Source organism: Pseudomonas sp. NPDC090755, assembly GCF_044769005.1.
Classification (GTDB): Bacteria; Pseudomonadota; Gammaproteobacteria; order Pseudomonadales; family Pseudomonadaceae; genus Aquipseudomonas.
This window is the reverse complement of the sequence record NZ_JBIVXC010000016.1, coordinates 57672-113895: the sequence shown is the minus strand read 5'-3', so window position 1 is coordinate 113895 and position 56224 is coordinate 57672. Positions and strand designations below refer to the sequence as shown.

55 protein-coding genes, 3 pseudogenes and 1 riboswitch (2 of these 59 only partly in view) are annotated in these 56224 nt (G+C 61.5%); of the genes and pseudogenes, 40 read left to right on the top strand and 18 right to left on the bottom strand.

What is annotated here, in order from left to right:
• The 7 genes from lpxO to ACIQUS_RS20980 form a co-directional block, all read left to right on the top strand.
• Window positions 1-484: the 3' portion of a lipid A hydroxylase LpxO gene (gene lpxO, locus ACIQUS_RS21010; RefSeq protein ID WP_403050868.1), read on the top strand. The gene continues 416 nt to the left of window position 1, outside the view; the window shows 484 of its 900 coding nt (coding positions 417-900); its start codon lies beyond the left edge, outside the window; it ends in the stop codon at window positions 482-484.
• A 244-nt stretch (window positions 485-728) separates the two neighbouring features.
• The gene (locus ACIQUS_RS21005; protein WP_403050866.1) at window positions 729-1073 is read left to right on the top strand and encodes a carboxymuconolactone decarboxylase family protein; all 345 of its coding nucleotides are present in this window, start codon (window positions 729-731) and stop codon (window positions 1071-1073) included.
• 154 nt (window positions 1074-1227) lie between these two features.
• Window positions 1228-1794: a GNAT family N-acetyltransferase gene (locus ACIQUS_RS21000; RefSeq protein ID WP_403050863.1), complete on the top strand. Its 567-nt coding sequence runs from the start codon at window positions 1228-1230 to the stop codon at window positions 1792-1794.
• 126 nt (window positions 1795-1920) lie between these two features.
• Window positions 1921-3153 carry a hydroxymethylglutaryl-CoA reductase gene (locus ACIQUS_RS20995; protein WP_403050860.1) on the top strand — a complete coding sequence of 411 codons (1233 nt, stop codon included), beginning with the start codon at window positions 1921-1923 and terminating at the stop codon, window positions 3151-3153.
• Between the two features lie 160 nt (window positions 3154-3313).
• Window positions 3314-4222: a mevalonate kinase gene (locus ACIQUS_RS20990; protein WP_403050858.1), complete on the top strand. Its 909-nt coding sequence runs from the start codon at window positions 3314-3316 to the stop codon at window positions 4220-4222.
• Complete coding sequence (mvaD, locus tag ACIQUS_RS20985; protein WP_403050855.1) at window positions 4219-5220, top strand: diphosphomevalonate decarboxylase; 1002 nt, start codon at window positions 4219-4221, stop codon at window positions 5218-5220. Before ACIQUS_RS20990 ends, mvaD begins: the two co-directional genes overlap by 4 nt.
• A 60-nt stretch (window positions 5221-5280) precedes the next feature.
• Window positions 5281-5488: riboswitch (cobalamin riboswitch) on the top strand.
• Window positions 5489-5596: 108 nt separating this feature from the next.
• A complete protein-coding gene (locus ACIQUS_RS20980; protein WP_403050852.1) occupies window positions 5597-7738 on the top strand; it encodes a TonB-dependent receptor in 2142 nt (713 codons plus the stop codon).
• Between the two features lie 94 nt (window positions 7739-7832).
• On the opposite strand, the gene ACIQUS_RS20975 is transcribed toward ACIQUS_RS20980, so the two are convergent.
• On the bottom strand, window positions 7833-8750 hold the full coding sequence (locus ACIQUS_RS20975; RefSeq protein ID WP_403050849.1) for a LysR substrate-binding domain-containing protein: 918 nt from the start codon (window positions 8748-8750) through the stop codon (window positions 7833-7835).
• Between the two features lie 98 nt (window positions 8751-8848).
• Here ACIQUS_RS20975 and ACIQUS_RS20970 point away from each other — a divergent pair, with 98 nt between their 5' ends.
• From ACIQUS_RS20970 to ACIQUS_RS20940, 7 genes are all read left to right on the top strand, one after another.
• Window positions 8849-9940 carry a tartrate dehydrogenase gene (locus tag ACIQUS_RS20970; protein ID WP_403050846.1) on the top strand — a complete coding sequence of 364 codons (1092 nt, stop codon included), beginning with the start codon at window positions 8849-8851 and terminating at the stop codon, window positions 9938-9940.
• A 196-nt stretch (window positions 9941-10136) separates the two neighbouring features.
• Window positions 10137-11735 carry a BCCT family transporter gene (locus tag ACIQUS_RS20965; RefSeq protein ID WP_403050843.1) on the top strand — a complete coding sequence of 533 codons (1599 nt, stop codon included), beginning with the start codon at window positions 10137-10139 and terminating at the stop codon, window positions 11733-11735.
• Window positions 11736-11898: 163 nt separating this feature from the next.
• On the top strand, window positions 11899-13020 hold the full coding sequence (locus tag ACIQUS_RS20960) for an aromatic ring-hydroxylating dioxygenase subunit alpha (protein WP_403050840.1): 1122 nt from the start codon (window positions 11899-11901) through the stop codon (window positions 13018-13020).
• A gap of 51 nt (window positions 13021-13071) precedes the next feature.
• Complete coding sequence (locus ACIQUS_RS20955; protein WP_403050837.1) at window positions 13072-14520, top strand: NAD-dependent succinate-semialdehyde dehydrogenase; 1449 nt, start codon at window positions 13072-13074, stop codon at window positions 14518-14520.
• Window positions 14521-14582: 62 nt separating this feature from the next.
• The gene (locus ACIQUS_RS20950) at window positions 14583-15554 is read left to right on the top strand and encodes a PDR/VanB family oxidoreductase (RefSeq protein WP_403050834.1); all 972 of its coding nucleotides are present in this window, start codon (window positions 14583-14585) and stop codon (window positions 15552-15554) included.
• Between the two features lie 166 nt (window positions 15555-15720).
• The gene (locus ACIQUS_RS20945; RefSeq protein ID WP_403050831.1) at window positions 15721-16806 is read left to right on the top strand and encodes a PAS domain S-box protein; all 1086 of its coding nucleotides are present in this window, start codon (window positions 15721-15723) and stop codon (window positions 16804-16806) included.
• Window positions 16807-16835: 29 nt separating this feature from the next.
• On the top strand, window positions 16836-17534 hold the full coding sequence (locus ACIQUS_RS20940) for a YoaK family protein (protein ID WP_403050828.1): 699 nt from the start codon (window positions 16836-16838) through the stop codon (window positions 17532-17534).
• A 4-nt stretch (window positions 17535-17538) separates the two neighbouring features.
• Here ACIQUS_RS20940 and ACIQUS_RS20935 read toward each other — a convergent pair whose 3' ends face one another.
• The 3 genes from ACIQUS_RS20935 to ACIQUS_RS20925 all read right to left on the bottom strand — a co-directional run bounded on the left by ACIQUS_RS20935 (window position 17539) and on the right by ACIQUS_RS20925 (window position 19568).
• Window positions 17539-17889, bottom strand: a complete 351-nt coding sequence (locus ACIQUS_RS20935) for a hypothetical protein (protein ID WP_403050825.1) — start codon at window positions 17887-17889, stop codon at window positions 17539-17541.
• Window positions 17890-17985: 96 nt separating this feature from the next.
• A complete protein-coding gene (locus tag ACIQUS_RS20930) occupies window positions 17986-18357 on the bottom strand; it encodes a DUF1641 domain-containing protein (RefSeq protein ID WP_403050822.1) in 372 nt (123 codons plus the stop codon).
• 20 nt (window positions 18358-18377) lie between these two features.
• Window positions 18378-19568, bottom strand: coding sequence for an FAD/NAD(P)-binding oxidoreductase (locus ACIQUS_RS20925; RefSeq protein WP_403050819.1), 1191 nt, complete (start codon window positions 19566-19568; stop codon window positions 18378-18380).
• A 100-nt stretch (window positions 19569-19668) separates the two neighbouring features.
• On the opposite strand from ACIQUS_RS20925, the gene ACIQUS_RS20920 reads away from it, so the two are divergent.
• The gene (locus ACIQUS_RS20920) at window positions 19669-20322 is read left to right on the top strand and encodes an SOS response-associated peptidase (RefSeq protein WP_403050816.1); all 654 of its coding nucleotides are present in this window, start codon (window positions 19669-19671) and stop codon (window positions 20320-20322) included.
• A gap of 172 nt (window positions 20323-20494) precedes the next feature.
• Window positions 20495-22324 carry an SLC13 family permease gene (locus ACIQUS_RS20915; RefSeq protein WP_403050813.1) on the top strand — a complete coding sequence of 610 codons (1830 nt, stop codon included), beginning with the start codon at window positions 20495-20497 and terminating at the stop codon, window positions 22322-22324.
• Here ACIQUS_RS20915 and ACIQUS_RS20910 read toward each other — a convergent pair.
• Complete coding sequence (locus ACIQUS_RS20910; RefSeq protein WP_403050810.1) at window positions 22296-23003, bottom strand: DUF3313 domain-containing protein; 708 nt, start codon at window positions 23001-23003, stop codon at window positions 22296-22298. The two genes, ACIQUS_RS20915 and ACIQUS_RS20910, sit on opposite strands and share 29 nt — an antisense overlap.
• Complete coding sequence (locus ACIQUS_RS20905) at window positions 22996-23319, bottom strand: hypothetical protein (RefSeq protein ID WP_403050807.1); 324 nt, start codon at window positions 23317-23319, stop codon at window positions 22996-22998. Before ACIQUS_RS20905 ends, ACIQUS_RS20910 begins: the two co-directional genes overlap by 8 nt.
• 164 nt (window positions 23320-23483) lie before the next feature.
• Between ACIQUS_RS20905 and ACIQUS_RS20900 the strand changes: the two genes are divergently transcribed.
• From ACIQUS_RS20900 to ACIQUS_RS20885, 4 genes are all read left to right on the top strand, one after another.
• Window positions 23484-24191 carry a response regulator gene (locus tag ACIQUS_RS20900; RefSeq protein ID WP_403050804.1) on the top strand — a complete coding sequence of 236 codons (708 nt, stop codon included), beginning with the start codon at window positions 23484-23486 and terminating at the stop codon, window positions 24189-24191.
• Window positions 24191-25531 (top strand): ATP-binding protein, encoded by a 1341-nt coding sequence (locus tag ACIQUS_RS20895; protein ID WP_403050801.1) that lies wholly within the window; start codon window positions 24191-24193, stop codon window positions 25529-25531. Before ACIQUS_RS20900 ends, ACIQUS_RS20895 begins: the two co-directional genes overlap by 1 nt.
• 214 nt (window positions 25532-25745) lie before the next feature.
• The gene (locus ACIQUS_RS20890) at window positions 25746-25988 is read left to right on the top strand and encodes a hypothetical protein (protein ID WP_403050798.1); all 243 of its coding nucleotides are present in this window, start codon (window positions 25746-25748) and stop codon (window positions 25986-25988) included.
• 53 nt (window positions 25989-26041) lie between these two features.
• Window positions 26042-26470, top strand: a complete 429-nt coding sequence (locus tag ACIQUS_RS20885) for a glycine zipper domain-containing protein (RefSeq protein ID WP_403050795.1) — start codon at window positions 26042-26044, stop codon at window positions 26468-26470.
• 156 nt (window positions 26471-26626) lie between these two features.
• Here the strand turns inward: ACIQUS_RS20885 and ACIQUS_RS20880 are convergent, their stop codons facing one another.
• Window positions 26627-27355: an aspartate/glutamate racemase family protein gene (locus tag ACIQUS_RS20880; protein WP_403050792.1), complete on the bottom strand. Its 729-nt coding sequence runs from the start codon at window positions 27353-27355 to the stop codon at window positions 26627-26629.
• 24 nt (window positions 27356-27379) lie between these two features.
• The gene (locus ACIQUS_RS20875) at window positions 27380-28909 is read right to left on the bottom strand and encodes an NCS1 family nucleobase:cation symporter-1 (protein ID WP_403050789.1); all 1530 of its coding nucleotides are present in this window, start codon (window positions 28907-28909) and stop codon (window positions 27380-27382) included.
• A gap of 504 nt (window positions 28910-29413) precedes the next feature.
• Between ACIQUS_RS20875 and ACIQUS_RS20870 the strand changes: the two genes are divergently transcribed.
• From ACIQUS_RS20870 to ACIQUS_RS20860, 3 genes are all read left to right on the top strand, one after another.
• Complete coding sequence (locus tag ACIQUS_RS20870; RefSeq protein WP_403050786.1) at window positions 29414-30103, top strand: GntR family transcriptional regulator; 690 nt, start codon at window positions 29414-29416, stop codon at window positions 30101-30103.
• A gap of 102 nt (window positions 30104-30205) precedes the next feature.
• The gene (locus ACIQUS_RS20865; RefSeq protein WP_403050783.1) at window positions 30206-31378 is read left to right on the top strand and encodes an amidohydrolase family protein; all 1173 of its coding nucleotides are present in this window, start codon (window positions 30206-30208) and stop codon (window positions 31376-31378) included.
• Between the two features lie 146 nt (window positions 31379-31524).
• Complete coding sequence (locus tag ACIQUS_RS20860; protein ID WP_403050780.1) at window positions 31525-32727, top strand: GGDEF domain-containing protein; 1203 nt, start codon at window positions 31525-31527, stop codon at window positions 32725-32727.
• On the opposite strand, the gene ACIQUS_RS20855 is transcribed toward ACIQUS_RS20860, so the two are convergent.
• On the bottom strand, window positions 32669-33529 hold the full coding sequence (locus tag ACIQUS_RS20855; RefSeq protein WP_403050777.1) for a LysR family transcriptional regulator: 861 nt from the start codon (window positions 33527-33529) through the stop codon (window positions 32669-32671). The two genes, ACIQUS_RS20860 and ACIQUS_RS20855, sit on opposite strands and share 59 nt — an antisense overlap.
• Window positions 33530-33673: 144 nt before the next feature.
• Here ACIQUS_RS20855 and ACIQUS_RS20850 point away from each other — a divergent pair, with 144 nt between their 5' ends.
• The gene (locus ACIQUS_RS20850; protein ID WP_403050774.1) at window positions 33674-34552 is read left to right on the top strand and encodes a hypothetical protein; all 879 of its coding nucleotides are present in this window, start codon (window positions 33674-33676) and stop codon (window positions 34550-34552) included.
• Between the two features lie 43 nt (window positions 34553-34595).
• Here the strand turns inward: ACIQUS_RS20850 and ACIQUS_RS20845 are convergent, their stop codons facing one another.
• The 4 genes and pseudogenes from ACIQUS_RS20845 to ACIQUS_RS20830 all read right to left on the bottom strand — a co-directional run.
• Window positions 34596-35525 (bottom strand): malate dehydrogenase, encoded by a 930-nt coding sequence (locus ACIQUS_RS20845; protein ID WP_403050771.1) that lies wholly within the window; start codon window positions 35523-35525, stop codon window positions 34596-34598.
• A gap of 103 nt (window positions 35526-35628) precedes the next feature.
• Window positions 35629-36435 (bottom strand): lytic transglycosylase domain-containing protein, encoded by an 807-nt coding sequence (locus tag ACIQUS_RS20840; RefSeq protein WP_403050768.1) that lies wholly within the window; start codon window positions 36433-36435, stop codon window positions 35629-35631.
• Window positions 36436-36723: 288 nt separating this feature from the next.
• Entirely contained in the window at window positions 36724-37116 is a 393-nt protein-coding gene (locus tag ACIQUS_RS20835) for a hypothetical protein (protein ID WP_403050765.1), read from the bottom strand.
• 293 nt (window positions 37117-37409) lie between these two features.
• Window positions 37410-37769 (bottom strand): annotated as a pseudogene (locus ACIQUS_RS20830) (tyrosine-type recombinase/integrase); the annotation flags it as partial.
• Between the two features lie 280 nt (window positions 37770-38049).
• Here ACIQUS_RS20830 and ACIQUS_RS20825 point away from each other — a divergent pair.
• Window positions 38050-38838, top strand: coding sequence for a hypothetical protein (locus tag ACIQUS_RS20825; protein WP_403050762.1), 789 nt, complete (start codon window positions 38050-38052; stop codon window positions 38836-38838).
• A gap of 69 nt (window positions 38839-38907) precedes the next feature.
• Window positions 38908-39321 carry a VOC family protein gene (locus tag ACIQUS_RS20820; protein ID WP_403050759.1) on the top strand — a complete coding sequence of 138 codons (414 nt, stop codon included), beginning with the start codon at window positions 38908-38910 and terminating at the stop codon, window positions 39319-39321.
• A gap of 5 nt (window positions 39322-39326) precedes the next feature.
• Here the strand turns inward: ACIQUS_RS20820 and ACIQUS_RS20815 are convergent, their stop codons facing one another.
• Window positions 39327-40262: a LysR family transcriptional regulator gene (locus ACIQUS_RS20815; RefSeq protein ID WP_403050756.1), complete on the bottom strand. Its 936-nt coding sequence runs from the start codon at window positions 40260-40262 to the stop codon at window positions 39327-39329.
• Window positions 40263-40704: 442 nt separating this feature from the next.
• Here ACIQUS_RS20815 and ACIQUS_RS20810 point away from each other — a divergent pair, with 442 nt between their 5' ends.
• Window positions 40705-41169, top strand: a complete 465-nt coding sequence (locus ACIQUS_RS20810; protein WP_403050753.1) for a bifunctional diaminohydroxyphosphoribosylaminopyrimidine deaminase/5-amino-6-(5-phosphoribosylamino)uracil reductase RibD — start codon at window positions 40705-40707, stop codon at window positions 41167-41169.
• 83 nt (window positions 41170-41252) lie between these two features.
• Here ACIQUS_RS20810 and ACIQUS_RS20805 read toward each other — a convergent pair.
• Window positions 41253-41399, bottom strand: a pseudogene (locus tag ACIQUS_RS20805) (integrase); the annotation flags it as partial.
• Window positions 41400-41416: 17 nt separating this feature from the next.
• The gene (locus ACIQUS_RS20800; protein WP_403050750.1) at window positions 41417-41851 is read right to left on the bottom strand and encodes a DUF2721 domain-containing protein; all 435 of its coding nucleotides are present in this window, start codon (window positions 41849-41851) and stop codon (window positions 41417-41419) included.
• Window positions 41852-42253: 402 nt separating this feature from the next.
• Here ACIQUS_RS20800 and ACIQUS_RS20795 point away from each other — a divergent pair, with 402 nt between their 5' ends.
• The 4 genes from ACIQUS_RS20795 to dapF all read left to right on the top strand — a co-directional run bounded on the left by ACIQUS_RS20795 (window position 42254) and on the right by dapF (window position 47304).
• The gene (locus tag ACIQUS_RS20795; RefSeq protein WP_403050747.1) at window positions 42254-42985 is read left to right on the top strand and encodes a protein-L-isoaspartate(D-aspartate) O-methyltransferase; all 732 of its coding nucleotides are present in this window, start codon (window positions 42254-42256) and stop codon (window positions 42983-42985) included.
• A 2-nt stretch (window positions 42986-42987) separates the two neighbouring features.
• Window positions 42988-45417 carry a spermidine synthase gene (locus ACIQUS_RS20790; RefSeq protein ID WP_403050744.1) on the top strand — a complete coding sequence of 810 codons (2430 nt, stop codon included), beginning with the start codon at window positions 42988-42990 and terminating at the stop codon, window positions 45415-45417.
• Window positions 45418-45511: 94 nt separating this feature from the next.
• Window positions 45512-46390: a serine hydrolase domain-containing protein gene (locus tag ACIQUS_RS20785; protein WP_403050741.1), complete on the top strand. Its 879-nt coding sequence runs from the start codon at window positions 45512-45514 to the stop codon at window positions 46388-46390.
• 98 nt (window positions 46391-46488) lie between these two features.
• Entirely contained in the window at window positions 46489-47304 is an 816-nt protein-coding gene (gene dapF / locus ACIQUS_RS20780; RefSeq protein WP_403050738.1) for a diaminopimelate epimerase, read from the top strand.
• A 245-nt stretch (window positions 47305-47549) separates the two neighbouring features.
• On the opposite strand, the gene ACIQUS_RS20775 is transcribed toward dapF, so the two are convergent.
• Complete coding sequence (locus ACIQUS_RS20775) at window positions 47550-47870, bottom strand: DMT family transporter (RefSeq protein ID WP_403050735.1); 321 nt, start codon at window positions 47868-47870, stop codon at window positions 47550-47552.
• Window positions 47871-47949: 79 nt separating this feature from the next.
• Entirely contained in the window at window positions 47950-48405 is a 456-nt protein-coding gene (locus ACIQUS_RS20770) for a carboxymuconolactone decarboxylase family protein (protein ID WP_403050732.1), read from the bottom strand.
• Window positions 48406-48610: 205 nt separating this feature from the next.
• On the opposite strand from ACIQUS_RS20770, the gene ACIQUS_RS20765 reads away from it, so the two are divergent.
• The 9 genes and pseudogenes from ACIQUS_RS20765 to ACIQUS_RS20725 all read left to right on the top strand — a co-directional run.
• Entirely contained in the window at window positions 48611-50041 is a 1431-nt protein-coding gene (locus tag ACIQUS_RS20765) for a PLP-dependent aminotransferase family protein (RefSeq protein WP_403050729.1), read from the top strand.
• A 116-nt stretch (window positions 50042-50157) separates the two neighbouring features.
• Window positions 50158-50790, top strand: a complete 633-nt coding sequence (locus ACIQUS_RS20760) for an FMN-dependent NADH-azoreductase (RefSeq protein ID WP_403050726.1) — start codon at window positions 50158-50160, stop codon at window positions 50788-50790.
• 25 nt (window positions 50791-50815) lie between these two features.
• The gene (locus ACIQUS_RS20755) at window positions 50816-51418 is read left to right on the top strand and encodes a TIGR00730 family Rossman fold protein (protein ID WP_403050723.1); all 603 of its coding nucleotides are present in this window, start codon (window positions 50816-50818) and stop codon (window positions 51416-51418) included.
• Between the two features lie 381 nt (window positions 51419-51799).
• Window positions 51800-52933 carry an alanine--glyoxylate aminotransferase family protein gene (locus ACIQUS_RS20750; protein WP_403050958.1) on the top strand — a complete coding sequence of 378 codons (1134 nt, stop codon included), beginning with the start codon at window positions 51800-51802 and terminating at the stop codon, window positions 52931-52933.
• Window positions 52934-53087: 154 nt separating this feature from the next.
• Window positions 53088-53412 (top strand): annotated as a pseudogene (locus ACIQUS_RS20745) (DUF6632 domain-containing protein); the annotation flags it as partial.
• Between the two features lie 280 nt (window positions 53413-53692).
• The gene (locus ACIQUS_RS20740) at window positions 53693-54673 is read left to right on the top strand and encodes a hypothetical protein (protein WP_403050720.1); all 981 of its coding nucleotides are present in this window, start codon (window positions 53693-53695) and stop codon (window positions 54671-54673) included.
• Between the two features lie 2 nt (window positions 54674-54675).
• A complete protein-coding gene (locus ACIQUS_RS20735; RefSeq protein WP_403050717.1) occupies window positions 54676-55308 on the top strand; it encodes a DUF2997 domain-containing protein in 633 nt (210 codons plus the stop codon).
• Window positions 55309-55830 carry a 4Fe-4S single cluster domain-containing protein gene (locus tag ACIQUS_RS20730; RefSeq protein WP_403050714.1) on the top strand — a complete coding sequence of 174 codons (522 nt, stop codon included), beginning with the start codon at window positions 55309-55311 and terminating at the stop codon, window positions 55828-55830.
• Window positions 55831-55857: 27 nt separating this feature from the next.
• Window positions 55858-56224, top strand: the beginning of a protein-coding gene (locus tag ACIQUS_RS20725) for an AAA family ATPase (protein WP_403050711.1). Its footprint extends 1244 nt past the window's final position; 367 of the gene's 1611 nt are visible here — the first part of the coding sequence; its start codon is at window positions 55858-55860; its stop codon lies off the right edge, out of view.

The following is a 56224-nucleotide window of genomic DNA, read 5'->3' as shown; positions in this document are numbered from 1 at the left end:
GGCGGCAATGTTCGCCACCCTGCCGCCGGGCTCCAAGCTGGTTCGCCATCGCGACCCCTACGCCGGCTCCTACCGCTACCACCTGGGCCTGGACACCCCGAACGATGACGCCTGCTACATCTGCGTGGACGGCGAAAACTACGCCTGGCGCGACGGCGAAGGCGTGGTCTTCGACGAGACCTACATCCACTACGCCAGCAACCAGACCGAACACAACCGTATCATCCTGTTCTGCGACGTCGAGCGCCCGCTCAAGTACCGCTGGGCCACCGCGTTCAACCGCTGGTTCAGCCGCCGCGTCATGGCCGCGGCGGCCGCGCCGAACGATGCCGGGGACAAGACCGGTGGCATCAACCGCCTGTTCACCCGCGTCTACAAGATCCGCGAACACGGCAAGGCCCTGAAGAAACGCAACCGCACTCTGTACTACCTGGAGAAATGGGCGGTGGTGGCGGCATTGGTGCTGCTGTTCATCTACATCTGAGCCCCGATTGTCGTAGCCGCTGCCGCCAGGCTGCGATCGACCGCAAAGCGGTCGTAAAACCAGGCGACCGAGGTGCCTGGAATGCGACTGCTACGCAGTCGATCGCAGCCTGGCGGCAGCGGCTACAACGCAATCATCCCCCCACCAAAGTACTAGCCTTCCCCACCCATCGACCAACGGCGCCCCGCCGGCAAAAAAACTAGCTTCACTGTTCAAGTTGCCAACCACACAAGAGGTGAAGACGATGAGCATGATGGACTGGGATGCCTACCGTAAGCAGTTGATGGCCGGCATCGGCGACCTCAAGCAACTGTCCCCCGACACGGTCAACGGCTACATGACCGCCAGCGGCGCCGGGGCCAAGACCAACCACCTGGACGCCAAGACCCGCGAGCTGATCTCCCTGGCCGTGGCCGTCACCACCCGCTGCGACGGCTGCATTGCCGTACACTCGGCCGAAGCGGTCAAGCACGGCGCCAGCCGCGAAGAAATCGCCGAAGCCCTGGGCGTGGCCGTGGCCATGAACGCAGGTGCCGCGCTGGTGTATTCGGCGCGAGCCATGGACGCCGTAGGCAAGGTCGACAGCTAAGCGGTGCACACCGGGTGCCGACGCCCAGCCACTGCCGGCTGGGCGTCGGCAGGGGCTTGGGCAGGCCCTGCATCCCTGCTCACAGCGTAGTGCGCCACCCGCCACTTTGCGTTTTCGCATAAGCTAGCGGGCGAACCGCTTTCCAGGACTTTCCATGATTCACATCCGCCCCATGACCCCTGCCGACTTCGAGCACTTCTGGCCCACCTTCCAGGCCGTTGTCAGTGCCCGGGAAACCTATGCCTTCGAGCCGGCCCTGAGCCAGGAGCAGGCGCGTCAGCTGTGGCTGGAGGCGCCGCTGCATACCCTGGTGGCTGAAGAAGACGGTGTGCTGCTCGGCTCCTACTACCTCAAGGCCAATGCCGCCGGCCCCGGCAGCCATGTGTGCAACTGCGGCTACATGGTCACCGAGGCCGCCCGTGGCCGCGGTGTGGCACGGCTGATGTGCGAACACTCCCAGCGCCTTGCGCGGGAACAGGGCTTTCTGGCCATGCAGTTCAACTCGGTGGTGGCGAGCAATGAAGTGGCGGTGGCCTTGTGGCACAAGCTCGGCTTCGAAACCGTCGGACGCCTGCCGCGTGCCTATCGCCATGCACGCCTGGGGCTGGTGGATTGCCTGGTGATGTACAAGTGGCTGGCCGAACCTGCCGAACCGCAACAGCCCAAGCTGATCGGGCGCAAGAACATCGAGGCGGTGGTGTCGCGCAAGCGCGGGCGTTGAGGGCTTCATCGACCTTATCGCGGGCTGCGCCCGCTCCCCCCTGTCATTTTTGTCAGTAGCGCGCCACGTCCAGCTGTACCAACATCGTCGTAGATCCAATGCCTTCAAGCGATGGAGACGATTGACGTGAAAGCACCGTCGGCAACGTACAAAAAGGAACTGGTCAACGCGCTGGTGAAGGGTGAACTGCACTTGCATCAGTTGCCCAGGGACCTGCCAACTGTCGAGGTTGCCAAGATTCGCCGCGAGGCATTGCAACAGCTGACCAATACCTCGCTGCACGCTACAGGTGACTACACGTTCGACCCGCAAAATGCCAAATGCGAGAATTTCGTCGGTGCCGTCCAGGTACCTGTCGGTGTGGTCGGGCCGGTGGTCGTCCATGGTCAACATGTAGGCGCCGGGGAAACGATCTACGCGCCGCTGGCAACCACCGAAGGTGCACTGATCGCCAGTGTCGCCAGAGGGTGCAGCGCCTTGCGCGAAGCCGCAGGCGCCATTGTCCGGGTCGAAGAGGTCGGCATCACGCGGGCACCGGTTTTTCGCACCAGCGGGATCGTGCAGACCCAGGCCTTTCTGGCCTGGATCAGCGAGCACTACCAGGACATCAAACGCAGTTGCGAAGCCAATAGCCGGTTCCTGGCGCTGCTGGACATCACCCCGGCGGTCGTCGGCACCACCATTTACCTGCGGTTCAGATTCAGCAGCGGCGATGCCATGGGCATGAACATGGCGACACTGGCCTGCGACCAGGCGGTCGCGCAGGTGATCGTGCCTGGTACCGGCGTGGCGTGCATTAGCATCTCAGGCAACTATTGCGTTGATAAAAAGCCTGCTGCCATCAACTTCATCAGTGGCCGCGGCAAACGTATTTTTGCCGAGGCCTGCCTTGGTGCCGACATCCTGCGCAACACCCTCAAGACCCAGGCCGACGCCCTGTGCGAGGTGCAATACCGAAAAACCTTGCTGGGTTCCATCATGGCAGGGGCTTACGGCTGCAATGCGCATCACGCCAATATCCTTGCCGCCTTCTTTCTGGCCACCGGCCAGGACCTGGCCCATACCGCCGAGGGTGGCATGGGCATCACCTGTATCGAACCCCGTGAGCAGGGGGCCGTGTACATTTCCGTCTCGCTGCCCGATGTACCGCTGGCGACGATCGGCGGTGGCACGGGGCTGTCCACGCAGCGTGAAGCGCTGGCACTGATGGGAGTCCGGCCGGGTAGCCGTCCCCCCGGCGTTGATACCCTGCGTCTGGCGGAAATTCTCGGTGCCCTGGTGCTGGCCGGAGAACTCTCGATCCTCTCGGCCCAGGCCGCCCACCACCTGGCCCAGGCGCACAAGCGCCTGGGGCGTTGACCCGATGAACCAGGGCAGCATCAGCGCAGTGGCGCCCGGGAAAATCATATTGATGGGCGAGCACGCCGTGGCGCATCACAGCCCTGCTGTCGTTGCCACGCTCGGCCTTTATTGCAAGGTAGGGGTACAACCGAAAACGGCGCAGTTGATCGAGCTGTACTTGCCGGACCTGGGCATACATCGGTGCTATTCACGCCAATCGGTGCTGGATTACGCCCTGCAGGCACGCCAGGCCTGGCAGGCCTATCGGTGCCGCCCTGACGCGCATACGTTTCGCGCCTTGAGAGGTCAGGCAGGTGACCATCTGGTCAAATGCGCAGTCGGTGAAACCCTGCTGCACCTGGGGCACGGATTCAACCAGGGCATGAAGATCGGCGTGCGCTCGCAGATTCCCATCGGCGCGGGCATGGGCAGCTCGGCCGCCTTGGCGGTCTCCATACCGGCAGCGATCATCAGTCACTTCACACGCCAAGCCGAAGTCGCGCAGGTGCAGCATCTGGCCCGCCAGATCGAGCAACGCCAGCATGGCCTGCCATCCGGCGTCGACCATCGGACCATTGTCCACGGCGGCGTAGCGAGCTTCATGCCCGCAGCAGGCGATGACTTGCAGCTCTGTCCCCTTCGCGACGCGGGTGCCGTGTTGAACGAGCTGCGGCTCTATAACACCGGTACCGCCAACGAAAGTACCGGGGCTGTAGTGACTGCCGTGAGCAAAACCCTGCAGGACGAACACAACCCCCTGCTTCAATCGATGCGCCAGACCACCCTGGCGTTCATGGCGCTGCTGCAGGCTCCGCGCGTTGATCGCGCTCGTTTGTGTGCACTCATTCGTGACTATCAACGTGCCCTTGAAGCCCTCGGCGTCGTGCCTGGCCCCGTTCAGGCGTTGATCAGGGAAATCGAAAAAACCGGTGGCGCGGCGAAGATCTCCGGTGCCGGTGCGCTTTCAGGATCGAGCGCAGGCCTGCTGCTGGTGCTCGCCCCCCTCACTGCCGCCCCGCTGCTCAAGGGCCTGAGCGCAATCGAGGCCCCCCTCGCGGTCGAGGGCCTCTGTGTGCAACGACCATGAGCAAGATCAGTGTGTCCTCTCCCAGCAACATTGCCTTGATCAAGTATTGGGGCATGAGCGACGCCAAACGCACACTGCCCGCCAACAGGTCGCTGTCGATGACCCTGAGCCGCTGTGTCAGCCTCTGCACCCTGGAAACCCTGGGCGATTCGAGCCCTGACGAAATCTACTGGTGCGGTGCAGACGGCATACTCGAACCCGCTGACCCAATCATGCGCCTGGGCATCGAGCAGCATGTGCGACGACTTCGACAGTGCAGTGATTTCTGGCAACCGCTGCGTATCGCGACCACCAACACCTTTCCAACCAGCGCGGGGATCGCCTCCTCCGCTTCGGGGTTCTCTGCGTTGGCATTGGCGTTTGCCTCGCTGTCCGGTCAGCTACCGTCAACCGACCGGCTCAGCGGGCTGGCGCGCCTTTCCGGCTCAGGATCCGCGGCCCGATCGGTACTCGGCGGTTTCGTCACATGGCCCGGTGATGCCGACGATCCACAGAGCGCGGCCCGGCAACTGGCATCCGCCGCTCATTGGCCACTGCACGACATCATTGCGGTAGTCGACGGCTCAGCGAAAACAACCAGCTCGAGGATCGGTCATCAGCGCGCCGTGAGCAGCCCTTTCTACCAGAGGCGCCAGCAACTGCTGGTGGAACGCTTCAGAAACCTCCAGCACGCCATCCTGGCCCGTGATTTTGCGCGTGTTGCCGACATTGTCGAGTGCGAGGCCATCGAGCTTCACCTGATCGCCATGTCATCCGTCCCGCCGCTGTTCTATTGGCAACCGGCAACCCTCTCGGTGTTCTACCGGGTTCAACAACTTCGACGTGACGGCCTCGATGCCTGTACGACCTTCGATGCCGGCCCGAACGCCCATGTGCTCTGCACGCCCGAGCATTATCCCGAGGTCCTTGCGGCAATTAGGGAGCTCGATGGCGTGCAACACATCATCCAGGATCGGATCGGCGAAGGCCCGCAGGTACTGACCCAGGCGCTTTTCTGACCCCTGGGCCTGCGCCGCAACATTCTCCCAAGTCGTTGACTGCAAAGACATTCGGTGGTCAGATGCGCGCCAGTTTCAGGTGTCCTGCGCCGCCGTGCGCAGGGTGAAACGGGAAGCCGGTGCGTCACATCAAGTGATCAGTCCGGCGCTGCCCCCGCAACGGTAAGCGAGCGAAGCCTTCGAAACACCACTGTGCCGCGGCATGGGAAGGTGAAGGCCTTCACGACCCTCGCAAGCCCGGAGACCGGCCTGAAGCTTCGTTTGGCAACCCCGCGGTGGGCGGGCGCAGGCCGGTTTGCGCTCGCCTGTGCGCGCGCGATTCCTCCATGCGTTGTTCCCTCCGGGATTCATTTCTTCCTGTTCAATGTGGAACGACATGTCCCGTAACTCCAAGCTTCACACCCTGGCAGCCAATGCCCTGGCGCCTTGCCTTGCATTGTCCCTGCCGACCTTCGCCCAAGACAGCGAGCCGACGCCCCTGGCCCTGCCCTCGACGGCCATCACCAGCAGCAGCGACACCTCGCCGATCAACCTGGCCACGCCCCTGCCGGCCGGCTCGCGCCTGAACCTCAGCGCCCTGGACACCCCGGCCAGTACCAGCAGCCTCAGCGCCGAGGTCATCGAAGGCCGCAACAACCTCACCGTGCAGGACGCCGTCAGCCGCTCGCCGGGCATTACCTCGATCGCCACGCCGGGCAACGGCAACACCGCCCTGTCGGCACGCGGCTTTACCGGACACGACTCGGTGATGACCCTGTTCGACGGCTCGCGGATGTACACCGGCGCCGGCACCCAGACCTTCCCGGTGGACCCGTGGATGGTCGAGCGCATCGACATCATCCGGGGACCGGCCTCGGTGCTCTACGGCGAAGGCGCCACCGGTGCGGTGGTCAACGTGATCCCGAAAAAGCCCTTCGCCGGCGAGATCAGCAACCACCTGCGCCTGGGCTACGGCAGCTACGATCGCCAGCAACTGGGCCTGGACAGCGGCGGTTCGCTGAGCGAGCGACTGAGCTACCGGCTGACCCTCGACCGCCAGCAAGGCAACGGCTGGGTTGACCGCGGCGACTCGCAGAACCTGGCCATGAGCGCCGCCCTGCGCTTCGATGCCAGCGACACGTTGAGCTTCACCCTGGCCCACGAACGCGGCGATGCCGAGCCGATGAACTACTTCGGCACGCCCTTGATCGACGGCCATTACCGCGACAGCGTGCGCAAGAAGAACTACAACGTGCGCAACGACGTGCAGCGCTACCACGACGAGTGGACGCGCCTGACCAGCGACTGGACCCTGAGCGATTCGCTCAGCGCCAGCAACCAGCTCTACTACATCAAGAGCCGCCGCCACTGGCGCAATGCCGAGGATTACACCTGGGACCCTGGGCAGGGCCTGCTCGAACGCGGCAGCTATCTTGAGATCAAGCACCACCAGGAACAGCTCGGCGACCGCCAGAGCTTCACCTTCGACCACTCGCTGTTCGGCCTTGCCAGCAAGACCGTGGTGGGTGCCGAGTACAACCGCATCCGCTTTGGCATCGACAGCAACTCGCCCTACACCGACATCGGTGGCGACTTCGTCGACCCGTGGAACCCGGCGCCTGGCGACTTCCACAGCCAGGACCCGACCCGCCCGCAAACCCACAGCACCACCCGTACCTTCGCCCTGTTCGCCGAGAACCGCACACAGCTGTCGCAGCGCTGGTCACTGGTGACCGGCATCCGCCGCGATCAGAACCACATCGACCGCACCGACCTGATCAATGACTCCCGCACCGACCGCAGCCTCGGCGGCGGCAACTGGCGCGCCGGGCTGGTGTTCGCGGTCACCGACGAGCTGTCGTTGTACGGCCAGTATTCCACCAGCGAAGACGGCGTCAGCGACCTGATCACCCTCAGCCCCGCCCAGCAGAATTTCGACCTGACCGAAGCGAAGCAGACCGAGTTCGGCCTCAAGCAGCTGTTCTGGGAGGGTCGTGGCGAATGGACCCTGGCGGCCTATCACATCGTCAAGAAGAAACTGCTGGTCGACAACCCCGTCACCCACCAGAAGGAGCAGGCCGGGCAACAGACCTCCGACGGCCTGGAAGCGACCCTGGAACTGGCCCTGGCCAACCAGTGGCAGGTCTCGGCCAACGCCTCGGTGGTGCGTGCCAGATACGACGACTTCGAGCAGACGGTGGGTGGTGAGTCGGTCTCCCGCGCCGGCAACCGGCCGAGCAACGTGCCACGGCGCACCGCCAACCTGTGGGTGAACAAGGGCCTGGGCCATGGCCTGGAGGCCGGCATGGGCCTGCGTTATGTCGATGAGCGTTATGCCGACACGGCCAATACCCAGACAGTGCCGGGCTTTACCGTGGTCGACGCCAACCTGGGCTGGCAGGTGCTACCTGATGTGCGGTTGGGGTTGCAGTTGAACAACCTGCTGGATCGCCGATATGCAGCGACGGCGCACAGTGGCGAGCAGTGGATCATGGGCGAGCCGCGGTCGTATCTTGCGACGCTGGATTACAGCTTCTGAAGTGATTGAGGGCTGCGTTGCAGTCATCGCCGGCGATGCCGGCTCCCACAGGATGGCGGCGTTTCTGTGGGAGCTGGCATCGCCAGCGATGAGGTCAGCCCAGATCCGGCAGACTGTACCGTTCGGCAAAGTACTGCCGGAAAAACTCCACCGCCACCCGCACCTTGGCCGAACTCGCCAGCGGCGAGGTGTACACCGCCCAGATATCCGCCGGCTGGTGATAGTCGCCCAGCACCTGGACCAGGCGCCCGTCTGCCAGGCTGTCGTGCACATCCCACCACGAGCGCAGCAAGATCCCGCGCCCATCCAGGCACCACTGGTGCGCCACTTCGCCGTGGTTGCTCGACAGGCTGCCGGTGACCCGCACGCTTTCCTCCCCCGCCGGGCCTTCCAGTTGCCAGACGCCGAAGGGGTGGTCGCGCTCCTTGATCACCAGGCAATCATGGCTGGCCAGGTCCGCCAGTACCTTGGGCGTGCCGCGCCGGGCCAGGTAGGCCGGCGCGGCGCACAGCACCCGGCGGTTGCGGGCCAGCGGCTTGGCGATCAGGTTCGAGGCGATGATGTTGCCCACGCGGATATCGAGGTCGACCCCTTCCTCGATCAGGTCCACCAGCCGGTCATGCACGTCCAGGCGAATATCCAGGCGCGGATACCGCTCGGCCAGCTCCGACAGCGCCGGGGCAACGAAGCGCCGCCCCAGCCCCAGGCTGCTGGCGATGCGCAGCTGCCCGGCCGGCTCGCGGTGCTGGGCGCTGATGTCGTCGCCCATGCGCTGCACCGCATCGAAGATCTGCTGGGCCCACTGATAGACCCGCTCGCCCTCCTCGCTCACCGTCACCCGTCGGGTGGTGCGGTGCAGCAGGCGCACGTCGAGGGTTTCTTCGAGCACGCGGATGCGCTTGCTGATAAAGGCCGCCGACATGCCCAGCTCGTCGGCCACGGCAGCGAAGCTGGCGCGCTTGGCCACCTGGATAAAGATATTGAGGTCGTCGAGGCTCGGTAGATTATTCACGGTTCGTGCACTAAGAATCTATGAATGGCGAGATTATCTCTGAATCAAGCCCTTATAGCATGGTCCGCACCTGTTCCCTAGACAACGAGTGCGCCCCCATGAGCAAGACTTTCAGAATCGCCGCCATCCCCGGAGACGGTATCGGCAACGAAGTGCTTCCCGAAGGTATCCGCGTGGTCGAGGCCGCCGCGCGCAAACATGGCCTGGACATCAGCTTCGAATTCTTCGAGTGGGCCAGCTGCGACTACTACCTGGCCCACGGCAAGATGATGCCCGACGACTGGTTCGAGCAGCTCAAGGACTTCGACGCCCTGTATTTCGGCGCGGTCGGCTGGCCGGACAAGGTCCCGGACCACATCTCCCTGTGGGGCTCGCTGCTCAAGTTCCGCCGCGACTTCGACCAGTACGTGAACATCCGCCCGGTACGCCTGTTCCCCGGCGTGCCATGCCCGCTGGCCGGCCGCGAGCCGGGCGACATCGACTTCGTGGTGATCCGCGAGAACACCGAAGGCGAATACTCGTCCCTGGGCGGGCGCATGTTCGAAGGCACCGATAACGAGTTCGTCCTGCAGGAGTCGGTATTCACCCGTCGTGGTGTCGACCGCATCCTCAAGTACGCCTTCGACGTGGCCCAGACCCGTGAGCGCAAGCACGTGACCTCGGCGACCAAGTCCAACGGCATGGCCGTGAGCATGCCCTACTGGGACGAGCGCACCGCCGCCATGGCTGCCAATTATCCGGAAATCAGCTGGGACAAGCAGCACATTGATATCCTCTGCGCCCGCTTCGTGCTGCAGCCGGACCGCTTCGACGTGGTGGTGGCCTCCAACCTGTTCGGCGACATCCTCTCGGACCTGGGCCCTGCCTGCGCCGGCACCATCGGCATCGCGCCGTCGGCCAACCTCAACCCGGAGCGCAAGTTCCCGTCGCTGTTCGAACCGGTCCACGGCTCGGCCCCGGACATCTACGGCAAGAACATCGCCAACCCGATCGCCATGATCTGGTCCGGCGCGCTGATGCTCGACTTCCTCGGCGACGACGGCGCCGACCCACGCTACCGCGCCGCCCACGACGACATCCTCAAGGCCATCGAGCAAGTCATCGCCGCAGGGCAGACCACCCGCGACATGGGTGGCCAGCAGTCCACCCAGCAAGTCGGCCAGGCGATCACCGCCCTGATCGAAGGTTGATGCCACGGGGCCGATTATCAGAATTGTCTGACAAATCGGCCCCGTCCCTCTTGCGAGCGGGTTGGATTGTATGCAAAATCTGTTAACCCAAAGATTCACGTTAACTAAAAGTTAACAGCCAAGGAAGGAGCAGTACCGCAACACCCCGGTTTGCCTGCCGGGTATAGATAAGTACGCCAACGTCCAGGAGACGATGATGTCGCACAAGAATAAAAAGATTGATGTGTTCCTGATCACCGTGAGCCTGATAGCCGTGCTGCTCACCGTGATCGGCCTTGCAGTGTTCCCGGCCCAGGCCGAAAACGCGGCCAACCAGTTGTTCGAACTGTCCACCCGTACCTTCGGCACCAGCGTCCAGGTGCTGGTGTTCGGCAGCTCCCTGGCCGTGCTGTACCTGGCATTGAGCAAATACGGCAACATCCGCCTGGGCAGTGGCAAACCCGAATACGCCACCGCCACCTGGGTGTTCATGTTCATCTGCGCCGGCATGGGTTCCTCGACCCTCTACTGGGGCGTGATGGAATGGGCCTACTACTACCAGACCCCGGGCCTGAACATCGCCGCCGCCACCCCCAAGGCGCTCGAGTACAGCGTCGGCTACTCGTTCTTCCACTGGGGCGTCAGCGCCTGGTCGATCTATGCCCTGGCTTCGCTGGCCATGGCCTACCACTTCCATGTCCGCAAGAAGAGCGGCCTGAACCTGGCTTCGATCGTCGAAGCGGTCACCGGCTTCAAGGCCACCGGCCCGGTTGGCCGTACGGTCGACTTGATCTTCCTGCTGACCATGATGGGCGCCCTGACCGTTTCCCTGGCCCTCACCGCCTCGACCCTGACCCGCGGCCTGCATGACCTGACCGGTACACCCGACACCTTCACCGTGCAACTGATGGTGATTGGCGCGGTGGCGATCATGTTCTCGCTCAGCTCCTACATCGGCATCGATGGCGGCCTGCAGCGCCTGAGCAAGATGGTCTGCATCGGCGCGCTGGTGTTTGCCGCCGTGGTACTGCTGGTCGGTCCGACCCAGTTCACCATCAACAACACCGCCAACTCCATTGGCCTGATGATCCAGAACTACGTGCACATGAGCCTGTTCACCGACCCGGCCGGCGACGGTGCCTTCACCCGCAACTGGACGGTGTTCTACTGGCTGTGGTGGGTTTCCTACGCACCGGGCGTGGCCATGTTCGTGACCCGCGTGTCGCGTGGCCGCCAGATCAAGGAAGTGGTGTTCGCCCTGCTGATGGGCGGCAGCTTCGGGTGCTGGTTCTTCTTCGGCGCCCTGGAAAGCTACAGCATGCACCAGTTCATCACCGGCGCGGTCGATGTGCCGAAGATGCTCAGCGAGCAAGGCGGCGAATCGGCGGTGACCCACCTGCTGCTGGCCCTGCCATGGGGTCAGGTGTTCCTTGGCGTGTACCTGTTCATCATGGCGATCTTCTGCGCCTCGCACATGGATGCCGCGGCCTATGCCGTCGCCGCCACCAGCACCCGCAATCTGAGTGAAGGCGACGACCCGACGCCGACCCACCGCCTGTTCTGGTGCGTGGTGCTGACCCTGGTGCCGCTGGCCATGCTGTTCGCCAAGGCCTCGCTGTCGACCATGAAAACCGCCGTGGTGCTGACCGCCATTCCGTTCATGGTGATCCTGCTGGTGAAGATCTACGGCTTCTTCAAATGGATGCTGCAGGATTACGGCCAGGTGCCGGCCTACAAGATCGAGGAAGAAGCGGCGCGACTGGCCGGGGAAGAACCGCAACACCAGGTGCCACGCAGCGCTGCCGCCGTGCACTGATAAGACTGCAGGAGCGGCCTTGTGCCGCGATGAAGCCGGCCAGTCTGGCCTCATCGCGGGGCAAGCCCGCTCCTACAGCAAGGCCAAATTTTTTTGCCTGATTTGTTAACTGATAGATACGCGTTAACCAACAAATAAAACCGAGCTTGTGAGAGAACCGATCATGAATGACTTCAAACGCCTGCCCGCCGACTTCTGCGCCAACGCCGACGAGGCGTTCACCATCCCGGCCAGCTTCTACACCCAGGCCTCGGTGTTCGAGCACGAGAAGGAAGCCATCTTCGCCCGCAGCTGGATCTGTGTCGGCCACCGCAGTGAAGTGGCCGAGAACAACGCCTACATCACCCGTGAAGTGATCGGCGAAAGCATCATCGTCGTGCGTGGCCGCGACAGCGTGCTGCGCGCCTTCTACAACGTCTGCCCGCACCGTGGCCACCAGCTGCTCGAAGGCAGCGGCAAGGCCAAGAACGTCATCACCTGCCCGTACCACGCCTGGACCTTCAAGCTCGATGGCGACCTGGCCCACGCCCGTAACTGCGACAACGTGGTGAACTTCGACAAGGAAAACTCCTCGCTGGTGCAACTGCGCGTCGAAGAGTACGCAGGCTTCATCTTCATCAACATGGACAGGGATGCCGGCTCCGTCGAAGACCAGCTGCCAGGCCTGCAAAAGCGCATGCGCGAAGCCTGCGCGGTGATCGACGACCTGCACCTGGCCGCGCGTTTTGTCAGCGACACCCCGGCCAACTGGAAGTCGATCGTCGACAACTACCTGGAGTGCTACCACTGCGCCCCGGCCCACCCGGGCTTCTCCGACTCGGTGGACGTCGGCCAGTACAGCCACAGCACCTACGGCAACTGGACCCTGCAATACGGTCTGGCCAAGCCGTCGGAGCAGTCGTTCAAATTCGATGAAAGCGTCAAGGACCCGTCCTTCGCCGGTTTCTGGGCCTGGCCTTGCACCATGTTCAACGTGCCGCCAGGAGGCAACTTCATGACCGTGATCTACGAGTTCCCGGTCGATGCCGAAACCACCCTGCAGCACTACGACATCTACTTCCTCAACAAGGACATCACCGAAGAGCAGCAGAAGTTGATCGACTGGTACCGCGAAGTGTTCCGCCCGGAAGACCTGCGTCTGGTCGAAAGCGTGCAGAAGGGTCTGAAGTCCCGCGGCTACCGTGGCCAGGGCCGGATCATGGCCGACCGTCAACGCAGCGGCATGAGCGAGCACGGCATCGCCCACTTCCACAACCTGATCGCCGTCGCCCACCTCGACGACTGATAACCCCCGCCGCAGGCCCACACGCCTGTGGCGGTCTTCGGAGTGCCTTGCATGCAACTCAATGACAATACCCTGCTGCGCCAGCAAGCCTACATCGACGGGCGCTGGTGCGATGCCGACGACGGCCGCAGCCTTGCAGTGACCGATCCGGCCAATGGCACGCTGCTGGGCCATGTGCCGCTGATGGGCGGCGCTGAAGCCGAACGCGCCATCGAAGCCGCCGAAGCGGCCCTGGCCGACTGGCGGGCGCGCACCGCCAAGGACCGCGCCCAGGTCCTGCGCCGCTGGTTCGAACTACTGCTCGAACACGAGCAGGACCTGGCCCGGCTGATGACCTTCGAACAGGGCAAGCCGCTGCACGAAGCCCTGGGCGAAATCCGCTATGCCGCCTCCTTCGTCGAGTGGTTCGCCGAGGAAGGCAAGCGCGTCTACGGCGATGTGATCCCCAGCCCCGCCAACGACAAGCGCTTGCTGGTGATCAAGCAAGGCATCGGCGTGTGCACCGCGATCACCCCGTGGAACTTCCCGGCGGCGATGATCACCCGCAAGGTCGCCCCGGCCCTGGCCGCCGGCTGCACCATGGTGGTCAAGCCAGCCAACGAAACCCCCTTCTGCGCCCTGGCCCTGGCCGAGCTTGCCGAACGTGCCGGCGTACCGGCCGGTGTGTTCAGCGTGGTCACCGGCGATGCGCCGGCCATCGGCGCGGTGTTCACCGCCCACCCGTCGGTGCGCAAGCTGAGCTTCACCGGCTCCACCCCGGTCGGCCGCCTGCTGATGGGCCAGTGCGCCAGCACCATCAAGAAGGTCAGCCTGGAACTGGGCGGCAACGCGCCGTTCATTGTCTTCGCCGACGCCGACATCGACGCCGCCGTGGAAGGCGCGCTGATCGCCAAGTACCGCAACGCCGGACAGACCTGCGTGTGCGTCAACCGCTTCTACATCCATGACAGCGTCTACGCCCGGTTCAGCGAACGCTTCGTCGAGCGCGTACGCGAGCTCGGCGTCGGCCATGGCAGCGCCGACGGCACGCAGATCGGCCCGCTGATCACCGACAAGGCCGTGGCCAAGGTGCGCAGCCTGATCGACGACGCCGTGGGCAAAGGCGCCGAGCTGGTGCTCGGCGGCCAGGCCCACGCCCTGGGCGGCAACTTCTTCGAGCCGACCGTGCTGGCCAATGTCGGCCCGGGCATGGAACTGCTGGACGAAGAGATCTTCGGCCCGGTGGCGGCGCTGGTGCGCTTTACCCGTGACGAAGAAGTCATCGCCCTGGCCAACGCCACCCAGTACGGTCTGGCGGCCTACTTCTACAGCCGCGATATCGCCCGGGTGTTCAAGGTCGCCGAGCAGCTGGAGTACGGCATGGTCGGCATCAACACCGGGCTGATCTCCAACGAGGTCGCGCCGTTCGGTGGCATCAAACAATCGGGCCTGGGCCGTGAAGGCTCCAAGTACGGCATCGAGGACTATCTGGAAATCAAATACCTGTGCCTTGCCGTCTGATCGAGCGCCAGGTTCCGGGACGCGGCAGGGCCTGCCGCGCGCCCTTGTAGTCGAGGTGAAACATGGCCAACAAATATGAAATGTTCAACGTGCGCGTCACCGACGTGCAACAGGCCACGCCGCTGATCAAGCGCTTTACCCTGGCCCGCGAAGATGGTGCGCCAATGCCCGCCTTCACCGGCGGCAGCCATGTGATCGTGCAGATGCAGGGCGCCGACGGCAGCCAGTTCAGCAACGCCTACTCGTTGATGAGCGACCCGCGCGACACCCGCAGCTACCAGGTCGGCGTGCGCCTGGAAGAGCAGTCCAAGGGCGGCTCGGCGTTCATGCACCAGCAGGTGGACGTGGGCACGCAACTGACCATCTCGACGCCGAACAACCTGTTCGCCCTGGACCCGAGTGCCGGTCGCCATGTACTGATCGCTGGCGGTATCGGCATCACCCCGTTCATGGCCCAGTTGCACGAGCTTGAAAACGGCACGACCGATTACGAGCTGCACTATGCCTTCCGAGCCCCGGAGCACGGCGCGTTCCAGGACCAACTGCAAAGCGGCCCCCATGCCGGCAACACCCGTTTCTACATCGACAGCCTCGACCGCAAGCTCGACCTCACCGCCCTGTGCGCAGGCCTGGCTGACGATGCCCACCTGTACGTCTGCGGTCCCAAGCCGCTGATCGACGCCGTGATCGCCACCGCCGCCCAGGCCGGCATTGCCGAGCAGCGCGTGCATTGGGAACAGTTCGCCGCCGCGCCCGTGACCGGCGCCGCGTTCACCGTGGTACTGGCGCGCTCAGGCACCGAGCTGCAGGTCGAAGAAGGCATGACCATTCTCCAGGCCATCGAGAAATCCAAGGCTGCCAAGGTCGAGTGCCTGTGCCGCGAAGGCGTGTGTGGCACCTGCGAGACAGCGATTCTCGAAGGCGAGGCCGAGCACTTTGACCAGTACCTGAGCGATGACGAGAAAGCGGCGCAGCAGAGCATGATGCTCTGTGTATCGCGGGCGCGTTCGGCGCGTCTGGTGTTGGATCTGTAACGGCCTCATCGCCGGCTCTGCCGGCTCCCACAGGGTGTGTGTGTGTGTAGGAGCTGGCGAAGCCTGCGATGGGCCGCACCGCGGCCCCAGGTTTTTACCGTCAACCCAAAGTTAACGGGTTATGTATACTGGCAGGCTCTTGGCCCCGATCAGGACACCCTGCCCCATGACGGAAAACAGCTTCGCCTTTCGCCTCAAGGAACTGCTCGAACATCACAAGCTGACCCTGCAAGCCGTGGGCACGGCCCTGGGCATCTCGCGTACGGCCGTGCACAAATGGACCCGGGGCGGTGAGATCGATTACGACAACCTGCGCAAGCTGGCCGAGTTCCTCAAGGTCAACTGGATCTGGCTGCGTTATGGCGAAGAGGCGCTGCAGAACGTCCAGCAGCACCAGGTGGTCGAGCTGCCGATGACCGACCTGCGCCGGCGCTACACCGCCGAAATCATGGAAAGCGAAGCCCGCATGAAGCTGGCCCAGGAAGGCGCACGCATCGTCACCTGGGAGTGGAACCTGATCAGCGACGAGGTCACCTACTCGCCCAACGTCGAGCAGGTCTACGGCTGGCCTGTGGCCCGCAACGAAGACTTCTGGGTGCACCTGCGCGAAGAAGACGTCAAGCACATGCAGCAGCTGTATGCCCAGGCCATCGCCGAAGGCACCGGTTGCGAATGCGACTTTCGCATCACCCGCCCCGATGGCCAGCAGCGCTGGATCGCCTCGCGCGCCACGGTGGTACGCGACAGCGTCGGGCGTCCGGTGAAGATGGTCGGCATCAGCATGGACAACACCGAGCGCATGGTCGCCGAGGCCGAACTGCGCATCAGCGAGGAACGCTTTCGCGCCATCTTCGAACTGGCTTGGGGCGCCCTGGCCTATATCGATCCCGATGGCAGCTGGCAGCGGGTCAACAGCAGCCTGTGCGAGCTGTTGGGCTACAGCGCCGAAGAACTGTACGGCATGACCTTCCAGCAACTGACCCACCCCGATGACCTGGGCGCCAACCTGAAGCTGCTCGAACGCCTGCTGGCAGGAGAAATCCCCCGCTACGAGGTGGAAAAACGCGTGCGTCACAAGGACGGTCGCTATATCTGGGTACGCGCCCGCACCGCCCTGCAGCGCCGCCACGACGGCGAGCCGGAGCACCTGATCAGCGTGTTCGAAGACATCGGTGCCGAACGCAGCGAACATGAGCGTCTGCAAGTGCACATCGCCGGGCTCGAAGCGCGCCTGGCCCAGCAGAACGCCTAGTATCACCTCACCCTTGCGGAGGAATACGGATGCTTCCGGCAACCTCGACTCGTTCGGACAGAGCCTTGCAGGTCGCAAGGCTACGCGGCAAGGTCGGCCTGTACTTTGTCGCCGCCCTGTCGGTGCTGGCCGGCATGACCGACGCCATCGGCTTCATGGCCACCGGCGATTTCGTCTCGTTCATGAGCGGCAACACCACGCGCCTGGCGGTATCGCTGGGCCAGGGCGAGCTCGGCCTGGTGCTGCGCATCGGCGCCGTGCTGCTGGCGTTCGTGGTGGGCAATGCCCTGGGTGTGCTGATCGCCCGCAAAAGTGGCCGGCGACCCTGGCCGCTGCTGTCGATCATCGCCGCCCTGCTGGCCCTGGCCGGCCTGTTGCCGAGCGCCTGGCAACTGCCTGCCTTGATCGCGGCGGTCACCGCCATGGGCATGATCAACGCCGTGGTCGAAGAAGTGAATGGCCTGCCGATCGGCCTGACCTACGTCACCGGCGCGCTGTCGCGCTTCGGTAGAGGGCTGGGCCGGGCGCTTTTGGGCGAGCGCCGGCACGGCTGGCGGGTGCAGCTGATTCCCTGGACCGGGATGTTCGTCGGCGCCATTGCCGGGGTGCTGCTGGAACAGGCCTTCGACTTGGCCGCCCTGCTGTTCAGCGCCTTGCTGGCCCTGGCGCTGGGGGTGGTCTCGTTGAAGATCCCCCGGCGCTGGCAATTGCGCTACATGCCGCGCTGACGCCTTACAGGCAGGTCGCCAGTGCCGCCATGCGCCGCAGCGCGACACTGTCGTTCTTCTGCGCATAGTAGCTGACAGCCGTGCTCGCCCCTTGCGGCTGGATATCGGCGAAGGATTCGGCTTCGCGGGTGTAGACGGTAAAACCGCCCTGCTTGTTTGGCTCCAGGTAGCCGCTGGCGTCGACGCCGAACACGTCTTCCTCCTCCCAGCCGAACTGGATGCACTGGGCGACACGGTCGGCCGGCTTGCTCGACGTGAAGCTTTTGGTCGGCGCCTTGGCCCGGGCCGCCTCCATGGCCGAAGAAGCACAACCGGCCAACAACGCTGCAGCGACCACCGCCATTACTACCCGCATGACACACCCTCGTCGGAAAAAACGCCGACTGTAGCATTGCCGGGGCGTCAACACCCGCCTCTCACGTTTGACGACCTCAAGGATCCCTGCGCGGGATCACAGCTGTCGCCCCAGGGCATTCAGCGTTCTGAGCACCAGGGCGCAGCCGCGACGGGTGTCCGGTTCGCGCAACAGCGTCAGCAGACCGTACATACCGGGAGGCTCGCTGTCCTGACGGGTCTGGGCCGCGGCCTGGCGAATGGCATTGCCCAGGTTCCAGCTCAGGGCCGAGGCTTGCTCGAACTGCACCGAGAGTTTTTCGACCATGGCCGCATCGAGCAGATCGACCAGGTCCGACAGCAGCGATGCCAGGTCGACCAGGTTGTCCAGCCGCCCGCCATCGAGCAAGGGTTGCAGTTTGTTCAAGAAGGCTTCCAGACCCGGGTTTTCGCCCTGCACGGCGAGTGCTTCGGTCGCGTCCATGTTCATCAGCTCCTCCCGGGATCAAGTCACAGCATGCCGCGGGCAACGGCCCAGTACAGGCCACGGTTGAATCCATTCCTGAGCAGGCCGCCGAGCTTGGTCGGCGGCGTGGGCAGCACATCGTGACGGTAGTCGTAGGTCAGTGGCATGCCGGCGTTCAGGCCCATCTGCGCGGCGGCCTGGACCTTGCCGTCATACACCGCCACCGTTTTGCCCAGGCGGATTTCGCCTGCAATGTTGTCGGCGATCACCGGCGCCTGGTTGTGACAGGCGCCTCCGGCCTTGCTGATCGGCAGGTCGACGGTATCACCGATCACGTACACCCCCTCCAGGCCATAGACCTGCAAGGTTTCATGGTTGGTCGGCAGCCAGCCCTCCTGGTTCGCGGCCTGGGACACGCCGCTTTCGAGCACCGCGTCCACCGCACGGATGGGCGGTGTGGCCATGAGGATGTCGTAGGGTTGCGCATCACCCTCCTCGGAATAGGCGATACGCTGGTCGGGATCGACCTTGCCCAGGGTGAAGCCGCGCTGAAAGCGGATGTTCTTCTGGGCGAAGAGGCCCGGCAGGATCTCACCGGTGGGACGCTGCAGGAACAGGCAGTTGCGCAGCAACTGGGCAGTGGTCGGATAGGTGTAGATGATCTCCACCTTGTCCCGCACCCCACGGCGACGCAGGTAGTCGTCGAGCATCAGGGTGGTCTCTACCGGCGCGATGCCGCACTGATGCGGTACGTTCGGCGTTTGCGGAAAGGTCACGGTAATGAAGATCCGCCCCTGCTCGATGCTCGCCAGACGCCGGGCCAGCTGGCGCGCCGGTTCGTACTGGTAGAAGTGATCACCGCCCTGGGCCAGCCCTTCGATGCGTTCGGGAGCCGGCACGCAGCCGGTGGCGATCACCAGGAAGTCATAGCCCAAGCGCTTGCCGCTGCGGGTGTGCACGGTCTGCCCGGTGAAGTCGAAGCGGGTGACTTCCTGCACCTGAAAGTCTATTTCCGGGCGCAGCAAAGAGCGTTCGGGGCGCTTGAGCTCCTCCTGGAAGAACAGGTCGAAGGCCACGTACATGAACGCCGGCTTGTAGTAGTGATCGGGCGAGTTGGACAGCAGCGTGATTCGCACCTGATCGCGCAAGATCTCCGGATAAAGCTTGCCGACCAGTTGATTGGCGAGCATGGTGCCGCCGACGCCACCACCCACGATAAGAATCTGCTTTGCCATGAGTACGCTTCCCTGCGAACGAATCCCCACCTCTTCGCGGGCTATAGTCAGAGAAGCTTCAACAGCGCGCCAATAACCCTTGGCTATAGGGGTTACTTCCATGTGCGGAAGACTCAGCCAGTACCACGGCATCCATGACTTCGTCGACGCCCTGAGCATGCCGGGCGCCTTGGTCAACACTGTGGGTGAGCAGCCGCTTGCCCATTACAACGTGGCGCCCAGCACCCAGGTTGCCGTCATCACGGCGCAGGAGGCCCGCTGGTTGCGCTGGGGCTGGCGCCCGCACTGGGCCCGCGACCGGGCGGCACCGATCAATGCGCGGGTGGAGAAAGTCGCCCATTCGCCGTACTTCCGGGCGATCTGGGGGCACCGGTTGATCGTGCCGGTGGATGGCTGGTTCGAATGGGTCGATGAAGGCGGGCCGAAAAAGCAGCCCTGGTACATCCATCGCCGCGACGGCCTGCCGGTGTTCTGTGCCGGGATTGGCCAGTGGGGGGTGGGCGAGGATGACGGCTTTGTCATCGTGACCGCCGACAGCGCCGGCGGCATGGTCGATATCCATGACCGGCGACCGGTCGCCCTGGCCCCGGACCTGGCCAGGGCATGGTTGAACCCCGACTGCGACAAGGCCCAGGCCGAGCAGATGCTGCTCAACCTGGGCGAACCGGCCGAGGCGTTCGACTGGTATCGGGTCGACAAGGCGGTAGGCAATGTGCGTAACCAGGGTGCCGAGTTGCTTAGAGCATCCCTGTAGGGGGAGAGGTTGCGACCGCTGCGCGGTCGATCGCAGGCTTCGCCAGCTCCTACAATGGCCTGTGTACACCGAATCACTGTGGGAGCCGGCAGCCCCTAGGTTGTGTCCATATCAATAAACCACCCTGCACTTTCTGCCAGACTCTCGAGCGTGTACGTATCAGGAAGATCGCATGAACCACGAATTGCTCTGGGTGCTGGGCCTGCTGTTGACCAGCGTCGCCCTGTTCATCATCAACCGGCCACGCATGGATGTGGTCGCCCTGCTGATGATCGTGGCCCTGCCGCTGACCGGCATCCTCAGCGTCCAGGAAGCCCTGGCCGGTTTCAGCGACCCCAACGTGGTGCTGATCGCTGCGTTGTTCGTCATCGGCGAAGGCCTGGTGCGCACCGGCATCGCCTACCGCATCGGTGAGTGGATGGCCGACCGCGCCGGCAACAGCGAGGTGCGCCTGCTGGTGCTGCTGATGGTCTGCGTCGCCGGGCTCGGCTCGGTGATGAGTTCCACCGGCGTGGTCGCCATTTTCATCCCGGTGGTGCTCAGCATCGCCGCGCGCATGAAGGTCTCGCCCAGCCGCCTGATGATGCCGCTGAGCTTTGCCGGGCTGATCAGCGGCATGCTCAGCCTGGTGGCCACGCCACCGAACGTGGTGGTGCACAGTGAGCTGGTGCGTCACGGCGTAAGCGGATTCGGTTTTTTCAGCTTCACCCCCTTCGGCCTGGTGATCCTCGCCCTAGGCGTCGGCTACATGCTGCTGACCCGCCACTGGCTCAGCGGCGAGGTGCGCAAGGATGGCAGCCCGCAAACCCGCCGCACCCTGCTCGACCTTGTCATCGACTACAAGCTGGCCGGCCGTGAACGCCGCCTGCGGGTGCGCCCGGACTCCCCCCTGATCGGTCACAGCCTGAGCGAACTGAAGCTGCGCACCGTGCACGGCGCCAACGTGGTCGGTATCGAACGCCAGCACAAGTTCACCACCCGGGTGATCAGCCCCGACTCCAGCACCACGGTGCACGAGGGCGATGTGCTGCTGCTCGACCTGTTCGCCCCACGCGACGACCTGCGCAGCCTGTGCCAGACCATGAAGCTCGAACCGCTGCACTTCAAGGCCGCCTATTTCATCGACCAGTCCCACGCCGTCGGCATGGCCGAGGTGGCGGTGGTGCCCGGCTCGCAACTGATCGGCAAAAGCGTGCTGGAGCTGAATTTCCGCAGCCGCTGGGACCTCAACGTGGTGGGCCTGCGCCGCGGCCAGAACGCCATCGAAGAACAGCTGGTGGAAGAGAAACTCAAGCTCGGCGACACCCTGCTGGTGATCGGTCCGTGGAAAGCGGTGCGCCAGTTACAAGCCCAGCCCAAGGACTTCCTGGTCCTGAGCCTGCCGGCGGAAGTGGACAACGTCGCCCCCGCCCTGAACCAGGCGCCCTATGCGCTGGTCAGCCTGGCAGTGATGGTCGGCCTGATGATCAGCGGCGTGGTGCCCAATGTCATCGCCGCCCTGATCGGCTGCCTGTTGATGGGCGCCGGACGCTGCATCGACATGAACAGCGCCTACCGGGCGATCCACTGGCAGAGCCTGGTGCTGATCGTCGGCATGTTGCCCTTTGCCCTGGCCTTGCAGAAGACCGGCGGCATCGCCCTGGCGGTGAACGCGCTGGTACAGGTACTGGGCAGCGCCGGCCCCTACATGATTCTGGCCAGCCTGTTCGCCATCACCGCGATCATCGGCCTGTTCATCTCCAACACCGCCACCGCCGTGCTGATGGCACCGGTGGCAATCAGTACCGCCGAGCAACTCGGTGCCTCGCCCTATCCCTTTGCGATGATCGTCGCCCTGGCCGCCTCGGCGGCGTTCATGACGCCGGTGTCCTCACCGGTGAACACCCTGGTGCTGGGCCCGGGGCAGTACCGCTTTGCCGACTTCGTCAAGGTCGGGGTGCCCTTCACCCTGCTGGTGATGGTGGTCAGCGTGTTCATGGTGCCGTGGATTTTTGCCCTTTGAGTGCAGCGAATTTCTGCTGCTGGATGGACTCGGCAGCCTGGCGCCAGTCCTGCGCCCAGCCGTCGAGCACCACCTTGAGGTTGTCGGCGGTCATCACCTGATCGTCGTTCTCCAGCGGCAGGCCGGTGCCCTTGCGCACCACTTCGGCGACCACGGCGCGGCTGCCGCCATCGAGGAAGGCCGCTTCGGTGGCGATCACGCTGTCCAGGTCGCGAATGCCGATGGCGCTGCTGACCCCGGCGGCCACCAGGGTCACCGGCAGCCATTCGTAATAATGCAGCGCCTGGGTGTGGGCGCCGACCGAGGTGATTGCCGGACGCACGATCAGGGTGTTGGGGCCCGGTTGCTCGACCAGGGTCAGGACCTTGCCCAGTTCACGCTTGAGCGCAGCGTCGTAGTAGGTGGTCACCGCCTTCAGGGTCGACTCGGGGATCCGCGTACTGGCCTGGGGCACGGGGTAGAACTGGCTCGGTGCGATGTACACCTGGTTGTAGCGCTCCATGTGCAGATCGGGGCTCAGCCAGCGCAACACCGAATCACCCGAGGCGGTCTTGTGCTCGCTCAACTGGTCATAGTTGCGCAGAAAGCCCGAATACTCCTTGGGCGTGACCCGGTTGTGGCTGCAGCCGGTCATCATCAGCGACAGGCACAGCACCGGCGCGATCATCTGCTTACGCATGACAGGCACCCCCACCGTGTTGCCTGACAGGCTTGGGCGCCGTGCCGGAGCGTTCGACATGCAGATGGCCGTTGCCCATGATCCAGTGCACCAGCTCGGTCACCGGCACCTTGTAGCTGTACTCCATCCATTGGCTGCTGGTGGGGTTGTAGCGTTCGAAGTAGTGGCTGAGGATCATATGCGTACCGTCCTCACACAGACTCAGGCGCGAATCCTGGTAGCTGAGCAGCGCATTGCGCCACAGGTCCCGGGTGCGCAGGTCGAGGGTCAGCGCTTGACTGCAGTCGAGGCCATCGATCGGAGGTTGTGCCGGCATGGAGTATTCCCTTGGTTTGGACTGCCCTCAGGATGACGTCGGCGCTTTGCTGGCAGATGTCCGCTTTGTGTCGCGACCGAAGGATTGTTACTCGATTGAAATATATGACCGGCGGCCCAGAATGGTTTTAGATACGCACTTTTCAGGCCCCACTGGACCCCAACGTGAGCAGACTGCTGATTGTCGATGACGACGTGGAAATTTGTGCCCTGCTGAAGAAGTTCTTTGTCATGCACGGCTACGAGGTCGACCTGGCCGCCAATGGCACGGCCATGTGGGCGGCCATCGAACAGCAGCGCCCGGATACCATCATCCTCGACCTGATGCTGCCCGGCGAAAGCGGCCTGACCCTGTGCCAGAAGCTGCGCAGCACCACCGGCATCCCGATCATCATGCTCACCGCCATGGATGAGTTGAGTGACCGCATCGTTGGCCTGGAACTGGGCGCCGACGATTACCTGGGCAAGCCCTTCGACGCCCGCGAACTGCTGGCCCGCCTGCGCGCCGTGCAGCGCCGCGCCGGTGAGCAACTGCGTGCGCAGATCGAAGAGACCCGGCCCTTGATCCGCTTCGACGACTGGCAGCTGGATGTCACCCGCCGCGAGCTGCGCACCCCGCAAGGCGTCATGGTGCCGCTGTCGGCCGGCGAGTTCGACCTGCTGCTGGTGTTCCTCGAACACCCGCAGCGCATCCTCACCCGCGAGCAACTGATCGACCTGGCCCGCGGCCACGGCCATGAAGCCTACGACCGCAGCATCGACGTGCAGGTCAGCCGCCTGCGGCGCAAGATCGAGCCGGACAGCAAACGCCCGGCGCTGATTCGCACCGTGCGCAACGGTGGCTATATGTTCGACGCCAAGGTCAGTCGCTGATGATCCGTCTCGACCTTCGCCGCGACGGCATCAGCCGGCGCATCGCCCTGACCATCATCGCCGCCATGCTGATTTCGGTGCTGCTCAACTTCCTCTTCGTACAGGTGGCCGGGGTCTGGGCGCGCCCGCCCCTGAGCAAGACCGGCCTGCTCGAACAGATCGCCGTGACCGCCCGCATGCTCGAAGCGGCGCCCCGCGATCAGCGCGAGCGGTTGGCCAATGCCGCGAGCAACCCGCAGTTGCAGGTGCAGTGGAATCCGGAACGTGCGCCATTCGCCCTGCCCGGCCCCGGTGAAACGATCGAGATCGAGACGGTGCCGGAATTGCACGAGCTGCTGGCCACCCGCCCACGCCGGCTCGAAGGTTTCCAACCCGGCGACTGGCCCAAGGGCAGCCCCGATGCGCATTACAAGCTGATGATGCAGATGGCCGATGGCAGCTGGCTGGCCTTTACCCCGCCGTACCGCAGCTGGGGCCTGAGCACGGGGATGCGCCTGACCATCATCGGCCTCCTGGCGCTGGTCGCCGCCGTGCTGGTGGCCTGGGTCGGCACCCGCCAGCTGGCCGGCCCCCTGCAGCGCTTCGCCCGCGCCGCGCGGCGCTTTGGCAGCGACCTGCGCGCACCGCCCATTCGCCCGGAAGGCCCTCATGAGCTGCGCCAAGCCATCACCGCCTTCAACACCATGCAGGCGCAGATCCAGCACTTCATCGCCGAGCGTACGCAGATGCTCGCAGCGATTTCCCATGACCTGCGCGCGCCGCTGACGCGCATGCGCCTGCGCGGTGAATTCATCGAAGACCCCGAGCAGCAGCGCAAGCTGTTTCGCGATGTCGATGAAATGCAGCACATGATCAACGCCGCGCTGAGCTTCTTCCGCGACGAAACCCGCCTGGAAACCACCACACCGTTCGACCTTGCCGAGCTGCTGTGGACCCTGGTCGACGATTACCGCGACCAGCAGATCGAAGTGGCGTTCACGGGGCCGGCAAACCTGGTGTACCAGGGTCGGCCACTGGGTTTGAAACGTGCCGTAACAAATCTGATCGACAATGCCGTCAAGTATGCCGGCGCCCCCCAAATGCGCCTGATCAGCACGACCCATACCCTGCTCATCGAGGTCAGCGACCAGGGCCCGGGCATTCCCGACGCCGCGCTGGAAGAGGTGTTCGTGCCGTTCTTCCGCCTGGAAAGTTCACGCAACCGCAACACCGGTGGCGTCGGCCTGGGCCTGCCGTCGGCCCGCACCGCCATACGCGAACAGGGCGGCGAGCTGACCCTGCACAACCGGCCAGGTGGCGGCCTGCTGGCGCGCATCGAACTGCCACGGGTGAATGACTAGCCCGTTTTCTACCCCGGGCAGGTGTTAACGCCCACTTAACTGCACGTCGATACTGTTGGGCTCCTCTCCCTTCAGAAACGTCCTTTGGCCCACCTTGCGTGGGCCTTTTTTTGCCCGGCTGTCCAGCCCCGCCCCGGGGGCGGTGGGAAACAAAATTCTGAAATCGTGGTCAGAGCGTGTAACCTTCCCCCGCTGTGCGGATAAAGGATCCACAGTGCTGAAACACCTGACCCGCTTTGCCTTGATCGCCACGGTGCTGTCCACCGCCGGTTGCTACTACCACGATTACGACCGTGACGATCACCGCTATGACCGCGACCATCGCTATTCACGCGATTGGGATGACGACCGCGACCATCGCAAGTACGACAAGCGCTACCGCGATGACGACCGCTATCGCTACTACGACAACGACCGCCGTCGCGACCGTGACGATGACGACGACGATGACGATTGATCGCCCGCTGTACATTTTCCTGACTGACAACCGTTTTGCCTGAGGCTCACAACATGCGTTTTACAATTCCTGCTTTGACATTGGGTATCCTGCTATCCCAGGTCGCCATGGCCGACAGCGATGTCAATTCCGCCATCGGCGGTGGCCTGGGCGGTGCGCTGGGTAACGCAGTTGGCCAGCAGATCGGCGGCAGCACCGGCGCGGCCATTGGTGCCGGTGTGGGTGGTGCGGCCGGTAGTGCGGTCGGCGCCCGCAAGGGCAACCGCACCGAGGCGGCCATTGGCGGCGGCCTGGGCTCGGCCGGTGGCTCGGTGATCGGCAACCAGATCGGCGGCAAGACCGGCTCGACCATCGGCGCAGGCCTGGGTGGCGCTGCCGGCGGTGCCCTGGGTAACCACATCGCCGACAAGGATCGCCACGACTCCGGCAGCAACGACTACAAGCGCAAGCACAAGCATAAACACAAGCACAAACACGACTGAGCCTGATGTAGCCGCTGCCGCCAGGCTGCGATCGGGCGCGCAGCGGCCGTAAACCTGCGCCCGATCGCAGCCTCGTAACGTAGGAGCGGGCTTGTCCCGCGATGGCGGTGTGTCAGTCACATCGCATCGCGGGACAAGCCCGCTCCTACAGGCGCATCATCCTAGTAGTGCGCGCGGCCAGCCGAGGATCTGCTTGGGTCGTGGCTGGGCATAGGTGCGCACCTTCGAGGTGCTCAACTTCAAGCGCACCAGGGATTCGGCCAGCGCCACCGCCGCCGTCACACCATCGACCACCGGCACCCCGGTACGCGCCTGGATACGCTCATCCAGCCCGGCCATACCGCCACAGCCCAGGCAGATCACCTCGGCCTTGTCGACCCGCACCGCCTCCTCCGCTTCGCGCACCACCGACTCGATGGCCCGCTCCGGCTCTTCTTCCAGTTCCAGCACCGCCATGCCGCTGGCCCGCACTGACGCGCAGCGAGCCTCAAGGCCAGCCAGTTTCAGACGGTCTTCAATCAGCGGCACGGTGCGATCCAGGGTAGTGACCACCGAATATCGGTGACCCAGCAACATCGCGACGCTGGCAGCCGCCTCGGTGATGTCCACCACCGGCACGTTGAGCAGCTCCTGCAAACCTTCGCGGCCATGCTCGCCGTAGCCGGCCTGGATCACCGCGTCATAGGGCTGGTCGTAGCTCAGCACCCGCTCCATCACGGCAATGGCGGCCAGGTAGCTCTCGAAGTTGCCTTCCACCGACTCGGCGCCGAAGCGCGGGGTCAGGCCGACGATTTCGGTACCCGGCGAGGCCACGCTGCGTGCCTGGCGGGCAATGGCCTCGGTGATGGAGGCGGTGGTGTTGACGTTGACTACCAGTATTCTCATGGGTCGATTCCTTGTGCGTGACGCTCAGTGCTGGGCGCTGTCGACGGCAAAGTGCTCGCCGGAACAGTCCACATAGTGTTTTTTGCGATCGGAGATCAGGTAGTACACGCCGCCGGCAATGGCCGCGCCGAACAGCCAGGAGAACGGCGTCAGGTCGCTGAAGGCCGGTACCAGGGCCAGTATCACGGCGGCGATGGCCGAGGGCACCAGGGCGGCAATGGCCTTGTAGTTGACCCCGCGGGTGTAGTGATAGGTGCCGCTGGCTGCCTCGCTGTAGAGGTCCGGCACATGCACCTGGGCTTTGCGGATCAGCCAGTAGTCGACCATGATGATCCCGTACAGCGGGCCGAGCAGCGCGCCCAGGCCAGACAGGAAGTAGACGATCACCAGCGGGCTGTTGTAGAGGTTCCAGGGCAGGATCAGTACCGCCAGGGTGGCGCTGATCAGGCCGGCGCGGCGAAAGTTCAGGCGGCTAGGCGCAAGGCTCGACAGCACAAAGGCCGGGGCGACGAAGTTGGCCATGATGTTCACCGCCACGGTGACGATCAGGAACGCCAGGCAACCCAGCACCAGGAAGGTCTTGTCGGGAATCGCGGCGATGATCTGGGTCGGGCTGTCGATCACCGTGCCATCGATGCTGAACTGCGCCCCGGACAGCACGAAGCTGATCACCGCGAACACCAGGATGTTCACCGGCAGGCCCCAGAAGTTGCCGACACGGATGGTGCGGCGGCACGGCGAAGAGCGGGCGAAGTCGCAGAAGTTGAGGATCAGCGTGCCATAGATGGCCAGCCACAGCGCACCGCCTGCGAACACCTGGGTCCAGGCCTTGGCGCCGGTCAGCGGCTCGCCCACCGACCAGGCCAGGTTGCCGTCCACCCGCAGGTACATCCAGACCGCCAGCACCAGCACCGTCGAGAGGATCACGGGGCCGGCGAAGGATTCGTACTTGCGCACCATCTCCATGCCGAAGGTCAGGATCACCAACTGCACGAACCAGATGGCGACGAAGCTGGCCCAGCCCAGGCTCGAGAGCCCGAGAATGGCGTTGTGGTCGTAACTGGCCAGGCTCGGCCAGATCGCCACCAGCAGCACCCGCAGCACCACCGAGGCCAGGTAGGTCTGGATGCCGAACCAGGCGATGGCGATGACCGCACGGACGATCGCCGGCACTTGTGCGCCATAGATGCCGAAGCTCATGCGGCTGATCACCGGAAACGGCACCCCGGTCTTCTGCCCCATGTAGCCGGACAGGTTCATGAAGAAGTACACCAGCGCCGCCCCCACTGCCAGGGCGGCAAGCATCTGCCAGCCGGACAGGCCGAGGGCGAACAGGCCCATGGCGAAGGAGTAGTTGGCGATGTTGTGCACATCGTTGGTCCACAGGGCGAAGATGCTGTAGCCGCCCCAGCGCCGGCCGGCGGCCTTGGTCGGGGCGAGGTCGGCATTGTGCAGTCGCGGGCTCAGGCCACCGTGCCCCGGTCCCTGGGCTGAAACGGCAGCGTCGGGCTGCAGGTACGCGCTATCGAGCTGTTTGGAAGTATCCAATTGCATGTTCCCCGGGCTCCTGCTGCAGCACCGGTGGTGCTCCAGCACATTATTGTTGGATTTGAAGAGTTGGGACCGCCATTGGGCGCCTGGGCGCCGATGCATACAAAGATTGTATGCAATTTTCGTCTTACGATTTTCGAGGAACAATATGTGTGCCAGACGGTGGGCGAATGCATCACGACCGGATGACAGAAATTCACCTATCTTTTTGATTTTTATTGATTAAAAAATTTTGGAAAACGGAGATGAGAGTCATTTACCTGACCGAACGGTCAGCGCCTAAGATGGCAGAAATGTGAAAATGGGTAACGAATAGCGGAAACACGTATACACAATAGTGATACCTATGTGCACAAAATCGCTTCGCGGGGCAAGCCCGCTCCTACGGTGGGCGGTGTAGGAGCGGGCTTGCCCCGCGATGAGCGCCCTCATCAATTTCACCTTGAAACTTTTGGTCACCGCGCATTTACGGCATGCTTGTGCGGTCAAGGAACATCGGAGCTGGCAATGACGGAAAAACTCCCCGCATCGACCGTAGAACGCGTCTACCAGGGGGTCCACGAGGCGATCAGGAAACGCACCCTGCGCCCCGGCATGAAACTGGGCGAGTCTTCCCTTGCCGAACTGTTCAAGGTCAGCCGCACCTCGGTGCGCGCGGCGCTCAAGCAGCTCGAAGGCGACGGCCTGGTGTCCACCGAGCTGAACAAGGGCGCCTGGGTCTCGTTGCCCAGCGACGAGGACATCCGCTCGGTGTTCGAAACCCGCCGCCTGATCGAGATCGGCATCGTCACCGAACTGTGCCGCCGCGCCGACAAGCGCTTGCTGCAGCCCCTGCGCGAGCACGTGGCCGAAGAGGAAGCCGCCGCCGATGCCGGCGACCATGCCCGCTACGTCCACCTGCTGGGCGAATTCCACCTGCGCCTGGCCGAGGTGCTGGACAACCCGGTGCTGCTGGACTGGTTCCGCAAGCTGATCGAGCGCGGCTCGCTGTACGCCTCGACCCTCGATGACGAGCGCCACGAAGCCTGCCGCGGCAACGAGCACCTGCGCCTGATCGAGGCCCTCGAAGCCGGCGACCAGACCGCCGCCATCGAACTGGTGTGCACTCACCTGAGCGGGATCGAAGAAGCGATCCTCAAGGCCACCCACAACCTCAAGGCCGACTACCATCCGCTCAAGCACCTGATCGGCGGCTGAGATACCGGCATTCACGAATCCACTGCTATCGATCCCGATATTTAATTGGCCGATGGCCACCCACGTTTTGTAGGGTGGCGGCCTCTCCAACGAGGTCGTGAAATGTTTGATCGTGTATTCGTCAATGCCGTCGCTGCCGACGGCAGCCCCCTTTCCCTGGCCGTCGCCGAGGGCCGCATCGCTCGCCTGGGCGCAGACCTGGGCCCGCTCGACGGCGTCGAGCGCATCGACCTGGGTGGGCAGTTGCTGCTGCCCGGCTTTGTCGACGGCCATATCCACCTGGACAAGAGTTTTGTCGGCGACCGCTGGCACCCGCACCAGGCCGCCGGCAGCCTGCGTGAACGCCTGGCCGTGGAGAAGCGCGAGCTGGCCCTGGCGCCGCCGATCGTCGAACGCGCCGATGCCCTGATCCGCCAGGCCGTGTCTTTCGGCACCGTGGCCATGCGCAGCCATGTCGACGTCGACGCCACCACCGGCCTGACCAACCTGCATGCGGTGATGGAGGCCCGGGAGAAATGGCGCGGTATCGTCGATATCGAGCTGGTGGCCTTCCCCCAGGCCGGGGTGATGTCCTGCCCGGGCACCGCCGATGTGCTGGAAGCAGCAATCCAGGATGGCGCCGACGTCATCGGCGGCATCGACCCGACCACCCTCGACGGTGATGCCGAGGGCCAGTTGAACGTGGTGTTCGGGATTGCCGAGCGTCATGGCGTGAAAATCGACATCCACCTGCACGAGCCGGGCCTGCAAGGCATCGAACAACTGCGGTGTATCGCCGAGCGCACCTTTGCCGCAGGCTTGCAGGGCCGCGTCAGTGTCAGCCATGCCTACGCCCTGGGCCAGGTGCCAGACGATGAGGTCGAGCGCATTGCCGCCGACCTGGCCCGGGCGGGCGTGTCGATCCTCACCAACGCCCCGGGCGATCACGCCTTCCCGCCGATCCTGCGCCTGCGTGCGGCCGGGGTGAACGTGTTTGCCGGCAACGACAATATCCGTGATGCCTGGTGGCCCTACGGCAATGCCGACATGCTCCAGCGCGCCATGCTGATCGGCTACCGCTCGGGCTTCTACAGCGACGAAGACCTGAATGTGGCCCTGGCGATGGCGACCACGGCGGGCGCAGCCGTCATTCAGAAGCGCGACTACGGCCTGGCGGTGGGCAACGAAGCGACCTTTATCGTCCTCGAGGCGCCGAATGCCGCAGCCGCCGTTGCCGCCGTGCCTGCCCGGCGGCGGATGGTCCGCCGCGGGCAGCTGGTCGACAGCACCTGCTGAGGCGACACAGGTATCAGTATCCGTTGATCCAGGCTGGCCAGCCGCCCCCAGGGTTGCTGGCAAAGCCCCTGCTGCTCGGCTAGCATGCCCGCAGGAAACCGGCGCCGCCCGGTTGGCCGCAAGGCCGGATATGGAGAACGATACCCGTGCTGTTGAGCATCCCGACCCTGTTGCTGGTGGCCATTTTCATTCTTGGCCTGATGGGGTTGCTGACCCTGCATGCCTGGAGCCGTGGCGCGCGCGATCAGACCCTCGGTCACCTGGGCAGCATGCTGCTGCTCGCCGCCCTCGGCGTCGCGCTGGTCAGCATGCGCGCCATGGCGCCGGCCTTCGTCGCCCTGGTGCTGAGCAACATCGTGCTGCTGCTCAGCGCTGCGATGAACTGGACCGCCATGCGCGTGTTTGCAGGGCGCGCCCCGCACCTGCCGGGCATCTTCGCTGGCGCCCTGTTCTGGCTGCTGTGGAGCTTCATCCCAGGCTTCTATGACGACCTTGGGGTGCGGGTGACGGTGTACTCGCTGCTCGCCACAGGCTACGGCGCGCTGTCGGCGTTCGAACTCTGGCGCAACCGCCAGCACCTGGAGGCGGCCTACCTGCCCGCCCTGCTCCTGACCCTGTCGCACACCGGCTTCTATGCCGTGCGCACCGTCACCGACCATGGCGTGTCCCTCGAACAGGCAATGACCGGCAACGACACGGCGTTTTTCGCCTTCATGCTGTTCGAATCGATGCTCTACGCCATCGGCATCGCCTACGTCACCCTGGCCATGGTCCGCGAACGCACCGAACTGAAGCTCAAGGCCGCCGCCTATTCCGACCCGCTGACCGGTATCGGCAATCGCCGCGCCTTCCTGTCCCGGGGCGAAGCCCTGCTGGCCGGCTGCGCCCGGCGCGGCCAGCCGGTGGCCTTGCTGTTGTGCGACCTGGATCACTTCAAGCGGCTGAACGATATCCATGGCCACCAGACCGGCGACCAGGCCCTGATCGCCTTCAGCCAGGTCGCCCGCCAGAGCATTCGCCAGGAGGATGTGCTGGGCCGCATCGGCGGCGAAGAGTTTGCCTGCCTGCTGGCCAGCACCGACGCACAGGCCGCGGCGCAGGTTGCCCAACGGATTTGCGCAGGCTTCTACGGGTTGCCGTTGCTGGCGCCCGGTCAACTGAGCGTGAGTATCGGCATCGTCGACAGCGCAACGGGCGGCCATGACCTGTCGCGCCTGCTGTCGCTGGCCGACCACGCGCTGTATGCCGCCAAGGACCAGGGCCGCAACCGCGTGCAGCTGTACACCCCGCCTAGCCCTCCCGGGCCAGCCAGTCCAGCAGCCACAGCCCCGCGGGCCCGGGTGGACTGATCCGCGACCAGGCCGCGTCTACCGCAATGGGCCGCGGCCAGCCGCCCAGGCTCAGCTCCACCAGCCTGCCATGGCCGTACTGCTGCACCAGGCCATGGGGCAGCTCGGCCCAACCGAAGCCCTGCTCGGTCATCTCCAGCAGCAACAGATAGTCCGGCGCCGACCAGACCCGGCCCTGGGGTTTGTTCTCGCTGTCGGTGTAGGTGTTGAGGTACAGCTGCCGGTGGCTGGCCAGATGGGCCTGGGTCAGCGGTGACTGGCTCGCCAGCGGGTGCCCGCGGGCGACGAACAAGCCCATCTGTGCCTGATGGGGTAAACGCCGCGAGGCGATATCGGCAGGGTACTTCGCCTGCGCCGCCAGCAGCCCCAGGTGGGCGCGCCCGCTTTGCAGCAGATTCAGTACATCGCCAGCCTCGGCGATCATGCATTCGAGCTCGATGTCCTGAAAGCGCTGCTCGAACTGGCGCATCACCTGATTGTCGGGGCTGAGCTGGTACATGTCCGACAGCACCAGGGTCAGGCGCGGCTCGACGTTGTCGGCCAGGCGGATGCTCAGCTCGTCCAGCCGCTCGCTGGCGGCAAGGATTTCCTGCACATGGCCGAGCACCTTGCGCCCGGCCTCGGTCAGCATCGGGTGGCGGGCATGGCGGTCGAACAGGGTGACGCCCAGGTCCGCCTCAAGGTTGGCGATGGCGGCACTGACGGTGGACTGGCTCTTGCGCAACTTGCGCGCGGCCGCCGAGAACGACCCCAGGGCGACCGCTTCGACAAAGGCCAGGAGAGCTTCAGGGGAATAGCGCATGGGGCATCGCTTTTGTCGATGGGATGACTTCCTAGCATAAGTAAAAAAACGATGATCATCACCCTACCCCGCAGCGCGTGCATGAAGCGCACGGCCGTGGCCTACCATGGAGGGATAGCGCCGTATGTCCTGGCCGGAGGCACCATGCCTGAACCCGAATCGCACGCAGGCAAAACCGACCCGTGGGAAAAGCTCAAGGCGATCTCTTCGGTCGTCGCGGCGATCGTCATTCCGCTTGCGGTGGCCTGGGTGGGCAACGGCTTTTCGACGGCGCTCAAAGAGCGTGAGATCCAGGGCAAGTTTGTCGAGCTGGCGGTTCAGATCCTGCGGGAGGAGCCGAGCAAGCAGGCGGCCGGGTTGCGTGACTGGGCGACAGAAGTGCTCAACAAATATTCCGGTGTGCCGTTTTCGGCGGAAACGAAGAAGGCGTTGATTGAAAGCACGCCGTTGCCGTCGGGGTTTGAGCGCTATGAGGGGCGTAGTTCACTCGGTAACGTCAAGCCGGGTGATGGCGCGAAGTTTCGCGGGCGCGGCTATCTGTTAATTACAGGACGTGCCAACTACCAGCACTATGGAGCGGCATTGGGTATCGACCTGGTTGAGAACCCCGACAAGGCGGCGGAACCGGTGGTGGCTGCATCGATTTTGGTGCAGTTCTTCAAGGAGAGGGAGGACCAGTTTGTGCAGGCGCTTGCGCAGAACAACCTGACGCTTGTGCGGCGGTTAGTGAGCGGGGGGTTAATGCAAGTGCAACAGGTCAATGCGCGCTATGCCACCTATCTTGAGCTGCTCCAGAGCCCTGCCCCCGATCTGCACCAGGTGCCTGGCGTGGCCAATCCGGCATGGGCTTCCGAACACCTGCCCGCGCTGATTGCGGCGCTGGACAAGCAGCACATTACCGATCCGAGGCTGCGGGCGTATGTGCTCGCCACGGCTGACTTCGAGACGGCCCAAGGACGGGTGATGGTGGAGAAACCCTCCCGCTTTACGAAGGGGCCGGCGCCGGACACAAGCGCGGAGTAAGCAGCCCGTACCTGGAAGCCGCTGCCCCCTCATACCGCCCCGCTCACATGGCTTTCATTTCAGCAATATCACGCTCCACCTGATCTGCAGAGTGGTTGAACATCGCCTGCTCCTGCGTATCCAGAGGCAGCTCGATCACCCGCGCAATCCCCTCCTGCGCCAACACACAGGGGACACCCATGGCAATATCGGTTCGCCCGTACTCGCCCTCGAGAATCGCGACCGTCGGCAAGATACTGTTTCGCCCATTGGCGATAGCATCCACCATCTGTGCAATGGCCACGCCCGGCGCATCGCAGGCGCTCCCCACCTTCTTCAGCCCCAGGATCTCGCCGCCGCCCTGGCGGGTGCGCTCCACAATCCGCTCTATTTGCTGACTGGACAGAAAGTGGGACAGCGGCACCGCACCGACCGTGCAGTAGCGCATCAGCGGCACCATGCTATCGCCATGCCCTCCGAGCACCAGCGCCGAGATATCCCGGGCAGAAAACCCTGTTTCCTCGGCGATGAAACACTTCATGCGTGCTGTATCCAGCACCCCCGCCTGCCCGAACACCCTGTTGCGTCCCAGCCCACTGAGGCTACAAGCCCGATAGGTCAGCACGTCGACCGGGTTGGACACCACCAACACCGTCGCTGCCGGCGCATGACGATTAATATCCTGCATGATGCCATCGAGAATGGGCAGGTTGATGCTCAATACATCCTGACGCGACTGACCCGGCTTGCGGGGCACACCCGCGGTAATCACGACCAGGTCCGAACCCTGCAGCATTTCGGCATTGGACCCGCCGAGAACCCGGGTATCAGACCCTGACTCGACGGCCGCCTGCCAGACGTCCAGCGCCTTGCCCTGTGCCAACTCACCCTGCACATCAATCAACATCAACTCACGACAAAACTCTTCCCGGGCGATGATCTGAGCCGCCGCCTCGCCCACCATACCGGCACCCACAATGGATAATTTGTTCACCGAACACCTCCTCGCGGCTCGCACCACCAGCAGCACGCCCGCATGTACAGAGAAGTATTGCCCGCTACTGCTAAAAGACCACCCGAAGGTGGCCTGAGAGCGCTCATGGCTGTTTGCGATAGCGTTCGGTCAAGGACTGCACGAGGGTGACGTAGGATTGCGTCTCGGCGTAGGGAGGCACCCCGTTGTATTCGACCACCGACGCTTCGCCGGCGTTGTAACCTGCCAACGCCAGCGTCTGGTTGCCGTTGAAGCGCTTGAGCAGCCAGGCCAGGTAGCGAACGCCGCCATGGATGTTCTGTCGTGCGTCGAACGGATCGTCTACGGCAAAGCGCGCGGCGGTGGCGGGCATCAACTGCATCAGCCCCTGGGCACCGGCGTGGGAAATGGAGTTGGGGCGAAACGCTGATTCGGCATGAATCACGGCGCGGACCAGCGCCTTGTCGACACCGTATCGACCCGAAGCGGCCTCGATCTCCCGCCGATAGGAATGGGGATCCAGGCGCAGCGAGGCGACCTTGAAATCCTTCGCAACCCTACACAGATAGCAGCCCTTGATGTAATAGACCTCAAGGACATCGACCCGAGCGGAGATCCCGACGGGGCGACGGCTCACATATTGACGAACACCCCTGTGCATGAAGGTGAACACTCGGACCCGCACCGCGCCTGGGTCGTCGCCCCGCACAGCCCGTGGCCGGGCCATTGCCTTGGCGCCGCCACCCGCGCCCGCCATGTCACTGAGCCGAGTGCAGTGGGCGTTGGCGATGGCTTGGCGGGTGTAGCTGATGGCCCCGTCCCTGGTTTGGCACTTGAACATGGCACTGGCGCACAGTGGGGTGACCAGCAAGGCCAACCCGATGCTGCCAAAAAGGCTCTTGCGAGCCCATTGCCATGCTCTGGAACTCATTACATCGCTCCGCGCCGCAGGCCGCTTCTGGAGGGCCTGTTTGGGTGGCCCGCCTGTTGTTCTGGTAGTTATACCTCTTGTAACCGGGCTTGGAATTTACGTTGACGTACGGGCGCCGGCGTTCCCTGGCGAGGCGCAAACGAATGTCTCCTTCTGGCCGTTTTCTGCCTGTCACGACAGGCTGCTTCAGGTCAAAAACAGCCGATCGCGTAGGTCCGCTTTCGACCCAAAGCGGCCGGTAATCAGTCGCTGCTGCAAACGAATATGCCTTGCCAGAGTTCTTGATTGTTATCTGGGCCTTGGTCTTGGATCCGCTCTCAGACCGTCACCATCAGGAGAAATGTTGCTTTGATCAAAGTCCGCGTTAATCGCGGCATTAGCCATTGTTGCGGTATTCCTCTCAATCTGTCTGAGTAGCTGGTAGTTTGAGTGCATCAGTACCCACATCGCATAAAAAGGAACGACGAACAAAAACATCAGGATCAGCCCGACGAACCCGAACAATAGATAGGACCCTGGTGATGCAATCGAGATAGTTGTCGCGCCAAGCTCTAGGATTACACCGGAACCGGTATCAAAAACATGCGCGAGCAGAATGCCACCAGTGAGACCCAGCAACGTGTACAGCCAGATGTTCACGATCGCAATAAACTGCATCGTTTTGATGATTAGTGAGTTCATAGCATGCCCTTGTTGATCGCATTTGCACGAGCTCTTGACGGTTTAAACGCTGGACAGAGAATAAGCAAGGCCCACTCCTTAAACTAATCTTGGCCTTTCCTGTAAAAACTGGACACTGGGCACCGCCACCGGGCCCCGTACAGTATGGAGCACCGGCGTCTGAGCAACATAATTACTAAATCACCCCCGTATCAGTGGAGGCCCGATGACTGCTTCTGGCCGGCAGCAGCCCTTCGCGGAGGGCTGCTGTGGCTCGGATAGCGACGGTCTACCTCGACCGTCACTGTACGCTTTCAGACCTCCGTCTGCTCCGCCATCTCCAATGCGTCATCGACTTCAATACCTAGGTATCGCACCGTGCTTTCAAGCTTCGTATGGCCGAGCAGGAGCTGAACTGCTCTCAGGTTCTTTGTCCTGCGATAGATCAGTGATGCCTTCGTACGTCTCATCGTGTGGGTGCCGTACATAGCTGGGTCAAGGCCAATCGCTTTTATCCACGCTTTGACGATTCGGGCGTACTGCCGGGTGGAGAGATGCGCTGAGGCGTGTAGCCGGCTTGGAAAAAGGCAATCCTCGCTATGGAGATGGGCTTGATGTATCCAGGCCTCTAGGGCCAGCCGCGTTTGCTCTGCAATCTCAAACTGCACGGGCCGCTGCCCACACAGCCTGCGAATGTGATCGAGCAGCTGTTGCCGCATCAGTGGATAGCGACCTGACTCACACAAGGTAAGTTCGGCGAGCGCTTCACCGGGCTTCCTACTCAACAATCGGATTGAGTATTGCTGCTACCAAACCTAACGATTCGAGTGACAGGCTATAGACACCCATTATTCGCTCGGCGAATTAGGCTCGTGACCATTAACGATTTCACAAGCCACCTCCATTGCGTGAACCTTATGACGAAGTAAATCATCACCGTCAGAGGGTTTAAGTATGAAAGGTAAAGATTTCCTGGCCTCCGCCACACTCGCCGCTTCGCTTGTAACCTCCGCAGGCGCAATGGCAAGTGACGTCGTTTCCTTGAAGTTTAGCGATGGCCGCCCAGACGTCGTCGGCGTGGGCCAGGTGAACGCGATGCTGAAAGAAATCGGCGTGCACGTCGTTACTGTTGACGCACCTAAATCAGCTACTCCGATTCTGGCTGCCTCCTATGAGCGAGCGCTGACCGAAGAGGAAAAGCGAAGCCTGATTAAGGAATTTGAACTCACGATTCCGCAGCTGCTCGACTACGTAAAAATGGTCGGTCGGAAGCCAGCTGTAGCTGACGGTGGTGTGTACACCGAAGAAACAGGAACCGGCCCCTACCCGAAAGTGTACGACATGAAGGCCCTGGACAAGCCGACTCATAAATACGTACTAGAGAAATACGCTCGCATGCATATCAACTCCGCCGACGACGGAACCGACGTCGATGAAGTGATGACTGTCGTTTCCGGTGGCCCTTTCCGCTGGGCATTCACAATGAAGGATGGCTCGACCGTTCGCTTCCAGATTGAAAAGCTGAAGCTGGGCGACAAAGCGGTTCGTGTCAGCTACCACGGCTTGGGCATGCACGCAGGCATCATGGATCCTGAGCAAGGCTTGATCGTAGCTTACGGCCATGGCCCGAAAGAGTTCACCATGCGCTACAAGGGTGATGTACCTCACGCGCATCTGCTTGGTACGAATCCTTGGATGGACTTCAAAGGCGAGATGCCTAAAGCGCTGGACAAAGCTCAGTAATTCTCTCTGAGACATACCAACCAACGATCAGTAGGGGCCGCCTAGCCCTTATCTGATCGAGGAGACAATATGATTCCTTTCAAAGTGAAACATCTGGATCACGTCGTCTTGCGCGTTCAAGACATGGATCGCAGCCTGGCCTTTTACATCGAGATCCTTGGTTGCGAAGTGAAAAAGCGCCGTGATGATTTGGGCATGATCCACCTACGTGCAGGAACCTCGATGATCGACCTAGTGGACGTTACCGGCCCGCTTGGTCAACAAGCAGGAGGCCCTGCCGATCCACAACATCGAAATGTTGACCATTTCTGCCTGCTGATCACACCCTTCAATGAGACCGACATCCTTTCCCACCTACACAGCCAAGGTATACGGGCCGACAAGGCGGTGACGCGATATGGCGCTGAGGGTGATGGCCCATCAATCTACTGCTTCGATCCAGATGGTAACCAGGTGGAGCTCAAGGGGCCGTCTGAGGCATGACTGGTTTAGTGGGCCACGCCTGCTTCTCCATCAACCGCTTTGGGCTGATGGGCTTCGACAAAGCACTTTCGAAGCCAGCCCAAGGCAGGGTCACCATCTTTTCTCGCATGCCAAGCTTGCTGGTACGCGATTTTTGGCAACGTTAAGGGCGGTTCAAAGCGTCGCAGATTGGGAAACCTCCCCATTGAGCCAAGCGCTTTTTCGGCAATCGTAAGAATGAGATCTGTTCCTTCGATCAATTCAACTGCCGCAGTCCAGTGAGGAAGGGCCAGTACAATATTTCTACGCAGCCCCATAGCGCTGAGTGTTCTTTCGATCTCATCGTTTGCGTCTGGCCGTAGTGCCAACATCACATGCGGTCGGTGCAACCACTCCTCAAGAGACATCATTCCATCTGCCGGCAGGGCAGATTGGTCAGCCACACTTACAAACTGATCAGGGAATAGGTCTTCGACCATGATTTCTTCCGGTGTCTCCGGAAATATCCCCAGTGCAAGATCTAGCTCACCATCAATCAGTTGGGCGTGCATCGTCTCACGGCTTGCTTGGCTCACAGCCAATTCGATCCCTGGGGCCTCAGCCCTGACCCTCCGAACAACCGAGGGGAACACTGTTTTCGCGGCGTAATCTGAAAGCGACAACCGGAGCCTGGCTCTCGCGATTACAGGATCAAAGTCAGCCTCAGCGAGCAGGCTGTTGAGCCCCATCAGAGCAGCCTCCAATGGGCGTATAAGGGCCTGTGCTTTAGCCGTCAGCGCCATGTAGCCATCCCGTCGAATAAGTAGCTTATCGTTGAAATGAACCCGCAGTTGGGCAAGCGAGTGACTGACCGCAGGTTGGCTTTTATGCAGCCGCACCGCCGCTCGGGTCACATGACGTTCCGTCAGCAATGCATGCAAGGTCAACAGCAGGTTCAGGTCAATTCGACGGAGCTCGTCCATAGATACGTCCATTAAAGCGTGGCAGTCAGCTCAGGGCTAGCCAGTAGCACCAAGTCGGCACAGCTCCGACAATGAGCTAGAACTATCGAAGGTGAGCTGTAGCGCGGGAGTAGGCCGCGCTTGCAGAGCAGTGGCCACACGATACTGAGAATAGCCGGATAGGGCCATTGGGATGGATGATGATGGGCAGTTTCCAGAGTCCTCAATCCGAAGTGGTGATCGATGAATGCCACATATTTCAAGGTTAACAGCATCGACTGGAAGACTGAGCTTGGCTAGGTGAGTTGGCCGGACGGTTACCGAAAGCAGCCGGTCGCGACTGACCGTTTCAACCCAGAGCGGATGGTCGAATAGGCGGCAACGCCACGAGAGGGTACTCCCAGCACTGTCCAATGTTGATCCTGTATCCTGACGGCATGATTCAACTACCAAGGATTCAGGTATGTCACTTGGAGGAAACCACAGTGGATTCGACGACAGGGATAGCGTGTTCATGGGCTTGGCGCTGGAACAAGGAAGGCAGGCACTCCCAGGGTGTTTGCCTAACCCCCCAGTGGGCTGTGTCATCGTGCGCAAGGGAAGCGTCGTTGCCAACGGTTTTACGCAGCCGCCTGGAAAGCATCATGCAGAGGCGATGGCCCTTTCACAGCTGGAAAACGGGCTTGGTGACCTGACGGCTTACGTGACACTGGAGCCATGTTCATTCACAGGCCGAACACCTTCCTGTGCCCTTGCCTTGGTCAGCGCGGGCATCGCAAGCGTGCATGTTGCGATGCTAGACCCCGCCCCACGCAACGCCGGAGCAGGTATCGAAATCCTGCGCAAGGCCGGGCTCAAAGTGACGGTTGGTCTGCTTCAGGATCAGGCTCGATACGACCTGCTGCCTTATCTCTATGAGAAGCCCTGAATCCACAGTCGATTACTGCCGCTCGCGAGCGTCTGCCAGGGATTGAAAAGCGAATGTCTGGTTTCGAGCGTCGCAATGGATGATCAGACCTCCGTCTGCTCCGCCATTTCCAGGGCATCATCGACCTCGATTCCCAGATACCTGACGGAGCTTTCAAGCTTCGTATGACCAAGCATAAGCTGGACTGATCTCAGGTTCTTCGTCCTGCGATAGATAAGCGATACCTTGGTCATCCACTCTGACTCGGTCACAAGTGTTCATCCGCCGCACTGACCGCGATTCTCGCTTCCTGGGCGAAGCGGAACAGACCAACACCGAGGAAGAATGTGGCAACTACAAAAAGAAGGCCAGCACCATAGGCGTACTTGAAGCCCACGAACTCAGTTACAAAGATGTTAGCGAGAAGCAGGGTGGCACAAAGTCCTCCGCGTAAAGAAGCCAGGATGCCATCATTCAATAAGTAGGCCCGCCGCCTCAATCGCTCCACATCGGCCCTGAGGTGCGCACGCTTCTGGTCGTCTTCGGTGATCGCATTCAGTACCCGTATACGCTCGATGACAGCTGACAACCTCGAAGTCATTAACGAAACGAACGCAGCGATTGCACCGAGAAAAAACGTAGGGGCTGTTGCTTGTGAAAAGATTTGTGACAACCGCACAGCGTCAGGAATGAATTCGATCAATTTGGGAACCCCTGTAGGCCGAATAGTTGTAATTCTCCACTCTTGATCTCAAACACCAAGCAGAAGCGGTGGAGAACTCTCGCACCGTCCTGTTCGATAGGGGTGTCGATCGACCTGACTGCAACATCGTCAGCAAGTGTTTTTAGGATAGTCACTTCTGAGTGTTCAGGCGCCAAGTCGGAATCTCGCCGTTCCCTGTGGGCGTATTTTTAAGGTGAATCGAGGGGCCGCAATTGGCCGCTTTCTGCCCATCGTCACTATTGCCCGTACGGGGCAACTCCGTTCAGTTTCGCACCAGGGGCCCCGTCGTCACCGGTTGTACATCCAGTGCCTTGCCGAGCCAGCCCACCTGCCATACGATTCGACTGTTCCTCAGGCGGAGGAGTCATTGTGAAGCCGGTGATGCTCCTGACGCGCATCCTGGCGCCTGCCATCGCCCTGGCGCTGGCATCCGCCGGCCTGAATGCCGACGATTCGTTCGCGCCGTTGCGCGACGCCATGGTGCGGGAGATCGCCGACATGTCGTCCGTGACCCGCGACGAAACCGGCAGGGCCGAGTTTGCCGCGCCGGTGATGGCCGCGATGGCCAGGGTGCCACGCCACAGGTTCGTCCCACCCGACGAGGTGCGCTACGCCTACGAGAACCGGCCGCTGCCGATCGGCTACGGCCAGACCATTTCCCAGCCCTACATTGTCGCCCTGATGACCGACCTGGCGCAGGTCGGGCCCGACGACGTGGTACTCGAGATCGGCACCGGCTCGGGCTACCAGGCAGCGATCCTCGCCGAGTTGGCGCAGGCGGTCTACACCATGGAAATCATCGAGCCGCTGGCCGTGCAGGCCGGGGAGCGCCTGGGCCGGCTGGGGTATGCGAAGGTGCAAGCCCGGCTGGGCGATGGCTACCACGGCTGGCCCGAGCACGGGCCTTACGACGCCATCCTCGTCACTGCCGCCGCCAGCCATGTGCCGCCGCCACTGATCGCCCAGCTCAAGGCCGGCGGGCGGATGGTCATCCCGGTCAGCGCGCCGTTCATGATCCAGTACCTGCTGCTGATCGAGAAGGCCGGCGATGGCCGTGTGTCCACCCGGCAGGTGCTGCCCGTGCGCTTCGTGCCGCTGGTCGGGGGCGGCTGAGCATGCATGCTCCACCGTTGCTCGCCCTGGCGCTGCTGAGTGCCTGCGCGCTCGGCTATCAGGTGCTGCTGATGCGACTGCTTTCGATCATTCAGTGGCACCATTTCGCCTACATGATGATCAGCGTCGCACTGCTCGGCTATGGCGCAGCCGGCACCGCCGTGGCACTGGCGCGACCGGTGCTGGCGCCGCGCTTTCACGGCGTGTTCATCGGCGGCACGGTGCTGTTCGGGCTGAGCGCCATCGGCTGCTTCAGCCTGGCCCAGCACATTCCGTTCAATCCCCTCGAGATCCTCTGGGACCCGCGGCAGCCGGTGCGCCTGCTGGGGCTCTACCTGCTGCTGTTCGTGCCGTTCTTCTGCGCGGCGGTGTGCATCTGCCTGACCCTCACCTGCTTTCAGGCGCAGATTCACCGGATCTACGCCTTCGACATTCTTGGTGCCGGCGTGGGCAGCCTGGCGATCGTCGCCGCACTGTTCGCCCTGACGCCTGTCGATACGTTGCGGCTGCTGGGCGGCACCGGCATCGCCGCCGGGGCACTGGCCGCCATGGCGTGCACAAGGCAAAGGCACTGGTTGGTGCCGTTGCTGCTGGCGGCGGCGGTCGCGGTGCCGGCCGGCGTGCCCGGGCGCTGGATCGCCCTGTCGCCCTCCGAGTACAAGGAACTGAGCCAGACGCTGCAGATCAAGGATGCGCGCGCAATCGCCCAGACCTGGAGTCCGCTGGGCCTGCTCACGGTCGTCGACAGCCCGACCATTCCCCTGCGCCACGCGCCGGGCCTGAGCCTCAACGCGACGCAGGAACCGCCCGCGCAACTGGCCATCTTCACCGACGGCGACGGCCTTTCCGTGCTGAACCGCTATGACGGGCGCCGCGAGCCGCTCGCCTACCTGGACTACCTGACCTCGGCGCTGCCCTATCACTTGCTGCGCCAACCCCGCGTGTTGGTGCTGGGCAGCGGCGCGGGCGCCGAGGTGCTACAGGCGATCTACCACGGCGCCAGCGCGGTGGATGCCATCGAACTGAACCCGCAGGTGATCGATCTGGTCCAGCGCCGCTTCGCCGACTTCTCCGGCAAGCCCTACAGCGCGCCCAACGTCCGTGTGCTGATCGGTGAGGCACGCGGCCTGGTGGCTTCGCGCAGCGAGCCTTACGACCTGATCCAGATCGCCTTGCTGGACTCTTTCGGCGCCGCCTCGGGCGGCATGCATGCGCTGTCCGAGAACTACCTGTACACGGTGGATGCCTTCGCCGAGTACCTGCGCCATCTCGCGCCTGGCGGCCTGCTGGCCATCACCCGCTGGGTCACCCTGCCGCCGCGCGATGTGCCCAGGCTGCTGGCCACCGCGGCCGCGGCCATCGAGCACGAAGGGCAGGCCAGCGCGGCGAAGCGCATCGTCATGATCCGCGGCTGGAAGACCGCGACGCTGCTGGTCAGCAACAGGGATTTCGACGACGCCCGCATCGCCATGCTGCGGGCGTTCAGCCAGGCGCGCTCCTTCGACCTGGCCTACTACCCCGGGATGACCATGGCCGAGGCGAACCGCTACAACCTGCTCGACCGTCCCTGGTTCTTCGACGCGGCGCAGGCCCTGCTGTCCGGCGAGCGCGCGGCGTTCCTGGCGCGCTACAAGTTCGATGTGAGCCCGACCACGGATGACCGGCCGTATTTCTTCCACTTCTTCAAGTGGCGCTCGCTGCCGGAACTGCTGGCGCTCAAAGCGCAGGGCGGCCTGTCAATGCTGGAGTGGGGCTATCCGGTGCTGATCGCCACGCTACTGCAGTCCGGCGTGGCCGCCGTGCTGTTGATCCTGGCGCCGCTATGGGTGGCGCGGCGGCGCCAACGGCACGCTCGAAATGCGGCTGTGGCCAGGTTCGAACTTCGGGTCGTGTCTTACTTCGCCGCCATCGGCTGCGCCTTCATCTTCGTGGAAATCGCCTTCATCCAGAAGTTCACCCTGTTCCTCAGCCACCCGCTGTATTCGGTGGCGGTAACGCTCAGCGCGTTCCTGATCTTCGCCGGCCTGGGCAGCCATTACTCCGGCCGGCGGCGGGACATTGGGACGGGTGCGGGGTCTCGTCATCCGCTGGCGCGACCGGTCCTGGCGATCTGCGCGATCGCCCTGCTCTACCTGATCGCCCTGCCCCCGTTGTTCCAGCTGCTGGCCCCGGTGCAGACCCTCGCCAGGTTCGGCATCTGCGCCGCGTTGGTAGCGCCGCTGGCGTTCGCCATGGGCATGCCGTTTCCGCTCGGACTCAAGCGCGTCTCCGCGCGCGCCGAAGCACTGGTACCGATCGCCTGGGGCGTCAACGCCTGCGTATCGGTGGTGGCGGCCGTGCTGGCGACCCTGCTGGCGATTCACCTGGGCTTTACCGTGGTGTTGCTGCTGGCGTTGCTGATGTATCTCGCGGCGGCCTTCGCGTTTCCCTGATCACGGCGGTTCGGAGCGAAACATCAACTGTCCCTGGTGAGACAATGGGATATCTTGTCGAGCTGTCGAGCTATTCAACACGCCAAGGAAGCCAATGCTCAGTTCACTCGTATCAAATGGTCAATTACGAACGCCTGACCGATCAGAACTGTTGGTTCCTTGGTGGAGCTTTACCAAAACAGTCCTGGCAGCGACAGCCCTATCGTTGGTGCGTGATGGGCGGGTTGGATTGGACGACCCCATTGCGGGTCAGCCTTTCACGTTACGCCAGCTACTCCGGCATGAGGCAGGCCTCGCCGATTATGGCGAACTTGCGGAGTATCACGCCGCCGTTGCCAACAGTGAGTCAGCCTGGTCGGCAAATGAAATGATGCACCGCCTTGAGGGTGCTCGACTGCGATACAGCCCTGGAACCGATTGGCGCTACTCGAACGTTGGCTACATGCTCATCGGCAGGCTCATTGAGCGGCTAACTGACCTGGCGCTTGATGATGCAGTGAGTCAACGGGCACTCATTCCTCTGGGCCTGGTTAACGTTCGCTTCGCTAAAACGCGTGCAGACTTGCAATCGACCCACCTTGGAAGCACCTCAAACTATGACCCCGCCTGGGTCTATCATGGCTTGCTGATCGGCCCGATTTCACAAGCGGCACTATTGCTCGATCGACTCTTCTGCACAGACCTTCTCCCCACGGGCTTGCTACTGGAAATGCAGGCAGCGCGAACATTGGGCGGCCCGATTCCCGGACGCCCATGGATCACCCCGGGCTATGGCCTTGGAGTGATGCAGGGTTCGATTGACGGCGGAATTTCCCTCTGCGGACACACTGGGTGCGGACCTGGCAGTGTCATTGCCGTTTACCGTATCTGCAACGGCGACGCATCGGCGTGTTGCGCTGCTTTTGAAGCGGGCGCAAGTGAAGGTGCCGTCGAAACACAGGTTGCCGAACAGCTGATACAAGCCCTGCGGTAAGGGGGTGAAGGCGTCCAGGTCCCTTATGCGGCAGCGGACGTGTGCTAGTGTTCATCCTCACTCATCATTTCTCCCGAAGCATCCAGGTGCCACAGTTCATGCAGTTCGTAAAATACCACGCGGCTGGCAACGACTATCTCGTCTACCACGACACCACCCCATTCGATTGCTCGACCCAGGCTATCTCGCTGGTATGTGACCGACATAGGGGATTGGGCAGTGACGGCATCCTGGTTCCTCTCATCGCGCAGGGCGAGATGCTCTCGGTGCGTATCTTCAATACCGATGGCTCCGAGGCGGAGAAGAGTGGCAACGGCCTGCGTATCCTATGTCGTTACCTTTGGGATCGGGGCATCGTTGCGCACGAACCCTTCGAACTGGCAACCAAAGGCGGGATGGTGCATTGCCAAGTGCTCGACAACGGTCGACGCATTTCAATCGCTATGGGAAAGGCCGTATTTCCCAAGACAGAACGACATTCTGTGGAGATCGACGGCATGCAACTGCACCTTAACCCAGTGTCGATGGGAAACCCCCACTGTGTGTTGTTCGTCGATCAGGCGACCGAGACACTCGCACGTAGGTTCGGGCCGATCATTGAGCACTTGTCACTGTTCCCCAATAGAACCAACGTGCAGTTCGTGCGCGTTATTGATCGCCGAAACCTGATGGTGCAGATCTGGGAGCGTGGCGTGGGCTTCACCCAATCATCGGGCACCAGCAGTTGTGCCGCTGCGGCAGTTTCACGCCGGCTTGGGCTCGTTGACGATCAGGTGACCGTGCACATGCCGGGCGGTCAGATCACCATCGAACTCGATGACGAGAACAACGTCCTCATGCAGGGTCCGGTGTGCAAGGTAGGGCTTTACTCGTTGGATAAAGAGTGTCTGGCGCAGCTCGACGAAATGTTCTGACTCCAGCGGATTGGGCCTTCACCGTATGGGGTCCGGACTTACCTCTCGATAATTATTGGCGCGCCCGGGCATAGTGGCCAAAACCGCCTTTTTCGGATGCCCGCTAATGGTTAGCCCTTGACGAGCGTCCGCTATGGGTCGAAAGCGGCCATCAGAGAGCGACTGCTTTCGACTGTGGATTCAACCGGTGGATGCAACACACTAGATTCAGTGAAAGCCGAAGGAGTGTTGCTGAATGAACCACTTCAGTTTCCCGACACAACCTTGAGGCCGATAACGCCGGCCAGGATCATTAGAATGCAGAACACTCTCAATGGCGACATTGCGTCGCCCAATACCGCCATCCCGAGAACTGCGGTACCTGCTGCGCCGATACCGGTCCAGACTGCGTAGCCAGTCCCCACGGGCAATGTACGCAGCGACAGTGAAAGTAGAAACACGCTCGACAGGCCGGCAGCAACGGCAAACAGTCCAGGTACTAAACGTGTGAAACCCTCAGACCCCTTCAAGTAAAAGGCGAATGCGATTTCAAGAAGCCCGGCAAATCCCAATAGTGCCCAAGCCATGGTTGATACCTCCATATGATGTCTCGCCAGGTGATGTGCACCGGGCGAGGATTATTGAAGGGATTGCTTTGAAGGCTGTTTAAGCTCTATTAACGGCACTGGGGGTCGAGCGGAACGCAACACCGAATCGGTTAAAGGCGTTCATCAGGCCGATGGCGTAGGTCAGATCCGCCAGTTCCTTGTCGTTGAATTCGGCTGCCGCTTCAACATAGTCGTCATCGGGAACGCCGGTTTCGGCCACTCGGGTCACGGTTTCCGCCCACGCTAGCGCCGCGCGTTCCCGAGACGTGAACAACGCTCCGGCGTCACGCCATACCGAGACCAGTACCAGTCTTTCGACCGTCAGACCGAGCTTGACCAGATCACGCGAATGCATGTCGATGCAGAATGCGCAGCCATTAATTTGCGAAACCCGCAGGTACACCAGATCGATCAGTTCTTTAGGCAGACCACACTTTTGCAAGGTGACGTAGACGTCGCCGAATGCCTTGTAACCTTCGCTGGAAGCCGTGGAGTAGTTGAGGCGCTGAGTCATTTGAAATCCTTTATTGGTTGTTTGGAGGGCTCCATGGTGCGGCGACTTGGTCTATCGCTAAAGGTCCAAGAATTTGGCTACGTACTAGGCCATGTCGGCGATGGACATCGGTAACATGGCCTAATCTGAATAGGCACTCATGGCTCTTTAGCCTGGGTCGTGGCGTTTATAAGATGACGGGTGGTACCAAAGTAGGGATTCAGCCGTGAGAGAAGCCAAACGCCAGCGTGGCAACAGTTTTTCCCCGCTCGACCCAACCTCCAGCGAGCCGATTTACCGGCAGATCTACTGGCGCTTTCAGCGTGCAATCACTGACGGTGCGCTCAGTCCCGGGCAACGTATTCCAGCGGCCCGGGCTTTGGCCAAGGAGCTCGGGTTGGCACGCGGGACCGTCGATACCGCTTACTCATTGCTGACCGCCGAAGGCTACATCCAGTCTCGCGGCCAGGCAGGAACGGTCGTGACACCCGGGCTCAAGGTCAGAACGACGTCGGCCCATGTGCAACCGAGCGATGGTCCTGGTGCTATCGCTTCAATACGGCCCAAGGCATCGATTTTGCCGTTTCAGATGGCGCTGCCCGCACTGGACGTATTCCCGAGAAAAATCTGGGCGCAGCTGGGCGCGCGTTGCATACGCACGACTCGCATCCAGGACATGGCCAATCCGTCGGTGTATGGTCTGGATTCGTTGCGCTCTGCGATTGCCACCTACCTGCAGGTGGCGCGAGGGATTACCTGTCTGCCTGCGCAGGTGTTTGTCACGTCGGGCTACCGCAACACCTTGGCGCTGGTTAGCCATACCTTGCTTCAGCCGGGGGATCAGGTGCTGATTGAAGATCCCGGCTATCCGCCCACGCGCCAATTGCTGGATCATCTGCAAATGCAGATTGCTTGCGTCCCGGTTGATCAGGACGGGATGTTGGTAACCCAAGGCATCAACGACTGGCCCTACGCCCGTGCGGCCGTCGTAACGCCGGCCCATCAGAGTCCACTCAGTGTTTCGCTGTCGCTACCGCGACGCCTGGAACTATTGGAGTGGGCAGCCCGGCAACAGGCTTGGGTGATCGAGGACGACTACGACGGCGAATATCGCTATATCAGCCGGCCACTGCCCGCGCTCAAGAGCCTGGACCTGGATGGCCGGGTACTCTATACCGGCACATTCAGCAAGGTCCTGTTCCCCGGCATCCGCCTCTCGTACCTGGTGGTCCCAGCGGCCCAGGTCGAACGTTTCGAGCATGTTAGCCAGGCCTTCTTGGGCGGCTGCCCGGAACTGACGCAAGCTATCGTCGCGACCTTCATGACCGAAGGTCATTTCGCCCGTCACATCCAGCGTATGCGCAAGCTATACGGCGAACGCCGGGAAGCAGTTGCAAGGGGGCTCAAGCAAGCCCTGGGTGATCACATCAGCCTCGACGCGCAGCCAGGCGGCATGCATTTGATTTTGCGCCTCACGCAACCGCAGTCCGACCGCGCGCTGGTCGAACGCTTGCTGCAAGCTGGTCTATACGCCGAGGCCCTGAGCGATTGTTGCATCGCTTCCCAGAGCCATTCCGGGCTGATGCTCGGCTTCGCCAACATCGACTCGCAAGCCACCGCCGCACAGCTTGGAAAACGCATTCTGGCGTTGCTTTAGGCTGCCACCCCCACAGCTGATCATGGCCTGGTCTTGAAGACTTTTCTTGGCTCTTTGTAGCGGGTCCAAGCGGCTGCACCATACGGATCCTGTCCTCATCGACATTCAAGGATCACATGAAAATACTGCACGTGATTGCCAGCTCACGGGGGTTGTCTTCCGAAAGCTACAAACTCTCGCAAACCGTAATAAACCATCTGATGACCCTGAATCGCGGTAGCGGCATCAGGATCACCGAGCGTGGCGTGGGTGGCTTGGGCCATGTCGACGCCGACTATGCGCAGGCCGTCAGCAAGCGACGCGACCTGTGCGACAAAGAGGCCCTCCAGGGAACCTTGTTGCAGTCCGAGCAATTGATTCGCGAACTGGAAAGCGCCGATTGCCTGGTGATTGCCACGCCCATGCACAACCTGATGGTGCCTTCGGCGTTGAAATCCTGGCTCGACCATGTGATCCAGGCCGACCGCACGTTCCGCATCGGTGCCGGCGGCAAAGTCGGCCTGCTACACGACCGCCCGGTATTTATCGCGATTTCTTCGGGCGGCACGTTCTCCACGCAGGATGCACAGCAACCAGATTATTTGCGGCCCTGGCTGAAAACGGTGATGGCCTCCATCGGTTTGCAAAATGTGACGTTCTTCTCGGTAGAAGGTACCGCGCAGCCGCCGGCGGTCTTGAGTGCCACCCGAGAGCGTGTGGAGCGGGAAGTCGCCACCTGGTTTTCCAGCCAATACAGAGCCACAGCCTGAATTACCTTCACCTGGAAGCAATACGATGTCGAAAACTCCACTGAAAAGCATTGCGGTGTTCTCCGGTTCCAACCATGGTTTCAATCCCGCCTATATCGAAAGCGCCCGCGCGTTGGGCCGGGAGATCGCCAGGCGTGGCATGCGCCTGATCTACGGTGGTACCGACAAAGGCCTGATGGGCGTCATTGCCGATAGCGTGATCGCCGAGGGTGGCGAAGTCGTCGGCATCATCACGAAGTTGCTGTTCGATCTCGGGCACATGCATAAGGGACTGACCCGCTATGAGGTTACCCACGACATGCGCACGCGCAAGGCACGCATGAGCGAATGCGCCGATGCATTCATCGCCTTGCCCGGCGGCCTGGGAACCTTTGAAGAATTGTTTGAGGTGGCGACGCTGACCCAATTGGGCGAGCACCATAAAGGCGTGGCGTGCATGAACATCAGTGGCTTTTTCGAACCGGTGCGTACCCTCTTCAACCATGCTGTGGCTGAAGGTTTTATGAAAGCCGAACACAGCGAGATGCTGATTTATCACACCGATCCATCTGTGCTGATCGATGCACTGGAACAGTGGCAAACCCCGACCGTCAACAAATGGATCGGGTCTGCACAAAAGCCTGTTTAAGTTTTAAAGCTTTCGGGGTCTGGCGATGCTGCTCCCAAGATCACCAGGCCTCTTTTTTGATCAAACACAGGTGCATCAGAGGCCATTCCTGATGAGGTCCGAACCGCCCCTCATACTGTAGACACAAATGACTGGCAGCTATTGGCCGGCAGCAGCCCTTCGCGAAGGGCTGCTGTGGCTCGGATAACCGACCCATAGCAGACGCTTGCCAGCGCCAGCTTTCGCCCAAAATCGCACGCTGCATGACGATTTGAATCTGTTAACTTGAACGCCAAGTCCGCACGGCAGCGGCCAGAGACTGCAGCCCCCGATCAATCTTGTCATTTGCCAAGTCTTGGGACAGGGTCCATACCAATGACATCTCTGCCAAGGAGTCACCGCATGTCAAAGCTATATCCCAGTATTGATCCTGAGGGGCTGGTCGAGTACTCGGTGGTCTACACCGACCGCTCGCTCAATCACATGTCGCAGACATTTCAAGGCGTGATGAAGAACATTTCCAGGACTCTGAAACAGGTCTATAACGCCCAGGCTGTTGCGGTAGTGCCGGGCAGCGGTACATTCGGCATGGAGTCGGTAGCGCGACAGTTTGCCACCGACCAGCAATGCCTGGTGATCCGCAACGGCTGGTTCAGTTATCGCTGGAGCCAGATCCTTGAGATGGGCAACATCCCGGCGGCCACCACGGTGCTGAAAGCCCGCCCGGTCGACACGGGCCGCCAGGCAGCCTACGCTCCCCCGCCTCTGGACGAAGTGCTGGCAGCCATTGAGGCGCACAAGCCGCAGATTGTCTTCGCCCCCCACGTTGAAACCTCCTCTGGGATTATCCTGCCAGACGATTACCTGCGGGCCGTCGGCGACGCCGTGCATGCAGTGGGGGGCCTCTTCGTGCTGGACTGCATTGCCTCAGGCACGCTTTGGGTTGATATGCACAAGTGCGCAGTCGACCTGCTGATCAGCGCACCACAGAAAGGCTGGAGTGCCTCCCCTTGCTGCGCCCTGGTGATGCTCAGTGCTTTGGCCCTCGAGCGCATCGAACAGACGCATAGCAGCAGCTTTGCCTGCGACCTGAAAAAGTGGCTTCAGATCATGCAGGCCTACGAAAAGGGCGGACATGCCTACCATGCGACCATGCCCAGCGATTCTCTCGCGCGATTCAACGACGTGATGAACGAGATGCAAGCCTACGGTTTCGACAAGGTCCGCGACGAACAACAGGCTCTGGGCGATCGGGTGCGCGCCATGTTGACCGGCAAAGGCATCAAAAGCGTGGCCGCAGCCGGGTTTCAAGCCCCGGGCGTAGTGGTGAGCTACACCGATGATGCCGACATCAAGAACGGTAAGAAATTTGCCGAGCAGGGTCTACAGATAGCAGCCGGAGTGCCGTTGCAATGTGACGAGCCGGCCGACTTCCAGACCTTCCGCATCGGTCTGTTCGGACTCGAAAAACTGCACAATATCGAGCGCACGGTCAGCACCCTTGAGCAGGCACTGGACGAAGTGATAGTGAACTAAGCCCTCAACTTGGCTGCAGCACGGCCACGGCTGGCCGCTATGGGTCGAAAGTCACCAGTCGTGACTGACCGCAATCGACCCATAGCAGACGGTGGCGATAGGCAGAAATCGGCCAGAAGCAGCCGCTGGACGGAGCGAAAGCAAATGAGTAGCCATAACCGTCGTCGATCGCCTCAGGTATTTGCGCGTCGTTCTGGTTTTGGCTGGCCTCGCGTGCCTTGCTCTCTACCCACTTATGTTGTTCTGGCCGTCTGGCTGGGCTTGGCACCTCGGTCACTCGGACTACCCGATGATGATCGTTGGCATCTACGCCACACTTGGCGTGTTCTTGATCCTGGCCGCACGTGATCCATTAGCCAATCTGAGCCTGATCTGGGCAAATGGCAAGTGACGTGCCGGCGCTCTTCATCGTGGCGGTTGCCTTGGCCATCTTGACGCCCCGCTCGCAACTCGCCGCTCGGCCCCGGACACACAATGGGGACTAAGAGCTGGTTTGACTGTCAGGATAGAAACTAAAATCGCGTTTCTACGCAATTTTTTGCTCTGGTGATCAACCAACGCTGACAGATTTTACGTAGCAACGCAGCCCTCAAGAATGTGTCCGCGTTTTTTCACCGCCTGGGACTTTTTCTGCCTGGCTACTTCAGGCGAACCTTGGCGCGTGATAAACCAAAAATCCTCATGTAGCATAGACCCATGAATAGTTCTACAGTCATCCCCTCACTACGCGCTTTTGCACCAACTCTAGAAGGTTTGTGAATGATAAAGACTATCCCGATGTGGAAAATGATAATGGCCACCCAAGGTAAGATAATGGCACTTGTAGTACTGGCATTCATACCTGTTTTCATCGTTGGCGGCGCGTGGATGTTTCTTGAAGGGTTGCAAACTGGGCAAAATCGCCAGGCTGCAGTTGGGCTTGTTAGTGTGGTTTTTTTTGGTACGGGCATCCTGTTCTTTGCACCTTCAAAAAAATATATTCCCGGCAAAACTTTTCTGGCTTATAGAAATAAAAAACTCAGTTCGCAGACGGCCATTAATTACGGCTACGGAATCATTGTTTTTATTTCCGCGGTTTGTGTGGCTTTTGCACTGGAGGACGCACTAAGCACAATCGGTTATGGAATATCAGGCATCTTTAGCCTTTATGTTCTATCAAAAAGCTTAAAATTTCACGCCGATGTCGATTTTTCGACAAATGAATATTTGGCAACCGAACTGGGATTTCCTGTAGGGGAGAAAATTCAGGTCAGCTACCAGAATTTTGATGCTGATGACGTTGATGTTGGTAGCAATGCTTTTGCCGCATCAGCGACAAAATTAATCGTAGCGTCGTTTGATGGGCATCGTTGGGGAAAGCTGTCACGGGATCTGAATCAGATTTCGCACATTGGCATCACTGGCGATGAACGTCAAAATTACTTCGTTAAATTGCAGTTCAATGATGGAGCCGATGCGTTGTTGCGAATTGGACTCTATGAAAAGCTCACATCAAGTCCCATTCTGGTAATAAGAAAGTTGTTGGAAACGATTGATGCAAGTCTCCTGAGTGGTAGTGGTGCATCACAGACAACCCAAAGACGTCGGGTAGTTGCCAACGCTGGCACTCCAACCGAGAGTTCGAAAAACGTTGCGCCTGCATCCATGGCGCCTGTGCGCAACATTGAGGTTGCCCCTGGCGTATTAAATGCTACCGAGGAGGCAGAAAAAGTTGCTCCCGGTCGCAAGCTGGAGCTTTAACAATGTCTCATTGTACAAAGTTTGAATTTTCTTATGTCAATGAAGAAGCCATTGCCAAAGCCTTCGGCAAGTTGGACCTTAGCCCAACGACTGGCCTGGTTTCCATATTTACCAGCGACTTCAGTAAACAGGTGTTGAGCAAAATAGGCTATATGGGCAATCAGCAATTTAGAGCTATTTATGGCCAAACGGCTGATAAATTCAATCTATTTGTTTGCCAAATTGAAGAGGGCTCCTACAAGCTCCTCATCGAACGAGAAATAATTTCGGCCGGCGATGAGGCAATAATGGCTGATTTGGCTTTAAACTTCCAGAAAGCGTACATCAGCGTAGCCATCGATGAAACTATTAAGCGCATAGACGCATCAGGTATTCCTGCAAGAGTCAAAGAAACTTCTCAAGGGTTCGAAATTGAATTCGGACCTAACTACGAATACGGCATTCATGTCACCTTTACGGGCGATGAAATCACGGAGGAAGTGCATGGCGTGAAAGGCGACATTTGCACAAAGCTTACTGAAGAGCTTGAGTCTCTACTTTCTAGCCCTACTGCGGAACTTGTGACTGAATGGAAGCCGGAATATACCGTAGTCCATGAAGAGCAAACCCTTCAAATTCTCAGCGCGAACTTCTAAATGGACATCAATGTACACCATATGGCGTTGAGCAGCGTTAACGGCCCCGGGTTGCGCTTGACATTATGGGTGCAGGGTTGTGCGCTGAATTGTAAGGGGTGCTTCAATCAGAGCACCCACGCTCGCGAAGCGAGTACGCTGATGTCTATTGATGAATTGGCACAGAAGATAAATGCACTGGACATCGCTGGAGTTACCCTCTCTGGGGGCGAGCCGCTCGACCAGGCGCCAGCCTTGGAGCAATTAATAAATGCAGTCAATGGCGAGAAAAACTGGATACTTTACACAGGCTATACGCCAAAAGAGATATTCCAGAACGACGCCATGATCCGTGTTGTCAAAGCCGTAGACTTGACGCTGGCTGGCCGGTATCGGCATAACGTGAGCCATCCCTATCAGCATAAACAGATTATCAAAACCAGCGACAGGGTCGACATTGACTTTTTCCGCACTAGAAGAGTTGTCGAGTTTGTAGTTTCAAATTCTGGCGTTACTAAAACCGGTCTTCCGATGAGTGTATAACTCAGTTCAAGCGCAGGGATAACAAGCATGAACCGCACCAAGCAGATAACAGATTACCTCAAAGCGCGCTATGCTATTTTGGTCATTGAAACGTTCGAGGAAGAGCGTGCGCTCAATGAAATTTCTGAAATCGCCAAGGCACTTAGCCATCGTTTGTTTGTTTGGAACTCGACGCTAGGCGTCCAGATAAATGGCGTGGTGGCCGGGGATAAAACCTTTGATTTGAAAGTAGCCTTGGACTTTTGCGAAGAAAAGGCGAAGGATGAAGGCAGCAAAAATATATTTGTTTTTTGTGATGCTCATAACTACCTTACCTCAAGTTCAAACCCCGTCTATCGTCGTCGACTTCGAGATTTAGCCATAAATATCCGCTCGCGTGGCTATCGAAGCAATT

Excerpts from the sequence above, each read along its gene's own strand:
- ACIQUS_RS20935 (WP_403050825.1), bottom strand. The coding sequence starts at position 17,889 with ATGCGGGTAGTAATGGCGGTGGTCGCTGCAGCGTTGTTGGCCGGTTGT.
- ACIQUS_RS20940 (WP_403050828.1), top strand. The coding sequence starts at position 16,836 with ATGCTTCCGGCAACCTCGACTCGTTCGGACAGAGCCTTGCAGGTCGCA.
- ACIQUS_RS20960 (WP_403050840.1), top strand. The coding sequence starts at position 11,899 with ATGAATGACTTCAAACGCCTGCCCGCCGACTTCTGCGCCAACGCCGAC.
- ACIQUS_RS20770 (WP_403050732.1), bottom strand. The coding sequence starts at position 48,405 with ATGACTCAGCGCCTCAACTACTCCACGGCTTCCAGCGAAGGTTACAAG.
- ACIQUS_RS20795 (WP_403050747.1), top strand. The coding sequence starts at position 42,254 with ATGCTCCTGACGCGCATCCTGGCGCCTGCCATCGCCCTGGCGCTGGCA.
- ACIQUS_RS20930 (WP_403050822.1), bottom strand. The coding sequence starts at position 18,357 with ATGAACATGGACGCGACCGAAGCACTCGCCGTGCAGGGCGAAAACCCG.
- ACIQUS_RS20880 (WP_403050792.1), bottom strand. The coding sequence starts at position 27,355 with ATGAGAATACTGGTAGTCAACGTCAACACCACCGCCTCCATCACCGAG.
- ACIQUS_RS20945 (WP_403050831.1), top strand. The coding sequence starts at position 15,721 with ATGACGGAAAACAGCTTCGCCTTTCGCCTCAAGGAACTGCTCGAACAT.
- ACIQUS_RS20790 (WP_403050744.1), top strand. The coding sequence starts at position 42,988 with ATGCATGCTCCACCGTTGCTCGCCCTGGCGCTGCTGAGTGCCTGCGCG.
- dapF (WP_403050738.1), top strand. The coding sequence starts at position 46,489 with ATGCAGTTCGTAAAATACCACGCGGCTGGCAACGACTATCTCGTCTAC.
- ACIQUS_RS20870 (WP_403050786.1), top strand. The coding sequence starts at position 29,414 with ATGACGGAAAAACTCCCCGCATCGACCGTAGAACGCGTCTACCAGGGG.
- ACIQUS_RS20740 (WP_403050720.1), top strand. The coding sequence starts at position 53,693 with ATGATAAAGACTATCCCGATGTGGAAAATGATAATGGCCACCCAAGGT.
- ACIQUS_RS21000 (WP_403050863.1), top strand. The coding sequence starts at position 1,228 with ATGATTCACATCCGCCCCATGACCCCTGCCGACTTCGAGCACTTCTGG.
- ACIQUS_RS20920 (WP_403050816.1), top strand. The coding sequence starts at position 19,669 with ATGTGCGGAAGACTCAGCCAGTACCACGGCATCCATGACTTCGTCGAC.
- ACIQUS_RS21005 (WP_403050866.1), top strand. The coding sequence starts at position 729 with ATGAGCATGATGGACTGGGATGCCTACCGTAAGCAGTTGATGGCCGGC.
- ACIQUS_RS20755 (WP_403050723.1), top strand. The coding sequence starts at position 50,816 with ATGTCGAAAACTCCACTGAAAAGCATTGCGGTGTTCTCCGGTTCCAAC.
- ACIQUS_RS20970 (WP_403050846.1), top strand. The coding sequence starts at position 8,849 with ATGAGCAAGACTTTCAGAATCGCCGCCATCCCCGGAGACGGTATCGGC.
- ACIQUS_RS20915 (WP_403050813.1), top strand. The coding sequence starts at position 20,495 with ATGAACCACGAATTGCTCTGGGTGCTGGGCCTGCTGTTGACCAGCGTC.
- ACIQUS_RS20910 (WP_403050810.1), bottom strand. The coding sequence starts at position 23,003 with ATGCGTAAGCAGATGATCGCGCCGGTGCTGTGCCTGTCGCTGATGATG.
- ACIQUS_RS20825 (WP_403050762.1), top strand. The coding sequence starts at position 38,050 with ATGAAAGGTAAAGATTTCCTGGCCTCCGCCACACTCGCCGCTTCGCTT.
- ACIQUS_RS20950 (WP_403050834.1), top strand. The coding sequence starts at position 14,583 with ATGGCCAACAAATATGAAATGTTCAACGTGCGCGTCACCGACGTGCAA.
- ACIQUS_RS20875 (WP_403050789.1), bottom strand. The coding sequence starts at position 28,909 with ATGCAATTGGATACTTCCAAACAGCTCGATAGCGCGTACCTGCAGCCC.
- ACIQUS_RS20730 (WP_403050714.1), top strand. The coding sequence starts at position 55,309 with ATGGACATCAATGTACACCATATGGCGTTGAGCAGCGTTAACGGCCCC.
- ACIQUS_RS20820 (WP_403050759.1), top strand. The coding sequence starts at position 38,908 with ATGATTCCTTTCAAAGTGAAACATCTGGATCACGTCGTCTTGCGCGTT.
- ACIQUS_RS20895 (WP_403050801.1), top strand. The coding sequence starts at position 24,191 with ATGATCCGTCTCGACCTTCGCCGCGACGGCATCAGCCGGCGCATCGCC.
- ACIQUS_RS20815 (WP_403050756.1), bottom strand. The coding sequence starts at position 40,262 with ATGGACGAGCTCCGTCGAATTGACCTGAACCTGCTGTTGACCTTGCAT.
- ACIQUS_RS20810 (WP_403050753.1), top strand. The coding sequence starts at position 40,705 with ATGTCACTTGGAGGAAACCACAGTGGATTCGACGACAGGGATAGCGTG.
- ACIQUS_RS20835 (WP_403050765.1), bottom strand. The coding sequence starts at position 37,116 with ATGAACTCACTAATCATCAAAACGATGCAGTTTATTGCGATCGTGAAC.
- ACIQUS_RS20855 (WP_403050777.1), bottom strand. The coding sequence starts at position 33,529 with ATGCGCTATTCCCCTGAAGCTCTCCTGGCCTTTGTCGAAGCGGTCGCC.
- ACIQUS_RS20965 (WP_403050843.1), top strand. The coding sequence starts at position 10,137 with ATGTCGCACAAGAATAAAAAGATTGATGTGTTCCTGATCACCGTGAGC.
- ACIQUS_RS20840 (WP_403050768.1), bottom strand. The coding sequence starts at position 36,435 with ATGAGTTCCAGAGCATGGCAATGGGCTCGCAAGAGCCTTTTTGGCAGC.
- ACIQUS_RS20980 (WP_403050852.1), top strand. The coding sequence starts at position 5,597 with ATGTCCCGTAACTCCAAGCTTCACACCCTGGCAGCCAATGCCCTGGCG.
- ACIQUS_RS20905 (WP_403050807.1), bottom strand. The coding sequence starts at position 23,319 with ATGCCGGCACAACCTCCGATCGATGGCCTCGACTGCAGTCAAGCGCTG.
- ACIQUS_RS20735 (WP_403050717.1), top strand. The coding sequence starts at position 54,676 with ATGTCTCATTGTACAAAGTTTGAATTTTCTTATGTCAATGAAGAAGCC.
- ACIQUS_RS20955 (WP_403050837.1), top strand. The coding sequence starts at position 13,072 with ATGCAACTCAATGACAATACCCTGCTGCGCCAGCAAGCCTACATCGAC.
- ACIQUS_RS20850 (WP_403050774.1), top strand. The coding sequence starts at position 33,674 with ATGCCTGAACCCGAATCGCACGCAGGCAAAACCGACCCGTGGGAAAAG.
- ACIQUS_RS20925 (WP_403050819.1), bottom strand. The coding sequence starts at position 19,568 with ATGGCAAAGCAGATTCTTATCGTGGGTGGTGGCGTCGGCGGCACCATG.
- ACIQUS_RS20885 (WP_403050795.1), top strand. The coding sequence starts at position 26,042 with ATGCGTTTTACAATTCCTGCTTTGACATTGGGTATCCTGCTATCCCAG.
- mvaD (WP_403050855.1), top strand. The coding sequence starts at position 4,219 with ATGAGCAAGATCAGTGTGTCCTCTCCCAGCAACATTGCCTTGATCAAG.
- ACIQUS_RS20775 (WP_403050735.1), bottom strand. The coding sequence starts at position 47,870 with ATGGCTTGGGCACTATTGGGATTTGCCGGGCTTCTTGAAATCGCATTC.
- ACIQUS_RS20865 (WP_403050783.1), top strand. The coding sequence starts at position 30,206 with ATGTTTGATCGTGTATTCGTCAATGCCGTCGCTGCCGACGGCAGCCCC.
- ACIQUS_RS20785 (WP_403050741.1), top strand. The coding sequence starts at position 45,512 with ATGCTCAGTTCACTCGTATCAAATGGTCAATTACGAACGCCTGACCGA.
- ACIQUS_RS20760 (WP_403050726.1), top strand. The coding sequence starts at position 50,158 with ATGAAAATACTGCACGTGATTGCCAGCTCACGGGGGTTGTCTTCCGAA.
- ACIQUS_RS20750 (WP_403050958.1), top strand. The coding sequence starts at position 51,800 with ATGTCAAAGCTATATCCCAGTATTGATCCTGAGGGGCTGGTCGAGTAC.